The sequence below is a fragment of the Thermococcus celericrescens genome (genome assembly GCF_001484195.1).
In the GTDB taxonomy this organism is placed as follows: domain Archaea; phylum Methanobacteriota_B; class Thermococci; order Thermococcales; family Thermococcaceae; genus Thermococcus; species Thermococcus celericrescens.
On sequence record NZ_LLYW01000028.1, the window covers coordinates 1 to 40,830 of the forward strand.

The following is a 40,830-nucleotide window of genomic DNA, read 5'->3' on the forward strand; positions in this document are numbered from 1 at the left end:
CTCCCTGATGAACTTGATCGGGTGGGCGCCTATTCCGAGGATCATGTGCTCAGCGCGAAGGAGACCGACACCGTCGGCGCCGGTGGCTGCAGCGCGCTCAGCGACCTCCGGCATGGAGACGTTGACCTTGACCTCGGTGGCGGTGACGAGCGGGGCACCGGCAACGACGACCTGGCCTCCAGCCTTCTCTTCCTCCTCCTTCTTGACGAGGCTCTTGACTATGCCCTCGTAGACGACACCCCTGGTACCGTCGACGGTGACGAGCATGCCGTCCTTGAGGACCTTAGTGGCCTCCTTGGTACCGACGACGGCCGGGATGCCGAGCTCCCTGCTGACGATGGCTGCGTGGCAGGTCCTTCCGCCCTCGTCGGTAACGATAGCGGAAGCCCTCTTCATTGCCGGAACCATGTCCGGGTTGGTCATGGTGGTGACGAGGACGTCGCCCTCCTTGACCTTGTCAATCTCGCTCGCCTCGAATATGACGACAACCTTACCGGCACCAACGCCGGGTGAAGCTCCAAGACCCTTGAGAAGGACGTTCATCTCCTCGGTCATCTCAGCCTCCTCCGTCTTAACCTCATCCTTAAGGGTGGTGATCGGCCTGGACTGGACGATGTAGAGCTTGCCGTCGTCCTTGTCGTAGGCCCACTCGATGTCCTGCGGCCAGCCGTAGTGCTCCTCGATCTTGGCACCGATCTTGGCGACCTCGATGATCTGCTCCTCGGTGAGAACCTGCTTCTCAACCCACTCGGGGCCGAGGTGGTCGGCGACCTTGACGTAAACGGTGCCCTTGCCGGTCTCCGGGTTGCGGACGACCATGACCTCCTTCTTGGCGATGTACTTCTCCTTTATCTTCCAGGTGCCCTTCTCGACGATGTACTCGTCAGGGGAAACGCTGCCGCTGACGACGGCCTCACCGAGGCCCCAGGCGGCGTTGATCATTATCTCGCTCCTGTCGTTGGTGACCGGGTTGGCGGTGAACATGACACCGCTGGTCTCGCTGTTGACCATCTTCTGGACGACGGCGCTGAGGTAGACCTTGCTGTGGTCGAAGCCCTGCTTGGCCCTGTAGAAGGTAGCCCTGGCAGTCCAGAGTGAAGCCCAGCACTTCTTGACCTTGTCTATGACGTCGTCAACGCCGTAGACGTCGAGGTAGGTCTCCTGCTGGCCGGCGAAGGAAGCCTCCGGGAGGTCTTCAGCGGTAGCGGAGCTCCTAACGGCGACGTAAACGGCGTCCTTGTTGTACCTGGCGCTGAGCTTCTTGTAGGCATCTTCAATCTCCTGGGCGATCTCGGGGAGCATCGGGAGCTCGATTATCTTCTGCCTGATCTTGGCGGTGTTCTCCTGGAGCTGCTTGCTGTCATCGACGTTGGTCTCGGCGATGACGCCCATAATCCAGTCCTGGAGAACGGTACCGTCCTCAAGCTTAACGTTCTCGACGAAGTACTTGTAGGCCTCGGCGGTAACACAGAATCCGGGCGGGACGGGTATTCCCGCGTTGGTCATTTCTCCGAGGTTGGCACCCTTTCCACCGACGAGGGGAACGTCGGTCTTCCTGAGGTCCTCAAACCACTTTATAAACTTGTATTCGCTCATGCGAATCCCTCCACAATCGTTTACTGCGGGTGATATATCGAGAGCCCATATTTAAAATTAACTATCCATGGGTGTTCTTCAGCGTACAGAAATGAAAATGGGGGCTAACATGTCCATTCGGGCATTAAGGTGCCCTAATTCTCCTTTCGGAGGTATATTTTGAACTTTCCATCGTAGAACTCTTTGGCAAGGGCGTAGTTTCCGCTCTCCGTGATGTTTAGTGCCGGTGCCGGTTCCCTCAGCACGATGAGGTCGTAGTATCCGTTCTCAATCTTCTCGTGGACTGATGCCCCCTCGAGCACCATTTCCACACTGGCTCCGGGATAGTAGTAGCCCGCCATTGTGTACAGTCTGGGAGAGACCAGCAGGTGCTCAGCACGGTACCTGTCAGATACGTAGTCCAGAACCGTCGTTTCCTGCAACCCCATGGTGTTCCATTCATCATGCAGCTCATGGGCCCTCATCCCGATCGGGACTAAAAGGAGTAGCGAAACGGCCAGCCCCACTGCTACACGTCTCGTTCCAACGAGCGTACTCCCCGTCCATTTGACCACAGTTTCAATGGCCTCGACGATGATCTCAGCACCTTCCACCGCCATGATGGCAATCGCCGGTGAGAGGAATGTTATGAAGCGCGTCTCCTTGTGGGTGACCGTCAGTATTCCCATGAGTCCCACGAAGAGCCAGCTTATGAGCAGCCAGCCTTCATCATTCTTTTTGAGCCTGATGAAGCCCAGGGCGGCGAGTGCCGGGAGCAGAAGGCCAACGTCCTCACGAAGCAGGTGCAGGTAGTCCGAAACCGAAACGGGCCTGTCAAGCGTCACCACCCTCGATGCCACACTGAACGGTCTGAAGGGACCGCCGTAGTGCAGGTGCCCCATGTAAAGCCAGGGGGCGAGGGTGAGGCCGAGGAGGATGAAGCCAACCCAGTACTCCCTCTTTTTGACCCATTCCCAGTGGTCCGTGAGCCACAGATACGCTATGAATACTCCGAGTATGGAGAGCCCGGTGTAGCGGGTCAGGATGGCGAGGCCCGCGGATATGAAGGATATGTAAATCCTGTATGGAACGCCCCGTTTTCTGCCCGTGTAGAACAGATAGACCGCCAGGGTGTAGAAGAATGTAAACTCGCTGTGCACGAGCTCCCTGGTCGCCATGGTGAACGCCAGGGGGTTGAATATATAGAACAGACTCGCGGCGATGCCTTTGAAGGGGTCCCCGAACATCTCCACCGTGAGCAGGTAGGTCAGCGCTGCGGTTAATGCGAAGAACAGCATCGAGACTGTCCGGGCAACGGTGAGCTGTGCGTATGGCTCATGGATGGAGTGGTATGGAATCGAGAGGGTGTAGGGATAGAGCGGCGGCCGGTACATCATGTAGATCCCCTGGTAGGTGAAGTCCGTGATGTCCTCCGCGAGGTTCCTTGCTATGTCTATGTAGAGCGCGCCGTCGTATGTTACGGTGTTTGATGGGGGCATCGTCAGCAGGCTGACGCACAGGGTCAGGAGGAATGGAACCAGGAATATCAGTGACTTCTTTTCCATACATCCACCTCCACCGACAGATACGCCAGGAAAGCCATGGCTGAGAGGAAGAACGCGTCCACCCCTATAGGAACCATCAGGGTCATGAGGGTCACCGACAGGACCGCGGTTGGTCTTCTTCTCTCCGCGTCCGCGAGTGCCATCCCCAGGAAGGCCCCCTCAATCAGTCCAAGGAGCCCGAAATCGTAGGCGGGCTGGCCGAAAAGCGTGTACGTGTACCCGACGTCCCGCCCAAAGAGGGAGCCGACGTAGCCCTTGGGATCGGTTGAGAACAGTATTCCCCTCTCCCCCCAGGGCATCCCTAGGTGAAAGAGCCTTTCGTAAACTGTGTACGTCACACCGGGTCTGTAGAGAAGGGTCTCAAAGAATCCCAGGCTCCATCCGGGATACGTCCGAACGGTGGTGTAGTACCTTATCACAAACACCGCGAGGAGGGTTAGGAGCACGGCCCCGATTATGAAGTAGCGCCTCCTCCCCCGGATGCCCGTCTTTGCATTTCCCCGCTGCACCATCCGCAGGAAGTAGGCCAATGCCACAGCCAGTCCCACCGTCCGGAAGGTCGAGACCGCCGCTATCGTCTCCCCCAGGAGGAACATCCTGAAGTCCGGCTTCAGGGACAGCACCACAACCGTGAGGTAACCCGCTGCAAGGTAGAACAGCCTGAAAACGGAGTACCTTGCCTCCGGTCTGAGGAGGGGCACGGCCCCCGCGGCTACGGGTATTATGAAGAGCACGAGTACGACGAAGGTCAGGATGATCCGGAGCTCTCTGCGGGCGTTCTCGGGGTTACTCTCAACGCCGCGCGCTTCGTAGTATATAATCACCTCCGTGGCTCCGATTATGGCCAGTGCCAGGATGAGGCCCCACCACCCAAGGAGGGACAGAACAACAACCAGCACCGCCAGGTAAAGCTTGGTCTTGTAACCATCCCCAAGCCTTCCGCTCAGATGATACGAAACCGCGATAACCCCGATAAACGTCAGTGCGTATGCCAGGGGTGCCGCCCCAGGCCCGGGCAGGAGGTCTGAGTACACGGTTTTTGAAATCAGGGCCGTGATGAGGTAAAGAATGGCCGACGCCCAGAAGACGGTGCTGAGCCTCATGACCCGATCCCACCGGGTTCCCTCTTGGCGCTCCTCCACCCTGTGATGATTATGTACGCCCCGAGGCCGAAGAGAAGGTACACCGGGAGGTCGAGTATCCCGGTCTCGACGCCGACGATACCGTAGGCCAGGGTTGAATAGTAGAGGGTCATCGTAACCGGCTGAACTGCCCTTCCAATCATCCCGTAGTAAACGCCGAGCAGAAATCCCTCGATGACAGCAAACACTCCAAAGTCCAGATACATGCCTCCTAGGAGGGTGGGAGTTATGGTGACGCCCGTGTGCACGTAGAGGAACTTAGCCACAAGTCCTCTGGGCGAATATCCCCCTGCCAGGTACGATTTTATTCCAGACCACTGGAGGTAGCCGTGGTAGAGGCCGTTCCACCCTGCCCTCCACACTATTATATCCAGGACTGAAGTCGAACTCTGAACACGGATCCACAGGCTTCCCAGTGTTTCGCCCCTGAGGAATGTTACCCCAAGCCCAAGGATGATGAGGGCCACTACGGCCGCGGCAATGTGGTAGGGTTTGACCTTTCCCTCTTTCCTCATCCCCTCGTAGTACGCGGCGCCTAGGGCTATAACGCTGACGAGGACTGGGGTTCTGTAGGCGTAGAGCGCAACCGCAATGGGATACATCAGGGCGTATCTCCTTCCTCTCAGGAACAGGTATACGCTGGAGGGCACGCCGAGGAAATAAGTCAATGCAGTGAGTCTAGGGTTGAGGCTGGTCCTCACAGAGGGGTGGAGTAGTGGAACGCTCCGAAGCATCAGAATCTGCAGCCCTATTATCACTATTGCGATCCAGAACGCCCATACCATGTACCTCTCATCGATGTCCAGTCCCAGGTCGTCCCATTCTATCTCAGCTCCCTTGTAGATTCCCAGGATTATTGAAACTGCAAACGCCACGCCCATTGCCATCGTCTTCGGCTCTGCCAGGCCGAGGGATATGAATCCGATGAACAGCAGGGGGATGAGGAGGGGCAGTCCTTTCATCCAGTCCTCACCTCAAGGATCTTCAGGGGCAGGTTTCTCTCCTCCGAGTTCACGCAGAGTGTCCCGTAGAGGTACACCCTGTAGTCGCCAAGGAACTCCTTGAGAAACTCTATCGGCACCATGTTGGTACTTATAACCGCCCCGTTGCCGCTCACCTGGTTTATCGTGACGGAGCCGTATGAGAGGTAGTCGGCCCGGTACTTGAGCATCCCGAGCTGTATTGGGCTTATCTCTCCCTCTATGTAGATTATACCGCTGAACCTCTCGGAGTAAGCGTCAACGGTTATGTTATCGATTATTCCACTCATTTCTCCCAGCCGCGGGGGAAGCTCGTAGACGTAGACCTTTCCGCGGTAGTCCACCTTTATGAGTCTGGCCCTGAGGTCTTCCTTCGTGGCACTTGGACCGCCCACGCTCAGCACCTTTCCATCGGATATGATGTTTATCGTTGATCCCTGGACGCTCAGAAGTGTTCCGGTAACGGTCTCGCCTTCAACGGTCTCCACGATTATCGTTACGTTGAATCCCTTGGTCAGGAGTCCAAAGGCATGGTTGGCAGCTTCGTATATTTCGCCGCCCTGATAGTGCTGTGTGTAGTAGTTGAGGGCCAATCCGAGGATCGCCACGATCACAACAGCGGCCAAAACCTTCTCTCTGTCCATACGTTCTCACCACGCTATCCGCTAGATTCATGTGCTGCTCTGCTCGGTTTTATATGTTTTGGTGGATTTTATAGTCCTTCATCGATGCGGTATTCTTTAAATCACACTGTATGGTGTTTCATAATGGTGCCAACACAGCGCGACTAGGTCTTTAATGTTCATAGATAGCCACTACCGGTGTTACATGGGATGCTAGTCCTTTTTCATTACTCCCAAGAACGAAATCTTTATATCTATGCGACCTTTACAGTATGGATGACCATTACGACATGGAGGTGTCAGGATGAATCGGAAGGCTCTGAGTCTTTTGATTGTTGTAGTGATGGTGCTGGCGGTGGTTCCGGCAGCGTTGCCGGTAGCGTCTGCTGGGACGACCGTGTCTGCCACCGGCACGTCTGCACCCGCGGGTGGCAGTGACTCTCGGCCCTCTTATCAGGTGGTTTCCAAAGAAGTCTCAACGGCCGCTCTGAATGCAATCATGGCAGGCCAGCCAAACATGGTTCTCATAGTCAGGGTGAAGGACGGGAAACTTGAAGAGGCCAAAAGTGAGCTTGAGGCACTCGGTGCAAAGGTGCTGGATGAGAACAAGATTCTTAACATGCTCCTCATAAGGATCAAGCCTGAGAAGGTCAAGGAGCTGAACTACGTTTCAGTGCTTGAGAGGGCGTGGCTGAACAAGGAGCGGAAGCTCGTACCCCCCGACACTAGGGAGGTTCTCTCAACCAAGACCAATGCCGCCGCAGGAGAAGCTGAGCCCAAGATGTACAACAGCACATGGGTTATAAACGCCCTCCAGTTCATACAGGACATCGGTTATGACGGAAATGGAACCGTTGTTGCCGTTCTCGACACTGGAGTTGACCCAAATCACCCTTTCCTGAACATAACCCCGGAGGGGAAGAAAAAAATCATAGACTGGCGGGACTTTACGGACGAGGGATACGTGGATACCCAGTACCAGTTTGACAATGTTACCAATGGTGTCCTTATAATAAACAAGACGTTTGTCGTCTTTGCTGGCCTTAAAGTAAACAGCTCGACCGGTTACATGGAGTACGTTACCGAGACTCTGCACATAGACAACGTCACAATCAGCGGCATAACCTCCGCCAATGGGGTTTATCACTTCGGCCTTCTCCCGGAGAGGTACTTTGACATGAACTTTGATGGTGACACCGACGACTTCTACCCGGTGCTTCTCGTTAACTCAAGCGGGAATGGCTATGATGTGGCATACGTTGATACTGACCTTGACTTCGACTTCACAGATGAGGTGCCACTTGGGCAGTACAACATGACTTACGACGTGGCGGTCTTCAATTACTCGGACTATGGCCCACTTAACTATGTCCTGGCTGAGATTGATCCCGACGGTAACTATGCATATTTTGGATGGGATGGCCACAGCCACGGAACTCACGTCGCTGGAACTATAGCCGGTTACGACAGCAACAACGATGCATGGGATTGGCTCAGTCAGTATAGTGGGACTTACATTGACTGGTGGACTGAAACAAAGACACAGACCTTTAACTTGGATACCACTCAGGGAGTTGCGCCTGGAGCTCAGATAATGGCAATTAGAGTCCTTAGGAGTGCTGGTGGTGGCTATGACTGGGAGATAATCAGTGGAATGACTTATGCCGCCACCCATGGCGCAGATGTCATAAGCATGAGCCTCGGTGGAAACGCCCCGCTCCTCGATGGCACCGACCCAGAAAGTGTTGCCGTGGATGAACTTACCGAAGAATATGGCGTCGTGTTCGTCATTGCTGCTGGAAATGAGGGGCCAGGTATTAATATCATTGGTAGCCCTGGCGTTGCTACAAAGGCAATAACGGTCGGCGCTGCTGTAGTCCCCATTGAGTATGAAACAAGAATGACGTTCTTTTATGGAATCCTTTACTGGGACTGGTTCGACATTCTGCCGACATATGGTTACTATGGTAGGGACACGAACTACGACAACATCCGCATCGCATATTTCTCAAGCAGAGGCCCAAGAATAGATGGGATGTTTAAGCCAGATATTGTGGCACCAGGATATGCTATATATTCGTCTATTCCCATGTGGGCAGCTTCTTTTGAAGGGCTTGCTGAGTACTATGGGCTACAACCAGGACCACCGGGCGCGGACTTTATGTCTGGAACCTCAATGGCGACCCCACACGTCAGCGGCGTCGTCGCTCTCCTCATAAGCGGGGCAAAGAAGGAGGGTATTGACTACACCCCTAATAAGATCAAGAAGGCCCTTGAGAGCGGCGCCACCTGGCTTGAGGGCGACCCGTACCTCGGGCAGGAGTACACCGAGCTCGACCAGGGACACGGTCTTGTGAACGTCACCAAGTCGTGGGAGCTCTTAGAGTCAATGGATGGAATGAAGCTCCCAACGGTTGACCACTGGGCGGACAAGTCGTACAGCGACTTCGCCGACTATCTTGGCGTTGATGTCATAAAGGGCCTCTACGCTAGGAACTCGGTTCCAAAGACGGTTGACTGGCACATCAAATATGTTGGGGACACCAAGTACAGGACGTTCAACGTCTATGCGACCGAACCGTGGATAAAGGTTCCGGTAAGCACCATAACCCTCGTGAACAACACGGACTTCGTCCTCACAGTCGAGTACGATACCGACGGTTTAGCTCCGGGCCTTTACGTTGGCAGGATAATAATCGACGACCCAACTACGCCAGTCATCGACGACGAGATACTGAACACCATAGTCATCCCGGAGAACTTTACCCCCGAGAACAACTACACGCTCAAGTGGGAGGACTCCAACGGGGCCCATATGCAGACTCATCACTTTGTTAGAATACCGGAGAACGTTGATGGGCTTTGGACAGAGGTTAAATACAGTAATTACCTTGAGTACGGTATATACACTCCATACGGAATGTATGTGTTCCCGTTCCAGACCTCTGACGAGCCACATGTTGTTACAGACCCGGCACCCGGAGTATGGGAACTAGTGACATCAGGATTTAACTGGGAGTACCCAACAGGATACGTTGGAAACCTTACTGCTTCAATCTACGGTGTCAACATAACGCCAAACATCTGGCAGGTCAGCAGGGTTTACGGTGACAATAACACCGGCTTTACCTTTAACGTAAACCTCAAGAACATCTACACCCCGATTAACGCGAGCATCGTCGCCATCGGCCTTGGAACGTACAGCGCAAGTATCGAGAGCGTTGCGGACGGTGAGTACTTCATAAAGGGCATCGAGGTTCCGGAGGGAGTCCGGCAGCTTAAGATAAAGATAGGCAATCCGGGTGTAAAGGATGCAGACCTTGACCTGTACCTCTATAACAGCAAAGGTAAGGAAGTCGTTGATCCGTCCACTTACGTGGGTCCAACGGCTGAGGAAGAGATAGTCATTGATTACCCGGCTTCAGGAAATTACTCAATTGTCGTTGAAGGCTTCGACGTTAAGGACGAGAACGGCAATCCAACAACGACAACCTTCGACCTGGTTGTCCAGATGGTTGTGGACAACGGCAACATAAAGCTCAATAAGAACAGTGTTGTCCTTGGAATCGGTGAGAGTGCTGAGTTGACTGCCAACGTAACGATTTCGAAGAACCTGCCCGCGGGAGTTTACTCCGGAGTCATCGAGGTCGTAGAAAACAACATTTACAATGATCTGTACAACTACTATGATTCGAACAACTACAACAGACCCGATGAACTTGCAAGGGCCAGGGCCACTATCGCCACAATTCCGATAACCGTCATAGTGGACAGGGCCACCCTCGCGGTCGGTATAGACTCCAAGAGTGCCGTCATTGGAGAGGCTAAGGAATTCACACTTACAGTCAAGAATGCCGTAAATGGCGAACCAGTTCCCAATGCGACCGTTGAAATCGAGGGCATTAAGTACGCCACCAACGAAAACGGTACCGTCAAGTTCAACTATACTGCGACGGGCTTTGAGGATGAGATTGACGTAACGGTAACCGCCGACAACTTTGTTACTTACGAGGGCTCCTTCAAGCTTACAGTTAGTGAACCCGAAACCAAACCTGTGACCAAGCCATCTGCAGCTGTTGCATCGGAAGAGCCGGGAGCCAATGTCCAGTTCGACCCAGAGGAGGACATGACGGTTAAGGGCAATGAGGTTACATTAACCGTCAATGGAAGCACTGGAAAAACTGCTACAATCATGGTCAAACTGCCAAAAGGTGCACAGATTAAGGGAGTATCTGCTGAACCAGAGGGACACCTTGTCGACTGGTGGACTGAGGACGGCGAGAAGGCGACTTACCTCTTCGTGAAGGTTAGATTTGCATCCCCCGTCACTGTATCAGTAAAGTACAGTGTGCCGACTAGGTCATCCATCCCGACCCTCAACTTCCTCGGCTACCGCTACTACCACATGTACCTCCAGCAGTTCAATGAGCTCTACCAGAAGGCCCTCGAGCTCGGTGTCGATAACGAGACCCTTCAGCAGGCCCTCAGCCACAATGAAACCGCCGCAGAGTACTACAAGACTGCAGAGGAAATTGCAGGCGGCAACCTGTTGCTCAACCTCGGGGACATCAGGCTGCTCCTGCCGCTGAGACAGGCATATCTCCACGAGATGAAGGCAGTGAAGATACTCCAGAAGGCCGTTGAGGAGATTGAAAACTCCGAGGGCTGATGCCCTCAACCTTCTTCCTTTCTCGATTTTTATCCGTTGCACCAACTCTTTTAAACCTGTCCGCGTTTCTCACTCCGGTGGCGCTCATGATATACGTTAAAATATACCGAGTCCAGGGGGAGGTTCTCCTCGCGGCCTGCGATGAGGAGCTCCTCGGAAAGACCTTCAGGGAGGGCGACCTCAAGCTTGAAGTTAAGGAGCGGTTTTATAGGGGGGAACTGGTCGAGGAAGACGCCCTTGGGCCCCTGCTGCACGAAGCCACGATAGCCAATCTTACCGGCGAACGTTGTGTCTCCAAGGCAATAGAGCTTGGCTACGTTGATGAAGACAGGGTCCTCAGAATTCAGGGTGTTCCACACGCACAGATGGCCCGGCTCTTCCTCTGAGCTACATTTTTAAACCTCTCCCCGCACCAACCACCGGTGAGAGAGATGAGCGAGAGGTTCTGCTACAGGTGCGGGATAAGCGAGAGCGAGGGGGGCCCGCTGATAGACGGACTCTGCCAGGTCTGCTTCAGAAAGGAGAACCCGGTTTTGCTGATTGAGAGGGAAATCAACACGGAACTCTGCCAGAACTGCGGGAGCTACAGGAAGAGGGGCGTCTGGGTTGATCCTGCGAGCTATGACCTTGAGGAGCTTATATTCGAGGTGGCCGAAAACACCCTCCTGGAGGCCCTCGAGGATTCTTTCAGCGAGAAAATCGTGGAGTACGAGGTGGTCTCCCAGGAGGGGCTTGACGAAATTGACGAGCTTCCAGTTGGACGGGCTGCGGTGGCCTTTGAACCCGCTGACTTTCACCTTGAACACTTTCCGGCGATAGTGACCTACGGGGTCCGTGTAAAGGCCAGGATTCACGAGCTCCAGCGCGAGCTCCACGACGAGACCAGATACGTCACGGTCTATGTACGCCAGACCGTCTGTCCGCGCTGTTCCAAGTTCCTCGGCGGCTACTTCGAGGCCATACTCCAGGTCCGTGCCGAGGGCAGGCCGCTGACTGAGGAGGAACGGAAGGCCATAGGAAAGCTCGTCGAGGAGAAGGTGGACGAGATAATGCGCAGGGACAGGATGGGCTTCATCCAGGACACCATAGAGAAGGAGGAGGGCATGGACTTCTACATGGGCTCGACTTCAAGTGCCAGGAAACTCGCTCAGGCGATAAAGGAGCGCTTTGGCGGAACGATAAGTGAGGCCTACGAGCTGGTCGGCGTTGACAGACAGACCAGCAGAGAGGTTCACCGCGCGAGCGTGAGCATCAGGATTCCGAAGTTTCAGAGGGGTGACCTGGTGATGGACAGGCGCGGCAACGTTTACACCGTGGAGAACGTGGACGGGAAGGGTATGACACTCACCAACCTGGTCACCCGTGAGACGGAGCGCCGCGACTGGAAGACCGTGAAGCGAGAGGGCATAGAAGCGGTGGAGGGACGAAAGAAAGGAAGCCATGGTAACCAGTATAACTCCGACCGAGGTTCAGCTAATGGACATGGAGACGTATGAAACCTATGAACTGGAGAAGCCGCGCATGGAGCTCAGAGAAGGCGAGGTCTATCGCATGGTGGAGGTCGGGGGCAGGAGGTACTTCCTTGGCAGAAAGGAATGACCCGGTTCTGTCCCGCCAATCTTTTTAACCTTAGGTTTTGAACCTCTTCTGGTGATGCTCATGGGGAAGACGGTGGTTATCATAGGCGGTGGAGCGGCTGGAATGAGCGCCGCGTCTCGTGTTAAGAGGCTCCAACCCGAGTGGGACGTCAAGGTTTTCGAGGCAACGGAGTGGGTCAGCCACGCCCCCTGCGGCGTGCCCTACGTTGTCGAGGGCATCTCGCCGAAGGAGAAGCTTATGCACTACCCGCCGGAGGTCTTCATCAAGAAGAGGGGTATAGACCTCCACATGAGGGCGGAGGTCCTTGAGGTTGACCAGGGGGCGGTCAGGGTCAGGGAACCCGATGGGGAGCACACCTACGAGTGGGACTATCTCGTCTTCGCCAACGGTGCCTCCCCCCAAGTTCCGGCCATAGATGGCTGCGGCCTTGAGGGGGTTTTCACCGCGGACCTTCCACCCGACGCAGTCGCGATAAGGGAATACATGGAAAAGCACGATGTCAGGAACGTTGTTGTCATTGGAACGGGTTACATAGCCCTTGAGATGGCCGAGGCCTTCGTCGCCCAGGGTAAGAACGTCACCCTCATCGGCAGAAGCGAGCGCATCCTCAGGAAGACATTTGACAAGGAGATCACCGACATCGTTGAGGAGAAACTCAAGGGCGCCCTCAACCTCCGCCTTCAGGAACTAACGATGCGCTTTGAGGGCGATGGAAAAGTCGAGAGGGTTATCACGGACGCCGGTGAGTACCCTGCGGATATGGTGATCGTGGCGACGGGCATAAAGCCCAACACCGAGCTCGCTAGGGAGCTGGGGGTCAGGATTGGAGAGACCGGGGCCATCTGGACCAACGAGAGGATGGAAACTAGCGTCGAGAACGTCTACGCCGCCGGTGACGTCGCTGAGACGAGGCACCTGATAACCGGCAGGCGCGTCTGGATACCGCTTGCCCCGCCCGGAAACAAGATGGGATACGTTGCCGGAAGCAATATCGCCGGAAGGGACGTGATCTTCCCGGGCGTTCTTGGAACGAGCATAACCAAGTTCCTCGACCTGGAAATAGGAAAAACCGGTCTAACCGAAGCGGAGGCTATCAGGGAGGGCTACGACGTCAGGACCGCCTTCATAAAGGCCAGAACAAAGCCCCACTACTACCCAGGCGCCAGAGACATATGGCTCAAGGGCGTCGTCGACAACGAGACCAACAGACTTCTCGGTGTCCAGGCGGTTGGAGCCGAGATACTGTCGAGAATAGACACTGCCGCAACGATGCTCACCGCGGGCTTCACGACCAGGGATGTCTTCTTCACTGACCTGGCATACGCACCGCCCTTCGCCCCCGTCTGGGACCCGCTAATAGTTCTTGCCAGGGTTCTCAAGTTCTGACTCCTCTCACTTTTTCAGCAGGGCGAGGCTTCCCCCAATCAGGGCAAGCCCGAGGCCAAACGCCGCACCAAATCCCGCCGATGATATGAGTGTGCCGCTTATGGCGCTGCCCGTGATGTATCCCGCCGAGCTGACGACGTTGTAACTCCCCATTGCACTGCCCTTCTCCTTTTCTCCCGCCCTCTCGCTCACTATGGCAGTCGAGGAGATTCCGATGAAGGCCCAGGAGTAACCCGCAAGGATGTAAGAGGCGAAAGCCAGCGGGAGCAGCGCTGGGGAGACCAGCATTCCGAGCACCATCGTAGCGAAGGCCCCGGCGCGGAGGAGCAGTCCCTTTTTCAGGATTCCTTCCTTTCCGCCTCTCATCGCGGCCCCGACGCGGGTGTAGTTCATCGCCGAGACCGCGGAGTTGGCTATGAGTGTCAGGTACACAACCTCCCTCGTGTAGCCCTCACTCGTGAGGAGCACCGGCATCTGGGGGAAGTAGAGGCCCGCCGCTATCCAGAAGAGCAGGAAGGCTACGTAGAACCTCCCCAGGCCCTCTGGAAGGCTGAAGTTGGTGTGGAGTATGAAGCTGGGGAAGTAGCGGGCCTTTTCGACGACGTAGTTGCCGAACGCTTTGATAGCCCGTCTGTTGATGTATATCGGAGCCTCCCGTATCATCCGCTCCCCCATGAAGACAGAGGGCAGGCCCAGGATGGCGAAGGCGAGGAACAGCTGGGGCATGGTCAGGAACCTCGACAGGCCGAAACCGAGGACTAGACCGAGGACCCACCCCCAGCCGCTTATCTCGTTGAACTTGCCGATGGCGTGGTCCCAGCTGTGCTTCCTGACGCTCCTCAGCACGAGGGCTATGGGGACCGATAGGGTGGAGGCGAGGAAAAATGCGTATACAGTGTTTACCGCGATGAGCTGAGCTGGGGTCTTCACAAAGGCCATCGCCGTGAGGAAGAGCGGAACGCTGGCAAAGCCGAGGAGTATGAACGGTTTCCTCCGCAGGGTCCTGTCGCTCACCCTGCCCCAGAACAGCGCGCCGAGCATCGAGGCTAGGCTTGCAAGAGCGAAGGTCAATCCAACGGTTGAGGCGTTCCCCCCGAGTTCCAGGAGGTAGAGGCTCACCAGGGCGGAGCTTCCGCCGGTGGCCACCTTGAACGGCACGAAGGAGTAGAACCACCTGGGCATCTTGGGGATATAGCGGTAGCGGTTTGCGACCGATGCGTTCCTCACCGCAATGGCAACTCTCTGGCTCATTTTTCCCACCTTGAGGCCTCCGAGAGGCCGGTTTGGTTTAAAAAGATTGTGCCCAACCACTCAATAAGCCTTCAGGCGAGAAAGCAATACTCTTTTAAAGCCTAAAAATCATACCACACTTTGAAATGAAGCGTTCAGTAACGGTCAAACTCCAGCCGAGCAAGGAGCAGGAAAAAGCTCTCTTCGAGTTAGCTCACGCTTCGGCAGTAATCTGGAACAGGCTCAATTACCAGCGTTTAAAACAATTCAAAGAATTCGGCAGGATTGATTTTAATGGGACTGAAAAGGAAGCTTACCAAGAGTTCAAAAACTGGATTGGGGGATCCACAGTCCAGCAGTTGGCGAGGAAGAACGCCGAAAGCTGGCGGAGCTTCTTCCGGCTCAACAAAAAGAAAAAGACTGGAGAACTGCCGGAATGGTTCAGGCCAAGACCGCCCGGTTTCGTCCGGGAGGAGAACGGGCGCAAACTCTTCGTAATTCCCCTCCGGAACGATCAGTACAAAATCGACGGGAACGTCATCGAGTTGAGGCGCCTTGGAAAGTTTGGAAGACTGAGGATTCAATTCAATGGGAGGATCTACCTGAAGGGTAAGCAGGGAAGACTGGAAATACAATACGACCCCGTAAGGCGGAAGTGGTACGCTCACTTGAGCTTTACCGTGGAAGAAAAACTAATCAATGACGAGTGGGTTGAAGTTCCGAAACAACCCTTAGGCAACCTTTCGGCAGGAATCGACCTTGGAGTGAACAATCTGATGGCAGTTTACGTTGAAAACGGTGAAAGCTTCCTCGTGAACGGCAGACCGTTGAAGAGCATAGCTTTTTACTGGCAGGGGAGAATAGCCGAGTTCCAGTCGAAACTCAATAAGTCCGGCTGTAAAAAGAGCAGGAAACTCCGGAAAATGTACGAGAAGGCTAAACTACAAGCCAAACACTACATTAACACGGCAGTCAGGCAAACGGTGGAAAAGCTTTACCGTCTCGGGGTTTCGAGGATTGTTGTTGGCTACCCGAAGGGGATAGCAAGAAACTCTGATAAGGGCCGGAAGCAGAATTTCCTTCTCTCCCACGTCTGGCGGTTCAATTACGTCATCAAACGCTTGACTGAAGTTGCGGAAGAGTTCGGTATCTCCGTCGAGGTTGTTGGTGAGGCTTTCACTTCTCAGGTTTGCCCTCTCTGTGGCCGACGCCATTCAGATGGAAGAATCTTTAGGGGTTTGTTTAAGTGCCATGGAGAGGGCGTTGTTATGAATGCCGACTTGTTGGTGCCTTCAACATCCTGAAGAGGGTTGTTAGAACGATAACCCCGAGCCTTCCCGCTTTGGCGGGAGGTAGAGGTAATTGGGGCAAGGCCGTCCCGAGGGGTCGCATGATCCGAAACTGGTGGCAGGAGTAGGAAAGACCCCTCAAACCTCCCCACCAATGGCAAGGGATTAACTCTTCAGTACGGGGAGGAGGTCAGGTAGCCGCAGTTCCTGCAGATGATTATCTTTACCTTGTGAGCCGTGAAACCCCATTTGCTGTCTATCTTCCCCTCCTCAACCTTGAAATCCGTTCCGCCGCAGAGCGGGCAGACCAGCTGTCTCCTTTCCATCACACCCCCGTGGTCCAGTATGGTGAGAGGAATCTCCTTTCCCGGGCCCTATCGAGAAGGTGCTCTATCCCGGGCTTGTGGCCGAGGCCAACCACGGCTATAACCCGTGGCCTCTTAACCCCCCGGAGCTTCAGGTTCTCGACTATGGACACGAGGTTCCTCGCCATAACCTCGTTCCTCTCCTCGACCAGAACGCGGTAGAGGTAGGGATAGCGGCGCTTGAACTGCACCATCATGACCCTGTACTCGGCCATTGGGTCGGAGGGCTCGCCGAGCCTAACGGGCAGGAATATTCCCAGGGCTTCCAGGGCCATGAGAAGCTTCTCCCTCCCCGGGGCGGCGGCTATCTTGGAGAGTATGACGTTTATGTCCTCGTCTATGAGGTAGAGGGGGATACCAAGGGTTTGAGCGGCGCTTATAGCTGCTTTCATCTCCTCGCCGGGCTTCATCCCGAACTCCTCTCCCAGTCTCTCCTCGACCTTCGCGAGTGCGTAGTTTATCAATCCCTTCCTGCCGAAGCGCAGTGATTCCTCCAAAGTTAGCCGCCGGTTCTCGTTCATGGCTAAGAAGCGCGCCCTGTCGAGCTCTATCGCGACGGCATGGGGCCTCTCACCGAGTATCGTCCTGATCACCTCTTCCCTGCTCTTCGGCGAAACGTGCATCGTGCCTATGAGCTTGACGTAGCGAAGATAGCTCATCCTCTCTCCTCCAGAAGGTTTCTCACGCTGAATTTGCCCGATTTAAACATCAAAAGGTCGAAGTCCCGCGGAACCACGAAGTCAACCCCGAACTCGCGGCATATTCGCGAGGCCTCGCTCAGGTACTCGTCGTAGGTGTAGCGGAAGGCCCTGTGGAAGAGGGCAAGGAGCTTAACCTTGGCCCTCCTGGCCGTCTCGCAGGTCTCCTCAACCGTCGAGTGATAGCTATCGCCCCTGTGGGCGGGATTCAGATAGGTTGCCTCGTGGATAAGCAGGTCTGCCCTCTCAGCGAAGAGCCTGACCCTTTCAGCGGGCTCGGTGTCGCCGGTGTAGACGACCTTGAGGCCCTTTCTCCTTGGCCCGGTGACGTCCTCGAGGCGGATTATCCGGCCGTTCCACTCGATTTGACCCTCCCGCTCGAGCTTCCCGAGTATCGGCCCCTCGCTCAGCCCGTACTCGGCGAGCTTCTCCGGGAGAAACTTTCCGCGCCTGTCCTTCTCCCTGAAGACGTAACCTAGGGCGGGAACGCCGTGCTCGACCTTGAAGCTCCAGATTTCGTAGTCCCCGAACTTCAGCCTCGTCTCGCCAAGCTCGTGGACGTGTATATCGAAACCCGGCCTGAAGAAGCCGCTCTGGAGAAAGTGCTGGACGAACTCGAATGTGTACTTGGGGCCGTAAATGTGGAGGGGTTTTTCCCTGTCCCAGAGGTTCATCGTCTGTATCAAGGCGGCCAGGCCAAGGTAGTGGTCGCCGTGGAAGTGGGTGATGAAGATCTTCTCCACCTTCATCGGACTGAGTTTAGCGGTGTTCATCTGCCTCATCGTGCCCTCTCCGACGTCGAAGAGTATAACCTCGCCCTTGTAGCGGAGCGCTATGGCCGGAACGTTTCTCTCTCTGGTGGGCATTATGCCGCCCGTGCCAAGGAAAATCACTTCAAGCATGTTCATAGTTTCCACGCGGAGATTAAAAACCTAAGCATGCCAAACGTTAAATACTTCCGGACGGCTAATTATTCTGAGGTGTTCTGAGATGGAGGAGATTCTGAAGGCAATCGAGGAAAAGGACTGCAAAAAGGTCGCAGACCTTCTGTACCACAGGGTTGACGAGCTGGGCGACGAGGAGCTTAAAGAGGTTCTCGAGAAGGCCGAAAAGCTCGCCCTGGAGTGTAGAGACTTTGAACTTTACAAGCTCACCGTTTACTACTTCAGCGAGCTTCTGGGGATTGACAAGCTGAGCGAGTTTGAGAAGCTGGTCGAAGAGGAAGACACCTTTGAGATTAAGTTCGAGCTGGCGGATCTGTACTACCTCATTGGGGAGCTTGAGAAGAGCTTCGACCTCCACCGCTCCCTCCTGGAAGAGGAAACCGCAAGGGGCAACAAAGAGAACGTGGCAAAGGTGTATTACAGTATGGCCCTCATCCACGAGGAGCTTCAGGAGTACGAGAAGGCAATCGAGCTAATGGAAAAAGCAAAGGACATCTACAAAGAACTCGGAAAAGAGGAGGAGATTCTCAGAATAGACATACACAGGGCCTACGTGGTATTCGAGGCGGGTGAGACCTACGAGGCAAAGGCCATGCTTGCAGGACTGCTCCCGCTGGCGGAGGACAAAAAAGACCTTCTCGTGGAGATACACCTGAGCTTCGAGGAAATATTCGAGGAGGACGAGAACTACGAGGCCGCTTTGCAGGAGTGTCTCTACGCCCTCGTCAACGCCAGAGGCTCGGACTATGAGGACGTGGCCTTCGGCTCACTGATGGATATCCTCTGGCAGCTGATGCTCGAAGACGATTTCGAGACGGTTTACCTTCACATGGACATGTTCGCCAGGGCGCTCCCGGAGCTGAGCGACTTCTTTGAGGCGGTGAAGGCCATAGCACTTTACAAGGACGGCAAAATAGAGGGAGAAGAGGCGAGCAAAGCCCTGGAAAAGGTCAAGGACCCGCGCCTGCTCGACCTTCTGGAGTTCCTCGGCGAGGCGGAGCTCTGATTTCCCTTTTATCTTCTCCCAGAACCAGTGTGCATATGCACAAGCTTTATATGTGAAGGTTTTTTCATAATAGTGGTGATCCCATGAGAATCGCGGTTCCCCTGAAGGATGGGAGAGGGCTGGAGAGCGAGGTCTGCGAACACTTCGGCCGGGCGAAATATTTCGCGTTCGTTGAGGTTGATGATGGCACCATCAAGGGCGCTGAAGTCGTCGAGGTTCCCTTCGAAGAGCACGGCCCTGGAGACATTCCAAACTTCGTGAAGGAGCACGGCGGCGAGGTCGTTTTGGCCTACGGCATGGGCAGGAAGGCCATGGCATACTTCGAGAGCCTTGGGATAACCGTCGTTACCGGGGCCTACGGAAGGGTTAAAGACGTCGTTGAGGCCTTCATACACCAGGTTCTTGAAGTTGACCCACACTGGAAAGAGCGGATAGAGGCCACCAAGCACGGCCACTGAACCCCTAATCCGTGGCAAAGCTTTTAAATGAAATTTTTTTCATTCAATCTGGTGGTCTCATGGGAATCAAAGACTTCGCGCCGAGCTGGTTCGCGAGCGTCATGGGCACAGGAGCTTTGGCGCTTGTGAGCAAAGCTTACTCCTCGAAGCTCCCAATCATCAAAAGTTTCGCCGGGTTCCTCGTTTATCTTAACACCGTCCTCTTCTTCGTTCTGCTGATTCCGTGGGTTCTCAGATGGATCAAATACAGGGAGAACGCTCTGGCGGATCTGCACCATCCAGTCCTCGGCAATTTCTACGGGACGATAGCCATTGCAATGCTCGTGCTCTCCGCGGACTACCTCACAATCCTCGGGAATACAAGTGTGGCATGGACCTTCTGGCTCGCCGGGACACCGCTGACGATATTCTTCGCCCTGCTGATTCCATACCTTGTCTTCACGAGTGAAGGCGTGGATACCAAGGCCATAACGCCCGCCTGGTTCATCCCGCCTGTTGGGTTGATAGTAATTCCCATCAGCGGGGCCAAGCTCATGGCTCTCTCCTCGGGAACCGTGAAGGAACTTATGACCTTCATCAACTACTTCGCCTGGGGCGCGGGCTTTTTCCTCTACTTAGCCCTCCTCGCGATAGTGTTCTACCGCTTCATAAAGCACGAGCCGATGCCCTGCGGAATCGCTCCGTCAATTTGGATTAACCTTGGACCAATAGGAGCGGGCACGAGCACCCTCTACGCCCTCATCAAGGCCAGCGACTTCATAAATCTCGAGGAACCTTTCTTAGTCTTTGGTCTAATATTTTGGGGCTTTGGCGTCTGGTGGTTTGCCATGGCAGTAATCTTAACGCTCCACTATGTCAGAAAGCTCAACCTGCCCTACAGCCTTGCTTGGTGGGCCTTCATCTTCCCCTTTGGAGCCTACGTGAGTGCCACATACAACGTTGGAACGACGTTCGGAATAGGTGCAATCATTAACTTTGGCTTCGCCATGTACTGGCTGCTCCTGGCGATGTGGCTGGTAACAGGGGCTTTGACGCTGAAGAACTTCGTCTTCAGAAGGAGAGCGCGACGAGCAGCGTCTTAATCGCTATGACGTACATTATCGCCCCTATCACTTTTTTAACATGTTCTGAGCTCATTTTGGAATGCATCAGATGCGTTCCAAACCAGCCCCCGGCTATGGCAGGAACCGAGACCCAGAGGAGAAGGCTCCAGTCGAGGGTTCCCATACCCCAGTAGGTTAGGAAGCCGCTGAAAGATGAGAAGAAGACGACGAGGGCTGTAGTTGCGGCAACTTTCTTGGGCTCATGACCGAGGAGGATAAGGGCAGGGCTTATTATCCCGCCGCCCCCGACGCCCAGCAGTCCCCCGAGGAATCCTGCGATTCCGCCGATGAGAATGCCTTCAACCGTACCTTTACCGCTTCCCCTCGCCTTTGGCCTGAAGAAGAGCATCATGGTTCCCGAGTAGAGGAGGAAGCCCACAAAGACAACGAGAACGGCCCTGTGGGGGACGAACTTTCCGGAGTAGGCCCCGACGGGAGCCATGAGCGTCGCGAGGAGGAGTATTGGAAGGCCGAAGCGGACGTCGAGTTTTCCAGCCTTGAGGTTCCTGACCGTTGCAGAGAGCATCGAGAGGGTGTTTATGAAGAGACCGGTTGGCTTGGCGCTCATCAACGGGATTCCAAGCCAGCCCATAACCGGAACTATCGCTATCGCCGAGCCTACTCCCCCTATCGAGAAGACAACGCTGAGGACAAAGGCTATGAGGGCTAACTCCGGGTAGTTCGTTTTAGGTCACCCAAATAAAATGAGAAGAGCCTCTAATTAAAACTTTTTCATGCATCTGGGCAGAGCAGTCCCTGCTCACAGCGGTTCACCTCGAGTTGCACTGTGACGTGGGTTACTCCATACTTCTTCAGAATCTTCTCGACCTCATCAATGATACACTGAGCCTCGCTTAGGGACATGTCATTCACAGCAACGTGGCACTCGAAGTGTATCTCCTTCTCTCCAATGCGCCATGCATGGAAGTGGTGAGCATTTTTAACGCCAGGGATCGATTCGATTTCTGCCTTTATTGCATCGAAGTCGAGTTCGGGCGATGCTTCCATGAGAACCTCAACGCTTTCTTTCAGGATATCGTAGCCCTCGCGGAGGATGTAGAGGGAAATGAACACGTGACAAGGAGGTCTATCCAGACGAGGTCGTAGTATCGTATAGCCAGACCACCTGCCACTACAGCCACAGAAGACAGCGTGTCGCTCATGAGGTGAAGGTAAGCGGAGCGGACGTTGATGCTCTCGTGAGCATGCTCGTGGAGGAGGAGAACGAGGAGGAGGTTAGCCAGAAGTCCAATAACCGCCACCACAAGCATGAGCGCTGTGTCTATTGGATTGGGGTCCCTGAAGCGCTTGTAGGCCTCCACGAGCAGGAATAGTGCAACGCCGACGAGGGAGTCACTCAGAAGGGCCAAGCTGCCGGAGAGAATTCCACCTATGACCTCAGCTATTGTAATGACAAAGTTCAGGATTATGGAGAAGACCATACGGGATTTCATGGCCCCGTGGGAGTGTTTGTGTTACATTTCTCTCCCTGAGAGGGATCTTATTGGAGACTTAAAAGCCTTTTGAGGTCAGAATTGGGAAGTTTAATCCCTGGTAATGGAAGACATAAACATAGGGTTAAAAACTCAACCCTTTTTAAGGATAGCACTGAAAAAGTTGGTGGTGATACCATGCACGAGTGGGCACTCGCCGATGGGATAGTTAGAACAGCCCTGGATTACGCACAAAACGAAGGCGCGTCTAAGCTCCTCGCCGTTCAGGTCGTTCTCGGCGAACTTCAGGACGTCAACGCCGAGATAGTCGAGTTCGCGATGAAGGAGCTCCTCAAGGGGACCATTGGAGAAGGGGCAGAGATAGAGTTCGTGGAGGAGGAGGCCGTTTTTAAATGCAGGGACTGCGGCCATGAGTGGAAGCTTAAAGAGGTCAAAGGAAACTTCGACGAGCGCATAAAGGAGGACATACACTTTATTCCTGAGGTTGTGCACGCCTTCCTCGCCTGTCCGAAGTGCGGCAGCAGGGACTTTGAGGTGGTCAAGGGTAGGGGAGTTTACATAAGCGGCATAAAGATCGAGAAGGAGGGGGAGGCATGATAAGCATAGACCCGCGCGTCAAGGGCATAGAGGGCAGGCTTGAGAATGTGAAGCGCATAATTCCAGTCGTCAGTGGGAAGGGCGGAGTTGGCAAGTCGCTCGTCTCCACCACGCTGGCCCTTGTCTTGGCAGAGAAGGGTTACAAAGTCGGCCTTCTCGACCTCGACTTCCACGGCGCGAGCGACCACGTTATCCTCGGCTTCGAGCCAAAGGAGTTCCCGGAGGAGGAGTACGGGGTAATCCCTCCGACGGTTCACGGGATAAAGTTCATGAGCATCGTCTACTACTCCGAGGACAAGCCGACGCCCATGAGGGGTATGGAGGTCAGCGACGCCCTCATAGAACTCCTCACAATAACCCGCTGGGACGAGCTGGACTACCTCATCATAGACATGCCGCCCGGCCTTGGAGACCAGTTCCTCGACGTCATGCGCTTCCTCAAGAAGGGTGAATTCATCGTGGTGGCAACACCGTCAAAGCTGGCCATTAACGTCGTCAGAAAGCTCATCGAGGTTCTGAGGGAGAGGGAATACAAAATCCTCGGAATCGTCGAGAATCTTAAGCTGGACGAGGAGAAAGACATAGAGGAGCTGGCAAAGAGGTTTGACGTGCCCTACCTAACCGGCATACCGCTGTACAGGGACCTGGAAGACAAGATAGGGAAGCCCGATGAGTTCCTGAGGACGGCCTTCGCGGAGAGGATACGGGAGGTCGCGGAGAGGATTTAGCGAAGGGTTTTTCTTTTCTTCATCCTAAAGCCCGTTAAAGGTGAAACTATGGAATTCTCCAAACTCCTCAGAAGGGCTAAACGGGTCGTCGTCTGCGGAATAGGGAACGAGGTTAGGGGGGACGATGCCTTCGGCGTCATCGTTGCCGAGAAGCTGAAGGGACTGGTGAACAACCCAAACGTTCTCATCCTCAACTGCGGTGAGGTTCCGGAGAGCTACACGGGAAAGATAACAAAATTCGAGCCGGATCTGGTGGTCTTCGTGGATGCGGTTGACTTCGGCGGGGAGCACGGAGAGGTCATAATCGCCGACCCGGAGGGGACTCTCGGAGAGGCGGTCTCGACCCACAGCCTGCCGCTCAAGATTCTGGTGGGCTACCTGAAGACACGCCTCAACGCGGAGTTCGTCCTCATCGGCTGCCAGCCGGCCGTTCTGGGCCTCTTCCAGGAGCCGAGCGAGATTATAATCGAACGGGCGAAAACACTCGCAGAATCGCTGGCCGGGGCCCTCGGGAGCGGTTGAAAACCAGAGGTTTAAAAAACCCCTAAAAAGGCGGCCACGAACTAATCACAGGTGAGAGAAAATGTGCTTGGCGATCCCAGGAAGGATTATCAAAGTTGACGGTAAGACCGCAGTTGTTGATTTCGGCGGCGTCAAGAGGGAAGTCCGCCTCGACCTGCTTCCGGAGGCCGGGGTTGGGGACTACGTCATAGTTCACACAGGCTTCGCAATAGAGAGGCTCGACGAGGAGAGGGCGCTGGAGATACTCGAGGCATGGGCAGAGGTAGAGAGGGCGCTGGAGGGATGAACGTGACCGACGTCCTGAACGCCTTCAAGGACAGGGAGCTGGCTCAGAAGGTCGTGAGGGAGATCCGCGAGGAGGCGAAGGGTCTCGATGAGCTCCGCTTCATGCACGTCTGCGGAACCCACGAAGATACTGTAACCCGCTCCGGGATACGCTCCCTCCTGCCGGAGAACGTCAAGATAGTCAGCGGGCCGGGCTGTCCCGTCTGTATAACCCCCGTTGAGGACATCGTCAAGATGCGCGAGATTATGAAGGAGGCCTACGCGGAGGGAGACAGGATAATCCTGACCACCTTTGGCGACATGTACAAAATCCCCACTCCCCTCGGGAGCTTCGCGGATTTGAGGGGCGAGGGCTACGACGTGAGGGTGGTCTATTCCATATTTGACACCTACAAGATAGCCAAGGAAAATCCGGAAAGAACCGTTGTCCACTTCAGTCCCGGCTTTGAGACGACAACGGCTCCCGCCGCTGGAATGCTGAACGCCGTCGTTGAAGAAGGCCTCGAGAACTTCAAGATATACTCCGTCCACCGCTTGACTCCCCCTGCCGTTGAGGCCCTCGTGAAGGCCGGAACGCGCTTCCACGGGCTCATAGACCCTGGTCACGTCTCAACGATAATAGGCGTCAAAGGCTGGGAGTACATAACGACCGACTACGGCATACCGCAGGTCATAGCGGGCTTCGAGCCCGTGGACATGCTGATGGCTATTCTGCTCCTCATACGGATGGTTAAGAACGGCGAGGTCAAGATACTCAACGAGTACACGAGGGTTGTCAAGTACGAGGGCAACGTAACGGCTCAGAGGCTCATCGAGAAGTTCTTCGACGTCACCGACGCCAAGTGGCGCGCCCTCGGAACCATACCCGAAAGCGGACTTGAGCTTAGGAAGGAGTGGAAGGAGCTGGAGATAAGGACGTACTACGACCCGGAGGTTCCCGAGCTCCCGGACCTCGAAAAGGGCTGCATCTGCGGCGCCATCCTTCGCGGTCTGGCGCTGCCCCCGCAGTGCCCACACTTCGGCAAGACGTGCACGCCGAGGAGTCCAATAGGACCATGCATGGTCTCCTACGAAGGAACCTGCAGCATCTTCTACAAATACGGAGCTTTGTTCTAACACTAAAGGTTGAAAACTCCTCTCCGGTTTTTAACTTTTGGTTTTAGAAACCTATAAAGGCCCGGATTACCAAGAAGAAACCGGTGAGAGGAATGAAGGCCTACCGACTTCACGTTCAAGGCATCGTTCAGGCCGTCGGATTTCGGCCCTTCGTCTACAGAATCGCCCACGAAAACAACCTGCGGGGCTACGTCAAGAACCTCGGCGATGCTGGGGTTGAGATAGTCGTCGAGGGCAGGGAGGAGGATATAGCGGCTTTTCTGCGAGACCTCAGGGAGAAGCTTCCCCCACTCGCGCGGATAGAGATGATAAAGAAGAAAGAGCTCTCTCCCCAGGGCTTTGACCGCTTTTACATCGAGAAGAGCTCCCAGGGCGGGGAAGGCGGGGATTCGATAATCCCGCCCGACATAGCTATATGCGACGACTGTCTGAGGGAGCTTTTTGACCCGACGGACAAGCGCTACATGTACCCATTCATCGTCTGCACCAACTGCGGGCCCAGGTTTACAATCATCGAAGACCTCCCCTACGATAGAATCAACACCACGATGAGAGAGTTCCCAATGTGCGACTACTGCGAGAGCGAGTACAAAGACCCGCTCAACAGGCGCTACCATGCGGAACCGGTCTGCTGTCCGGTCTGCGGGCCGAGCTACCGGCTCTACACGAACGATGGAGAGGAAATCATCGGCGACCCGCTGAAGAGGGCAGCCGAGCTCATAGACAAGGGATACATCGTCGCCATCAAGGGAATAGGTGGAATACACCTCGCCTGCGACGCAACCAACGAGGAGGCAGTCGCGGAGCTGAGGCGGAGAACCCACAGGCCGCAGAAGCCATTCGCGATAATGGCGAAGGACGTCGAGACCGTCGAGGAGTTCGCCTTCCTCTCGCCGGAGGAACTCGAGGAGCTGACTTCCTACAGGAGGCCGATAATAACCCTCCGCAAGAAGGAACCCTTCCCCCTCCCAGAGAACCTCGCGCCGGGACTCCACACCATAGGCGTCATGCTGCCCTACGCGGGAACGCATTACATACTCTTCCACTGGAGCAGGAGTAAGGTTTACGTCATGACCTCTGCGAACTACCCGGGAATGCCGATGGTCAAGGACAACGATCGGGCCTTCGAGGAGCTGAGGGATGTCGCTGACTACTTCCTCCTCCACAACAGGAAGATACTCAACAGGACCGACGACAGCGTCATCAGGTTCGTCAACGGGAGGAGGGCAGTGATAAGGCGCTCCCGCGGCTTCGTGCCGCTGCCCATAGAGATACCCTTCAACTACCGCGGCTTGGCCGTCGGGGCGGAGCTTCTCAACGCCTTTGGCGTCGCCAAAAACGGGAAAGTTTACCCCAGCCAGTACATCGGGAACACCTCGAAGGTCGAAGTCCTCGAGTTCATGGGGGAGGCTATAGAGCACTTCAAGAGAATCCTCCGCGTGAACGAGTTCGACCTCATCGTTGCAGACCTACACCCAAGCTACAACACCACGAAGCTCGCCATGGAGATGGCCAACGAGCTAAACGTGGAGTTCCTCCAGGTGCAGCACCACTACGCACACATAGCGAGCGTCATGGCCGAGCGGAAGCTGGACGAGATAATAGGCATAGCCGTTGACGGCGTCGGCTACGGAACCGACGGCCACACCTGGGGCGGCGAGGTGGTATACCTGAGCTACGAGGACGTCGAGAGGCTGGCCCACATAGACTACTACCCACTCCCCGGCGGAGATCTGGCCAGCTACTACCCGCTGAGGGCCCTGATGGGCATCCTGAGCAAGGTCTACGGCGTCGAGGAGCTCGAGGGGATAATCGAGAGGTGCTGCCCAAAGGCTATCGAGAGCCTCCGCTACGGGAAGGTGGAGTTCAACGTCGTGCTGACCCAGCTGGCGAAGGAGGTCAACACGAGCTACGCGTCCTCAACCGGCAGGGTTCTCGATGCCCTCTCAGTTCTTCTCAACGTGGCGTACAGAAGACATTACGAGGGCGAGCCGGCCATGAAGCTGGAGAGCTTTGCGATGCGCGGGAAGAACGACCTGAAGTTCGAAGTTCCAGTTGACGGCGAGCTGATAAGGGTGGAGGAGCTCTTCGCCCGGGCACTTGACGTCATGGACACCGCCAGTCCGGCGGACATAGCCTATTCAGCCCACCTTGCTCTCGGCAGGGTTTTCGCAGAAACGGCCATAGAGAGGGCAAGGGAGTTCGGAGTCAAGAACGTTGGAATAAGCGGTGGCGTCGCCTTCAACGAGCTCATAGTCAAGACCGCCAGGAAGATCGTCGAAGCCGCTGGCCTGAAGTTCCACACGACCCACGAGGTTCCGCGCGGCGACAACGGAATAAACGTCGGCCAGGCCTTCCTCGGCGGCCTGTACCTCGAGGGATACATCACGAAGGAGGACCTGATGCTGTGAGGAAAAGTTAAATTCAGGTTTGCTGCACGGTTATCCGGAGGGAGAAACATGAAGATAAAGCTCGAACACGGTGCAGGCGGAGAGATAATGGAGGAGCTCCTAAGGGACGTCGTACTAAAGAGCCTGAGCCTGAAATCGGCCGGGGGGATAGGCTTAGACGCCCTCGACGATGGGGCAGCGATACCTTTCGGCGATAAACACCTGGTGTTTACAATAGACGGCCACACGGTCAAGCCACTCTTCTTCCCCGGCGGAGACATAGGTCGCTTGGCCATCAGCGGAACGGTGAACGACCTGGCCGTTATGGGGGCCAAGCCCCTTGCCCTGGCCAACTCCATGATAATCGGTGAGGGCTTCGACGGTGAAGATCTGAAGAGAATACTCCGCTCAATGGACGAAACGGCCAGAGAGGTGCCGGTTCCCATCGTCACCGGCGACACCAAAGTTGTTGAGGACGGGATAGGCATCTTCGTTATAACCGCCGGAATCGGAATCGCGGAGAGGCCGGTAAGCGACGCCGGAGCGGAAGTTGGCGACGTCGTCCTCGTCAGCGGAACGGTTGGAGATCACGGAATAGCGCTGATGAGCCACAGGGAGGGCATAGCCTTCGAGACAGAGCTTGAGAGCGACGTTGCCCCGATATGGGAGGTTGTGGAGGCCGTGGCAGGAGCAATCGGCTGGGAGAACATACACGCCATGAAGGACCCCACGAGGGGCGGTCTGAGCAACGCCCTCAACGAGATGGCGAGGAAGGCCAACGTCGGGATACTCATAAGGGAAACCGACGTACCCGTGAGGCCGGAAGTCAGGGCCGCCAGCGATATGCTGGGCATAAACCCCTTCGATGTTGCCAACGAGGGCAAAGTGGTCATGATCGTCCCAAGGGAGCACGCGGAAGAGGCGCTGGAGGCGATGAGGAGCACGGAGCGGGGGAAGAACGCGGCGATAATCGGCGATGTCATAGAGGACTACAGGGGCAAGGTTCTCGTGGAGACAGGCATAGGCGGAAAGCGCTTCCTTGAACCCCCCGCAGGAGACCCGGTTCCGAGGGTCTGCTGAGTCCCTTTTCACGATTCCCACTTTTGTCCTTAACCTTCGGTTTGGGAAAGCCGTATAAGGCTCTTTTTCCAATTTCAACCGGTGGGGGAGATGATAATCGCAAAGCCCTGCGTAACGATGAAGGGAGTTGTCATAAGCGGCTACTCGTGGGACAGGAAGGTGAAGGTGGACCTGACGAGAACCGCCCAGTGCCTAAAGGAGAAGGGGTACACCGTGAAGAAGCTCCTGCCGGGGATGATGCTCATTCTCGAAATGGAGGGCTACGAGACGAGCGTCTACCCGAGCGGCAAGATAATAATCAAGCTCCTTGAGGACTCAAAGAAGGGTGAGGAGCTCGCTCGAATAATCTACGACTGCGCTGGAGTTTTGGAGGTGGTCTCATGAGGATTCCGGAGGACATTAGGAAGGACATTCCCCTGACTGATGAGGTCATATACTTCGACAACACCGCCACTTCGCTCACCCCCAAGCCCGTGATAGAGGCGATGAACGAGTACTACCTCAAGTACCGCGCCAACGTCCACAGGGGAGTACACAGGCTTTCCCAGATGGCGACCCACAAGTACGAGGAGAGCAGGAAGGTGACGGCAGATTTTCTCAACGCCAAGTTTGAAGAGATAGTCTTCACCAAGAACACGAGCGAGAGCCTCAACCTGGTCTCCCTCGGTCTGGAGGGGTTATTCAAGCCCGGCGACAAGATAGTGACGACGCCCTACGAGCACCACTCCGATTTACTCCCCTGGCAGAGGCTGGCCAAAAAGCTCGGCCTCAAGCTCGAGTTCATAGAGGGTGACGACGAGGGCAACCTCGACCTGAGCGATGCGGAGAAGAAGATCAAGGACGCGAAGCTGGTAGCCGTTCAGCACGTCTCCAACGCCCTCGGCGTTATCCATGAGGTTGAAGAGCTGGGCAAGATGGCGAAGGAAACGGGGGCGATATTTGTCATTGATGCTGCCCAGAGCGCCGGCCACATGGAGGTGGACGTGAAGAAGCTCCACGCGGACTTCTTGGGACTTTCGGGCCACAAGGGGCCGATGGGACCGACGGGGATAGGCGTTCTCTACATCAATGAGGAGTTCTTCGATATCTTCGAACCGCCGCTGATAGGTGGAGGAACGATAGAAGACGTTGGACTGGAGGGATACAAGCTGGCCGAGCCGCCGGAAAGGTTCGAGGCTGGAACGCCCAACATAGGCGGTGCGATAGGTCTCGCCGCTGGAATAAGGTACATCGAGAGGATAGGCCTCGACAAAATCGAGAGACAGGAGCACAAGCTCGTCAAGAGGATAACAGAGGGGCTTGACGAGCTGGAAGTGCCGTGGTACGGGCCGAGGAACCTGAAGAAGCACGCCGGTGTCGTGAGCTTCAACGTTCCCGGCATTCACCCCCACGACGTTGCCGCGATCCTCGACAACCACAACATAATGGTCCGCTCCGGCCACCACTGTGCTTTACCTGTCATGAAGAGGCTCGGAATAAACGGCACCGTAAGGGCCTCGTTCCATGTCTACAACAGCCTCGAAGAGGTCGAGACTTTCCTCGGAGTAATGGAGGAGCTGGTAAAAAGTTTGAGGGATTAGTGGAGAAACTCCCCCCACTCCACGTTTATCGTCTCCGGGGTGCGGTAGATGAAGGCCGCCTCCCCCTTGTGGACGTGCTTCCTCATCGGGCCCAGTGGAACGCCGTTCGTCTCATAGATCACGCTCTGAATGTCCGGGTCGTGGTAGAGAACCAAGCTCGGGCCGGCCAGGTTCATTATCGAGTCTATCGCGTACTGGGTTGCGAGAACCGTTACCCTCGCCCTCATTGGGCGGGTTATCAGCGGTATAGCGGCACCACCAGCTGTGGTGTATGCCAGGACGGCGGCGTCGTTGATACCTATCATGGTGTTCCTCCTGTGTCTGACCACCGCGCTCACGACAAGAAAAGCTATGCCAGCCAGGGTTATGCTGTATGTCTCCCCTAGCTCCACCAGGATGTTCTTCCCGAACTCCGGCGGTTTTCCGGAATAGAATGCCTCATCCAAATGTGTGTAGCTCTCCCGGATAACCTCGGCGTATTTTCCATCCGACTTCATGGCCTCGGGAACGCTCTTCACCTTTCCGGCCAAGAAATCGGCGTAAAGTCTCTCTGTCAGGGTTCTGTCGAGCCCGTAAACGGTCTGGACTATCGTTGCTGCAGTGTAACCATCGAGAATGCCTTTGTCCGCGAGGGCTATTGGGTCGAGGCCCGTTCCCTGGCCGTCCTTCACCCTGATGATAGTGTCAAACCCCTCCTCCGGAAAGTCTCCCTCCGTGTCGAAGATAACTGCCCCGTAGTCAATCTCCCGGTACCTGTCCGCGAAGTACTTCAGGGCCTTCCCCGGCCACTCGTCCATTCCAAAGACCTTGAGAGTCCTACCGTGGTAAACGGGGTCGTAGAAGGTGTCCTCCCCCTCACGCTCAAAGAGCCTAACCGCTATACGGCTGTACTTCATGCGGTTCACCGATTGAGAATAGGGAGAGGTTCTATAAACGGCTTCTGGTTTAATACCTCAACTGTTCGTTTTGAGCGGAAGTTTTAAGAGTTTTCATGATTAATAGTAGGTACATTGGGTGGAGAACGAGATTCTACACTCTCAAACAAGCAAATGAAATATGCCCCTGTACCAACCCAAAAATGTAAAACGCACGGAAAGCATGAAAAAACTTATCGAGGAGGTCGAGAGTGAGTGAAAATCGTTCTCACTTACAAGATGACTCACGACTGGAACGTTGAGGAGTTATTAACCGCGTACAGGCGAATCCTCCAGCGGGCGATTGATGAAATCTGGGAAAACACGACTTGGAAGGAAAAGAAAGTCAAACACCGCTACTCCATTGGAAACGGAAAATACAAGTATTACGAGACAACTCGACTAATCCCCTACTTCCCAAAATCCAGCGAGTTCAAGAGGGAATTGAGGAATAAACTCCTCAAGAACTGGCCTTTTGCCAAACACTACGTTGATTCGGCGATAAAAACCGCCTACTCAATCCTTGAGAGCTGGAGGCAGAACTACCTGAAGGGAAGGAGAAAGAGAAGAAAACCAGTAGTAAAGAGGAAGTTCGTGCGAGTTAAGACCACGTTAATGAAGGTTGAAGGCTCGAAAATCAGGATAACCGTCAAACCGAGGGAGGAATACCTCGAACTCGACTATTCTGGAGAATGGTTTTACGAGAGGATTGCAGGCTGGAAGGTTGGGGAACTGATAATTAGAGAGAGGGACGTTTATCTGACCTTCTCGAAAGAACTTGAGTTTAATGGAAGGATTAAACTCGGGATTGACAGCAACTTAATGAGCTTCGACGTTTATCATCCGGAGAAAGGCTGGATTAAGGTGGATTTGAGTGAACTTCACAGGATTGCGGAAACCTACGATGGGATTATTGATAAGCTAAAGAGTATCCAGCGGAAAGCCCCAAAGAGGATTGGAATGCTCCTTAGGAAGTATTACGCGCGTAGGAGGAATAGAATTGAGGATTTCTTAAATAAACTCGCCGTTCAGCTCTCAAGAGAGTTTCCCGATACGGTTTTCGTTTTCGAAGATTTAAACAAGTTCAAAATGCTGGAGAACGGTTCGAGAAAGTTCAACCGCAAACTTTCCCATTCGACTTGGGGTAAGATTGTTCGGAAGCTCTCTTACCGTGTTCCAATCGAGTTTGTTAATCCTGCTGGCACTTCTTCCACCTGCCCGGTGTGTGGGAGTAGGTTAGAGTCCCGAAACGGGCTGGTGGAGTGTTTTAACTGCAGGTTTAAGGCCGATAGGCAGTTCCTTGGTGCGTTTAATGTTTTCGTTCGGGGAGTTGGGGTCGCCCTGAGCGGGGGTGAGGCCCGTGATTTACTCTCCAATGAACCCGGAGGGGAGTTGAGGCTGATGAGCCCCAAGTCCGTCGTGAGGGTGGACTTGAACGGGAGGACGTTTATTCATGTTCCTCCCTAAAAACTCACGATGGACAGACCCCTAAACGACCTTCACCATCCGCTCCATCCAGGGGCTGACGCGGACGCGGATGTAGCCGCGCAGCTCCTCATCAACCTCCCTGTCGCCGGTGTAAACCCTGAGCGAGCCGTTCCTGAGCTTGGAAGGCGTTGCCACAACTATTATGTTCTCCTTGGGAATCCTCCTCAGAACCTCGGCCGAGAACTGCTGGTTTCCCCTACCGAATATGAACCCAAGACCGCCTATTACGGTGACGATGACCCTCGGACTATCTCCAACAAACTGTAGAAGATCCTTCTCGGCTGCATCCCTTACGAGGAGTCTGGTCTTCCCGTTTCTGACCTCCACAACATCGACCCCAAGGAGCGTTCCATCGATGCCGAGCCTGTCTTTTATTCTTTTTATTGTTGAACCGGAACCGAGGAAGTATATTCCATCGTTCTCGAGGATTTCCTCCACCACTGCCTCCGCTATCGCATCAAGTTCGTCCTCCTCATCGACAGGAATCCTCTCCTTACTGCCCTGGATCAGGGTCTCAACCACCGGAACGAGGGCCCTTCCGTAGGTTCTCGCCTTAACCTCATCGTGCCTGTAGGCATCTTCGTCTATGTCCCTCACGTCCCTCTCCCCCAGGTTGGCGTTCCCTCTGAGGAACTCCACTAGGAGCCTCGCGGCATCCTCCGGTGAATACGCAAAAACTCCAGAGTACATCTTGACGCCGGTTGGAATGCCGAGGAGGGGCGTCTTCTCGTCTATTGCCTCCACGATGTCCCTCGCGGTTCCGTCGCCGCCGGCGAAGACTATCAGCTCAACCCGTCCTAACATTCTCTTCACGAGTTCCTTCGTGTCGTCGCTATCCGTATCCGGAATCCTAACGCCGAGGACTTCGCGGTAACGTACATTCCTGTGTCCGATGACCTCGTAGGGAAAATCGAACTCCGCCAGAACCTCTTCCCCCAAACCATCGGGGCCGGTTAAAAACTCGACCTCCTTTCCCTCCGCGTAGTTGCTCAGCTCGTGGAGGAAAAGCCTCACAACGTCGGCCGCGATGGGCCTTGCACCCCTCGTTATCGCCTCCTCAACGACGCCGTCCGTGCCCTTCAATGCCACCTTCCCGCCCATTCCAGCTATGGGATTGATTATCAGTCCAACGCGCATGGTATCACCTCATGTACTTCCTCGCGAACACCGTCAGGAAGACCGCCCACATAAACATGCCAAACAGGGCCTCGACCGAGGCTATAACCCTCCCCACACCTATCGGGTGGTAGTCGCCGTACCCAAGGGTCGTCGCGGTAACAACGCTGAAGTATTCGTAGTCGAGGAAGCCCATGCTTCCGGAGATGCCCTCGACGCTCCGCGTCAGGGAGAACAGAACCGGGAAGAAGACGTTGACCGCGCCGAGCCATATGAGTATGGGCCTCTTCCAGTCGGTGCCGTACTTGCAGGTCAAATCCGCGAAGAGCCACTCGAAGGCGGATTCCATCCTCATGAAGAGCCTTTTAATCCCCTTCCTCCTGCCGCTCAGCCGGGAGTTCCTCTTGGCCACCATCTCCAGGTAGTAGTAGCGGTCGGCCCTCTCAAAGTCCCCGTTCCGCTCCCAGCTTATCCTGGCGAGGCGGTAGAGAACCCCGGCCGCGCGGTGGCTGTTGAACTTACAGTCCTCGACTTCAACGAAGCCCTCGACGTTGAGTTCCACCGGGATGTTGGGCAGAACCGTGGAGTTCCAGGCGAAGTCGCCGTGGAAAGATACTTTCCGGAATATCAGGTTGCCCATGACCCTCGTGTGCACGAACTCGGGATTCCTGAGCCAGCTTCCCAGGATTTCGGCGTGGCCAAAGACGTTGAGGTTCTCGAGCACGAGGTTGCCGTGGAACCGCCGCACGCTCAGCCTGACCTGCCTCTTGAAGCGCGCCGACTGGTCGAAGCCTATGTCCCGGAGAACGAGGGCGGTGGCCTTAACGGCCCTCTCGCGCGATTCGGATGGCTTTATGCCGTGTTCCTCGAGGATTTTCCGCAGAAGAGGATAGCGAACGTTTATTCCAATCCTGCGGACTTCACTCAGGTCGCTCAGCTCTATCCTCCCGGTCGCAGTTCTGCGCTCCCCGTACTCCCTCTCGCCCTCCTCCCCCTTGCCGGTGTACTCGGTTGAGTTTATCATGACGTAGCGAACGCTCGAATTCCTGATGTAAACCGAGTTGGAGAACCCAACCCGCAGCAGGTTCAGGCCGAAAACGTGGGAACCGTGAACGGTGAACGTTCCAAGCTCGCTCTCAAAGACGACCAGCCTGCCCACCGTGGAGTTGTAGAAGGTTACACCCGGCACGTTAACGCCGTCGAAGAGTATCGTCCTGATGTGGGAGTTTTTAAACACTATCGGCTTCTCGGCTTTGAAATCGCTTATTTTGACGTCGTAGAGGTAAACGCCCTCAAAATAGGTCTGGCCCACCCTGAGCCTTTTGAGAAAGGTCTCCTCCTTCACCCTCTTTATTTCATCCCCCAAAAGCTTCTCGCCCTCGTCGTAGGGTATGTGAAGGGGGCAGTAGGTGGAGCCCTCGATGGGCTTCAACCTGCACCTCCGCCCGTTCTCGTAGGTGTACTCGCACATGGCCATCCAGGACAAACTAGTTTCCCGAATAATTAAGGTTTTCTCCTGCTCGGAAGGGCGCGCATGTAGAAGCGCCTTCCTCCATATTCGAGTTCGATCAGCTTTCCGTCCCTGATAAGCCCCTCCACCACGTCCCAGCCCGCCCCGGCTTTTCTCAGGAGCTCCCTCACGGCTTCTTCCCTCATCGGGTGCACGGCGGTTATGCTCAGCAGGTCTTCCTCAACGTTCCCGGTTGAGGCGAAGGTGTTCCCCTCGTAGCTTATGAGGTACTCGACACGCTCTTCCCCAAGGCGCTCGCTGAACAGCTGGTATGCGATGTGTATCGTCTCCTCGTCCGCCGGTTCGACCCAGTGCTCGGCCGGAGGCCTCGTGGGGATTCCTATGTATGCCCTGTCCGGCTTGAGCTCCGCCAGAAAGTCCGCTATCCTCTCAAGCCCGCCGTTGTAATCAACGTTTATCAGCATGGTCTCGGTAACGAGCTTTCCTCCGAAGCCGTCCGCGAAGGTCAGCATGCCGTCGAGGATTTTCTCAAGCCTCAGGCTCTTGTGGGGTCTGTCCACCCTCCGCCAGAGGGGTTCGCTCACCGCGTCGAGCTTCATGGAGACGAAGTCGAACTCAAAAAGCTCCTCCCTGACGTCCTCCCGCCATATCAGCGAGGAGTTCGTGAGTATCGCCAGGGGTATTCCGAGGGTTTTCAGCATCTCTACCTCTCTGGACAGGTTTACGTCGAGCGTCGGCTCCCCGTCGGGAACGAAGGTGATGTAGTCTAGCTCTTCCCCGGCCGCTTCGGCCTTCTCGACCTTCCTCGAAACCTCCTCAAAGATCAGCTCCGGCTCGTAGAACGCCCTCCTTTCAACCTCCATCCTCAGGGTTCTGCCTATCTGGCAGTAGACGCAGGCATAGGAGCAGACCTTGTCGGGTATGTTGTTTACCCCAAGACTCTTACCGAGTCTCCTCGATGGAACTGGACCGAAGGCTATCATGTCACCACCGGAATTAGGTTAACCTAAAAGCGTATAAGGTTTTGCCTAACCCCTGAGCCTCCGGAAGTACGCCCTCATGGCACTCCAGTTGAGGGCGATATGGACGAAGGATAGGCCAAAGAAAGCGAAGCCAAGGTATATGTGGAGCGTGTCCGCTAGCGATACGGGAAGGGTGACTCCCAGCTCGGCCGCCAGGGGCGCCACAAGAAGTATAACACCCGTTATCCCCGTTACCAGCCAGAGGACGAAGAGAACCGGTGAGACCCACATTCTCAGGCCGTAACCCATGTTCATCCCCTCGTGAACCTCTTCCCATCGATGATTATCACGTCAGCCTTGAGCGAGCCCTCCTCGCTGGCTAGTATCTCAACACTCTCGCCCTGCTTCAAAAGGGCCAGCATCTCGCGCCAGTTGTAGGTGAGCCCATCCGGCCCCGTCCATTTTCCTCGGATTTCAATGGTGTAGTTGTCAACGACCACCACCCTGGAAACCTCATCCACGGCAGTCACGGTGCCGGTAACGTTGACCTCAGTCACGTTGAGGACTTCCTCAGGGGTTGGGGCGCTCTGGTTGGAGGTAACGTTGCCCTCTGGAACCCCAACGTAGAATCGTATCGTAACCCTCTCCTCAGTTCCATAGGGACAGCCGGAACCATACTTGAAAACCACGTCGAGACTGCCGTTGCCAAGGACTTCAACGGTGTACTGTTTAAACGCCGTGTACGGATCCGTGAGTTCTGTCTCCGTTTCGTCCACGACCCTGACGTTGTCGGGATTTTCAACCAGGATTTCCCAGTCGGAGTAGGGACACGGCTGTGCGTGCTTGAACTTCACGGTCACATTGAGGGTGACATCCGTTCCCGGCCTGGGGACGTACGCCTCGGCCGGACGACGCAGAGGACATCATCCCCCTCGTGGGACGTTGCAAAACCGACGTAGTAAGTCCCGTTTACTGGAGCCGAAGGCAAGCCAGGGGATACCGGCGATGAGGACACCCTGTCCTCGGCTAACCTAACCAGAAACGGAAGGGATGTGAACACGATGAACAGGACGAAGGCGACGGCAAGTTTCCGCTCCATACCGGTAGCAATTACATATGAAACAAAATTTAAACTTCTGGGTCGCTTTTGTAAACGGATTTGTTTTCTTTAACGAAATTATTTACTCAAAAGGTTCAAATCCATAACGGTGTGTATCCCCCTGGTGAAGACTATGAGGGGATACGTGGGGCTGCTTTTGATCTGGTTCTCTTGCTTGGAATCGCATCAAGCGGATGCATAAACGGCAACCTGTCTTCTCAGACGAGCTCAACATCCCCCGTTACTCCAACGGAAAAATGGACGGTAGTTCTAACGCTGGTTGGACCCTCTGGAGAGAAGAACCTAACCCTCGATGAACTAAGAAAGCTCCCCCAAGCTGAGGGTACCGGCGGTTACAAAACGAAGCTCGGCTCTATAAAGGACATTAGGTACCTACAAGGGGGTCCTCCTGAAAGCGTCCTTGAAAAGAACCCTCTGGTGGTCTACGAAGGCGGAAGGTTCAAAATACCGGAGATGGGAATAGATAACCTGAAGAGGATTAAAGTTGAAAAATGAGGTGTTCGTATGCTACTGGCCGAATTTAAGAAAAAGGCCCTGAGGCTCATCGACGAGGAGCTCAAGGTTCTGGACTTCTCCTTTGGCCTGCCCTACACCTACGTGCTGATTGAAGGAAAGAGGGGAAAAGCCCTCGGCGTTGCCATGACCCTCCCCGAGGAGATACAGAGATTCGACAACTCCATCGAGGAGCTTGCTCTGGAGGCGTTCATTGAAAAGGCCGACAGCCTCAACGTCATCGAGAGGTCCCTCGGTCTGGCGGCGATAAACGCGGTTTCGCAGTACTACATCGACCTCGGCAGTGCAAAGTGGATTGACGCCGTGGAACTGCTCGACGGTGACATCGAAAAGGTAGCGGTCATCGGAAACATGCCGCCGATAGTCAGGGCCCTGCGGGAGAGGGGCTTCAAGCTCTACGTCTTCGAGAGAAACCCAAAGCTCTGGGACAGGGAAACGCTGAGCGATTCCCTGGAGTACTGGCTCCTGCCAGAGGTGGACGCCGTGATGGCGAGCGCCTCCTGCATGATCAACGGAACCCTCGACATGCTCCTCGACAGGGCAAAGAATGCCAGAATTTTCCTCCTGACCGGCCCCACGGGACAGGTTCTCCCGGAGTTCCTCCAGGGCACCGGGGTGACCCACGTGGCCTCGATGAAGGTCGTGAACATTGAAAAGGCGATACTCCAGCTGAAGTTCGGCTGCTTCAAGGGCTTCTCCGACGAGAGCAGGAAATACGTCCTCGAAATATGAGGGTTTCTTCTTCCTTCTTTATTCCGGGCCCACTGAATGAACCATTCTGAACATTACAGTATCCTCCGCATGACCTCCTCTCCGTCCTGAAGGGCGAGGGTTCGGCTCAACCCCTCGCCAAGGGTGGAGAGGTTTGAGGGGTTCTCATCACCACCCTCTTTGAAGAGGGTTCGGAGAACCCCTCCGGGACGGTCTTGCCCCAATTACCTCTACCTCCCGCCAAAGCGGGAAGGCTCGGGGTTATGGCTTTTATCGCCTTCTCCAAAATGTTGAAGGCACCAACAAGTCGGCATTCATAACAACGCCCTCTCCATGGCACTTAAACAAACCCCTAAAGATTCTCCCGTTAGGATGGCGTTGGCCGCAAAGAGGGCAAAGCTGGGAAGTGAAAGCCTCACCAACAACCTCGACGAAGATACCGAACTCTTCCGCAACTTCAGTCAAGCGTTTGATGACGTAATTGAACCGCCAGACGTGGGAGAGGAGAAAGTTCTGCTTCTTCCCCTTATCAGAGTTTCTTGCTATGCCCTTCGGATAACCCACCACAATTTTAGAAACACCGAGCTCGTAAAGTCTTCTAACCGTTTGCCTGACTGCCGTGTTAATGTAGTGTTTGGCTTGGAGCTTTGCCCTCTCGTGCATTCTTTTAAGTTTTCTACTCATTTTAGCTCCAGATTTGTTAAGTTTAGACTGGTAGTTGGCAATCTTTTCCCGCCAGTAAAAGTCAATGCTCTTTAATGGTCTTCCGTTCACGAGGAAGCTTTCTCCATTCTCGACATAGACGGCCATTAAGTTATTCACTCCCAAGTCAATTCCAGCGAAAAGACTTCCTTTTGGAGTTCTTGGAACGCTCACCCATTCCCCACCCTCAAGTTTTTCCCCAACCGTAAGACTGAGATGAGCATACCATTTCCGCTTTACGGGGTCATAAGTGATTTCTAACCTCCCCTGTTTCCCCGTCAGGTGTATTCTTCCCTTAAACTGGATTTTGAGTTTTCCAAACTTGCCGAGTCTTCTCAGTTCGATAACGTTACCCCCAATCCTGTACTGGTCGTTCCGGAGGGGAATTACGAAGAGTTTGCGCCCGTTCTCCTCCCGGACGAAACCGGGCGGTCTTGGCCTGAACCATTCCGGCAGTTCTCCAGTCTTTTTCTTTTTGTTGAGCCGGAAGAAGCTCCGCCAGCTTTCGGCGTTCTTCCTCGCCAACTGCTGGACTGTGGATCCCCCAATCCAGTTTTTGAACTCTTGGTAAGCTTCCTTTTCAGTCCCATTAAAATCAATCCTGCCGAATTCTTTGAATTGTTTTAAACGCTGGTAATTGAGCCTGTTCCAGATTACTGCTGAAGCATAAGCTAACTCGAAGAGAGCTTTTTCCTGCTCTTGCTCGGCTGGAGTTTGACCGTTACTGAACGCTTCATTTCAAAGTGTGGTATGATTTTTAGGCTTTAAAAAAGTGTTGCCTTCCCGCTTAATGACTTTTGGGCAGTCATGATGTTCCACAGGGGAAGAACCATCTGGGACTTCGACTGATTCGTTACTTTTATATTTAGAACCGCCACAGCATTCTTGGGGATTCGCCATGAAGGACAGACTCGAGAAGATGCTCAACGTCAAGATTCTTGAAATCGAGGAGCTTGAGGACAAGATAGTCGTTTACGTTCCGGAGGATCAGGTGAGGATAGCGGTGGGGAGCGGCGGTGCCGCCGTTAAAGCCGCCGAGCTTGTAATCGGCAAGAAGATTGAAGTAAAGGGCAAGTGAGCCTCCCCGCGGGGCGTTTCGATGGGCTATGAACCGTGGAAGGACGTTCACAGGGGCAGCATGGGAAGGAGGGAGATCGAGGATTTACTGATTTCTTTTCTAGTCCTCGCTCTGCTGTTTTCCAACTTTGGCCCCTACGCGATTCCTTACTCCATCATCGCCGTTCTAACAGCCTTCATCTTCCACGAGCTCGCCCACAGGCAGGTGGCGCGGCACTACGGCTACAGGGCGTATTACAAACGCTGGGACACTGGCATACTCATGGCGCTCCTCGTGGGCATAGCGACGCGCCTTCTCACCGGAACGACCTGGATATTCGCCGCCCTCGGTGCCGTTCAGGTCCACGCTCCCTACGCGGTGGATTCCAGGGA

General features: G+C 54.9%; 35 protein-coding genes and 5 pseudogenes. 22 read left to right on the plus strand and 18 right to left on the minus strand.

Going from position 1 to position 40,830, the window contains the following annotated elements; translation table 11 throughout:
- The 5 genes from ppsA to APY94_RS07985 all read right to left on the minus strand — a co-directional run.
- The coding region (gene ppsA, locus APY94_RS07965; RefSeq protein WP_058939128.1) for a phosphoenolpyruvate synthase at positions 1–1,596 on the minus strand (1,596 nt) is incomplete at its 3' end.
- Between the two features lie 134 nt (positions 1,597–1,730).
- Positions 1,731–3,140, minus strand: a complete 1,410-nt coding sequence (locus APY94_RS07970; protein WP_058939129.1) for an ArnT family glycosyltransferase — start codon at positions 3,138–3,140, stop codon at positions 1,731–1,733.
- Positions 3,122–4,243, minus strand: a complete 1,122-nt coding sequence (locus APY94_RS07975; RefSeq protein WP_058939130.1) for a hypothetical protein — start codon at positions 4,241–4,243, stop codon at positions 3,122–3,124. Before APY94_RS07975 ends, APY94_RS07970 begins: the two co-directional genes overlap by 19 nt.
- Entirely contained in the window at positions 4,240–5,244 is a 1,005-nt protein-coding gene (locus APY94_RS07980) for a hypothetical protein (protein WP_058939131.1), read from the minus strand. The genes APY94_RS07975 and APY94_RS07980 overlap by 4 nt, the downstream gene beginning before the upstream one ends.
- On the minus strand, positions 5,241–5,906 hold the full coding sequence (locus APY94_RS07985) for a hypothetical protein (RefSeq protein WP_058939132.1): 666 nt from the start codon (positions 5,904–5,906) through the stop codon (positions 5,241–5,243). Before APY94_RS07985 ends, APY94_RS07980 begins: the two co-directional genes overlap by 4 nt.
- Before the next feature lie 349 nt (positions 5,907–6,255).
- Between APY94_RS07985 and APY94_RS07990 the strand changes: the two genes are divergently transcribed.
- The 4 genes and pseudogenes from APY94_RS07990 (at position 6,256) to cdr (ending at position 13,539) form a co-directional block, all read left to right on the plus strand.
- Complete coding sequence (locus APY94_RS07990; RefSeq protein ID WP_281176026.1) at positions 6,256–10,554, plus strand: S8 family serine peptidase; 4,299 nt, start codon at positions 6,256–6,258, stop codon at positions 10,552–10,554.
- 86 nt (positions 10,555–10,640) lie between these two features.
- Positions 10,641–10,940 carry a DUF424 domain-containing protein gene (locus tag APY94_RS07995; RefSeq protein WP_058939134.1) on the plus strand — a complete coding sequence of 100 codons (300 nt, stop codon included), beginning with the start codon at positions 10,641–10,643 and terminating at the stop codon, positions 10,938–10,940.
- Between the two features lie 45 nt (positions 10,941–10,985).
- Positions 10,986–12,153: pseudogene (locus tag APY94_RS08000) on the plus strand (60S ribosomal export protein NMD3).
- Between the two features lie 60 nt (positions 12,154–12,213).
- Positions 12,214–13,539, plus strand: coding sequence for a CoA-disulfide reductase (gene cdr, locus APY94_RS08005; protein ID WP_058939135.1), 1,326 nt, complete (start codon positions 12,214–12,216; stop codon positions 13,537–13,539).
- A gap of 6 nt (positions 13,540–13,545) precedes the next feature.
- Here cdr and APY94_RS08010 read toward each other — a convergent pair whose 3' ends face one another.
- Complete coding sequence (locus tag APY94_RS08010) at positions 13,546–14,790, minus strand: MFS transporter (RefSeq protein ID WP_058939136.1); 1,245 nt, start codon at positions 14,788–14,790, stop codon at positions 13,546–13,548.
- Between the two features lie 125 nt (positions 14,791–14,915).
- On the opposite strand from APY94_RS08010, the pseudogene APY94_RS08015 reads away from it, so the two are divergent.
- Positions 14,916–16,227 (plus strand): annotated as a pseudogene (locus APY94_RS08015) (RNA-guided endonuclease InsQ/TnpB family protein).
- Positions 16,228–16,231: 4 nt separating this feature from the next.
- Here APY94_RS08015 and APY94_RS13385 read toward each other — a convergent pair.
- The 3 genes from APY94_RS13385 to APY94_RS08025 are packed head-to-tail and all read right to left on the minus strand — an operon-like array spanning position 16,232 to position 18,023.
- On the minus strand, positions 16,232–16,384 hold the full coding sequence (locus APY94_RS13385) for a hypothetical protein (RefSeq protein WP_169791810.1): 153 nt from the start codon (positions 16,382–16,384) through the stop codon (positions 16,232–16,234).
- A complete protein-coding gene (locus tag APY94_RS08020; protein WP_058939137.1) occupies positions 16,384–17,082 on the minus strand; it encodes a TraB domain-containing protein in 699 nt (232 codons plus the stop codon). Before APY94_RS08020 ends, APY94_RS13385 begins: the two co-directional genes overlap by 1 nt.
- Complete coding sequence (locus APY94_RS08025) at positions 17,079–18,023, minus strand: ribonuclease Z (protein ID WP_058939158.1); 945 nt, start codon at positions 18,021–18,023, stop codon at positions 17,079–17,081. The genes APY94_RS08020 and APY94_RS08025 overlap by 4 nt, the downstream gene beginning before the upstream one ends.
- Before the next feature lie 88 nt (positions 18,024–18,111).
- Between APY94_RS08025 and APY94_RS08030 the strand changes: the two genes are divergently transcribed.
- From APY94_RS08030 to tdt, 3 genes are all read left to right on the plus strand, one after another.
- The gene (locus tag APY94_RS08030; protein WP_058939138.1) at positions 18,112–19,071 is read left to right on the plus strand and encodes a tetratricopeptide repeat protein; all 960 of its coding nucleotides are present in this window, start codon (positions 18,112–18,114) and stop codon (positions 19,069–19,071) included.
- An 83-nt stretch (positions 19,072–19,154) separates the two neighbouring features.
- Positions 19,155–19,529: a NifB/NifX family molybdenum-iron cluster-binding protein gene (locus APY94_RS08035; protein ID WP_058939139.1), complete on the plus strand. Its 375-nt coding sequence runs from the start codon at positions 19,155–19,157 to the stop codon at positions 19,527–19,529.
- A gap of 59 nt (positions 19,530–19,588) precedes the next feature.
- Positions 19,589–20,611 carry a TDT family transporter gene (gene tdt / locus APY94_RS08040; RefSeq protein WP_058939140.1) on the plus strand — a complete coding sequence of 341 codons (1,023 nt, stop codon included), beginning with the start codon at positions 19,589–19,591 and terminating at the stop codon, positions 20,609–20,611.
- On the opposite strand, the gene APY94_RS08045 is transcribed toward tdt, so the two are convergent.
- The gene (locus APY94_RS08045) at positions 20,580–21,293 is read right to left on the minus strand and encodes a sulfite exporter TauE/SafE family protein (RefSeq protein ID WP_058939141.1); all 714 of its coding nucleotides are present in this window, start codon (positions 21,291–21,293) and stop codon (positions 20,580–20,582) included. The two genes, tdt and APY94_RS08045, sit on opposite strands and share 32 nt — an antisense overlap.
- 71 nt (positions 21,294–21,364) lie before the next feature.
- Positions 21,365–22,086 (minus strand): annotated as a pseudogene (locus tag APY94_RS08050) (cation diffusion facilitator family transporter).
- Between the two features lie 177 nt (positions 22,087–22,263).
- Here APY94_RS08050 and hypA point away from each other — a divergent pair.
- The 9 genes from hypA (at position 22,264) to APY94_RS08095 (ending at position 30,384) form a co-directional block, all read left to right on the plus strand.
- Positions 22,264–22,683, plus strand: a complete 420-nt coding sequence (gene hypA, locus APY94_RS08055; RefSeq protein ID WP_058939142.1) for a hydrogenase nickel incorporation protein HypA — start codon at positions 22,264–22,266, stop codon at positions 22,681–22,683.
- On the plus strand, positions 22,680–23,411 hold the full coding sequence (locus APY94_RS08060) for an Mrp/NBP35 family ATP-binding protein (protein WP_058939143.1): 732 nt from the start codon (positions 22,680–22,682) through the stop codon (positions 23,409–23,411). Before hypA ends, APY94_RS08060 begins: the two co-directional genes overlap by 4 nt.
- A 48-nt stretch (positions 23,412–23,459) precedes the next feature.
- Positions 23,460–23,933: a hydrogenase 3 maturation endopeptidase HyCI gene (locus APY94_RS08065; protein ID WP_058939144.1), complete on the plus strand. Its 474-nt coding sequence runs from the start codon at positions 23,460–23,462 to the stop codon at positions 23,931–23,933.
- A 61-nt stretch (positions 23,934–23,994) separates the two neighbouring features.
- The gene (locus tag APY94_RS08070; protein WP_058939145.1) at positions 23,995–24,219 is read left to right on the plus strand and encodes a HypC/HybG/HupF family hydrogenase formation chaperone; all 225 of its coding nucleotides are present in this window, start codon (positions 23,995–23,997) and stop codon (positions 24,217–24,219) included.
- Positions 24,216–25,334 (plus strand): hydrogenase formation protein HypD, encoded by a 1,119-nt coding sequence (gene hypD / locus APY94_RS08075; protein ID WP_058939146.1) that lies wholly within the window; start codon positions 24,216–24,218, stop codon positions 25,332–25,334. Before APY94_RS08070 ends, hypD begins: the two co-directional genes overlap by 4 nt.
- 92 nt (positions 25,335–25,426) lie before the next feature.
- On the plus strand, positions 25,427–27,745 hold the full coding sequence (gene hypF / locus APY94_RS08080; protein WP_058939147.1) for a carbamoyltransferase HypF: 2,319 nt from the start codon (positions 25,427–25,429) through the stop codon (positions 27,743–27,745).
- Between the two features lie 48 nt (positions 27,746–27,793).
- Positions 27,794–28,804: a hydrogenase expression/formation protein HypE gene (gene hypE / locus APY94_RS08085; protein ID WP_058939148.1), complete on the plus strand. Its 1,011-nt coding sequence runs from the start codon at positions 27,794–27,796 to the stop codon at positions 28,802–28,804.
- Positions 28,805–28,894: 90 nt separating this feature from the next.
- The gene (locus APY94_RS08090; protein WP_058939149.1) at positions 28,895–29,188 is read left to right on the plus strand and encodes a hypothetical protein; all 294 of its coding nucleotides are present in this window, start codon (positions 28,895–28,897) and stop codon (positions 29,186–29,188) included.
- The gene (locus APY94_RS08095) at positions 29,185–30,384 is read left to right on the plus strand and encodes an aminotransferase class V-fold PLP-dependent enzyme (protein ID WP_058939150.1); all 1,200 of its coding nucleotides are present in this window, start codon (positions 29,185–29,187) and stop codon (positions 30,382–30,384) included. Before APY94_RS08090 ends, APY94_RS08095 begins: the two co-directional genes overlap by 4 nt.
- On the opposite strand, the gene APY94_RS08100 is transcribed toward APY94_RS08095, so the two are convergent.
- Positions 30,381–31,280 carry a hypothetical protein gene (locus tag APY94_RS08100; RefSeq protein WP_058939151.1) on the minus strand — a complete coding sequence of 300 codons (900 nt, stop codon included), beginning with the start codon at positions 31,278–31,280 and terminating at the stop codon, positions 30,381–30,383. The genes APY94_RS08095 and APY94_RS08100 overlap by 4 nt on opposite strands.
- A gap of 234 nt (positions 31,281–31,514) precedes the next feature.
- On the opposite strand from APY94_RS08100, the gene APY94_RS08105 reads away from it, so the two are divergent.
- A complete protein-coding gene (locus APY94_RS08105) occupies positions 31,515–32,765 on the plus strand; it encodes a transposase (RefSeq protein ID WP_245610442.1) in 1,251 nt (416 codons plus the stop codon).
- A 21-nt stretch (positions 32,766–32,786) separates the two neighbouring features.
- Here APY94_RS08105 and APY94_RS08110 read toward each other — a convergent pair whose 3' ends face one another.
- Genes APY94_RS08110 through APY94_RS08130 form a run of 5 tightly spaced genes read right to left on the minus strand, consistent with a single transcriptional unit; the run spans position 32,787 to position 37,189 of the window.
- Complete coding sequence (locus APY94_RS08110; RefSeq protein ID WP_058939152.1) at positions 32,787–33,923, minus strand: ATP-NAD kinase family protein; 1,137 nt, start codon at positions 33,921–33,923, stop codon at positions 32,787–32,789.
- Between the two features lie 4 nt (positions 33,924–33,927).
- A complete protein-coding gene (locus APY94_RS08115) occupies positions 33,928–35,373 on the minus strand; it encodes a potassium channel family protein (protein WP_058939160.1) in 1,446 nt (481 codons plus the stop codon).
- 32 nt (positions 35,374–35,405) lie between these two features.
- Positions 35,406–36,356 (minus strand): radical SAM protein, encoded by a 951-nt coding sequence (locus APY94_RS08120; RefSeq protein ID WP_058939153.1) that lies wholly within the window; start codon positions 36,354–36,356, stop codon positions 35,406–35,408.
- 45 nt (positions 36,357–36,401) lie between these two features.
- Positions 36,402–36,650, minus strand: coding sequence for a DUF4405 domain-containing protein (locus APY94_RS08125; RefSeq protein WP_245610443.1), 249 nt, complete (start codon positions 36,648–36,650; stop codon positions 36,402–36,404).
- Positions 36,647–37,189, minus strand: a complete 543-nt coding sequence (locus tag APY94_RS08130; RefSeq protein ID WP_245610444.1) for a hypothetical protein — start codon at positions 37,187–37,189, stop codon at positions 36,647–36,649. The genes APY94_RS08125 and APY94_RS08130 overlap by 4 nt, the downstream gene beginning before the upstream one ends.
- Positions 37,190–37,545: 356 nt before the next feature.
- On the opposite strand from APY94_RS08130, the gene APY94_RS08135 reads away from it, so the two are divergent.
- Positions 37,546–37,950, plus strand: coding sequence for a hypothetical protein (locus tag APY94_RS08135; RefSeq protein ID WP_157065509.1), 405 nt, complete (start codon positions 37,546–37,548; stop codon positions 37,948–37,950).
- 9 nt (positions 37,951–37,959) lie between these two features.
- A complete protein-coding gene (locus APY94_RS08140; protein ID WP_058939156.1) occupies positions 37,960–38,700 on the plus strand; it encodes a Rossmann-like domain-containing protein in 741 nt (246 codons plus the stop codon).
- Between the two features lie 106 nt (positions 38,701–38,806).
- Here the strand turns inward: APY94_RS08140 and APY94_RS08145 are convergent.
- Positions 38,807–40,118: pseudogene (locus tag APY94_RS08145) on the minus strand (RNA-guided endonuclease InsQ/TnpB family protein).
- A 161-nt stretch (positions 40,119–40,279) separates the two neighbouring features.
- Here APY94_RS08145 and APY94_RS08150 point away from each other — a divergent pair.
- On the plus strand, positions 40,280–40,459 hold the full coding sequence (locus APY94_RS08150; protein ID WP_058939157.1) for a KH domain-containing protein: 180 nt from the start codon (positions 40,280–40,282) through the stop codon (positions 40,457–40,459).
- 21 nt (positions 40,460–40,480) lie between these two features.
- A pseudogene (locus APY94_RS08155) lies at positions 40,481–40,830 on the plus strand (site-2 protease family protein); the annotation flags it as partial.

Bases quoted from the DNA above. Each gene is read 5' to 3' on its own strand.
- APY94_RS07970 (WP_058939129.1), bottom strand. From the start codon at position 3,140: ATGGAAAAGAAGTCACTGATATTCCTGGTTCCATTCCTCCTGACCCTG.
- APY94_RS07975 (WP_058939130.1), bottom strand. From the start codon at position 4,243: ATGAGGCTCAGCACCGTCTTCTGGGCGTCGGCCATTCTTTACCTCATC.
- APY94_RS07980 (WP_058939131.1), bottom strand. From the start codon at position 5,244: ATGAAAGGACTGCCCCTCCTCATCCCCCTGCTGTTCATCGGATTCATA.
- APY94_RS07985 (WP_058939132.1), bottom strand. From the start codon at position 5,906: ATGGACAGAGAGAAGGTTTTGGCCGCTGTTGTGATCGTGGCGATCCTC.
- APY94_RS07995 (WP_058939134.1), top strand. From the start codon at position 10,641: ATGATATACGTTAAAATATACCGAGTCCAGGGGGAGGTTCTCCTCGCG.
- cdr (WP_058939135.1), top strand. From the start codon at position 12,214: ATGGGGAAGACGGTGGTTATCATAGGCGGTGGAGCGGCTGGAATGAGC.
- APY94_RS08010 (WP_058939136.1), bottom strand. From the start codon at position 14,790: ATGAGCCAGAGAGTTGCCATTGCGGTGAGGAACGCATCGGTCGCAAAC.
- APY94_RS13385 (WP_169791810.1), bottom strand. From the start codon at position 16,384: ATGGAAAGGAGACAGCTGGTCTGCCCGCTCTGCGGCGGAACGGATTTC.
- APY94_RS08020 (WP_058939137.1), bottom strand. From the start codon at position 17,082: ATGAGCTATCTTCGCTACGTCAAGCTCATAGGCACGATGCACGTTTCG.
- APY94_RS08025 (WP_058939158.1), bottom strand. From the start codon at position 18,023: ATGCTTGAAGTGATTTTCCTTGGCACGGGCGGCATAATGCCCACCAGA.
- APY94_RS08030 (WP_058939138.1), top strand. From the start codon at position 18,112: ATGGAGGAGATTCTGAAGGCAATCGAGGAAAAGGACTGCAAAAAGGTC.
- APY94_RS08035 (WP_058939139.1), top strand. From the start codon at position 19,155: ATGAGAATCGCGGTTCCCCTGAAGGATGGGAGAGGGCTGGAGAGCGAG.
- tdt (WP_058939140.1), top strand. From the start codon at position 19,589: ATGGGAATCAAAGACTTCGCGCCGAGCTGGTTCGCGAGCGTCATGGGC.
- hypA (WP_058939142.1), top strand. From the start codon at position 22,264: ATGCACGAGTGGGCACTCGCCGATGGGATAGTTAGAACAGCCCTGGAT.
- APY94_RS08060 (WP_058939143.1), top strand. From the start codon at position 22,680: ATGATAAGCATAGACCCGCGCGTCAAGGGCATAGAGGGCAGGCTTGAG.
- APY94_RS08065 (WP_058939144.1), top strand. From the start codon at position 23,460: ATGGAATTCTCCAAACTCCTCAGAAGGGCTAAACGGGTCGTCGTCTGC.
- APY94_RS08070 (WP_058939145.1), top strand. From the start codon at position 23,995: ATGTGCTTGGCGATCCCAGGAAGGATTATCAAAGTTGACGGTAAGACC.
- hypD (WP_058939146.1), top strand. From the start codon at position 24,216: ATGAACGTGACCGACGTCCTGAACGCCTTCAAGGACAGGGAGCTGGCT.
- hypF (WP_058939147.1), top strand. From the start codon at position 25,427: ATGAAGGCCTACCGACTTCACGTTCAAGGCATCGTTCAGGCCGTCGGA.
- hypE (WP_058939148.1), top strand. From the start codon at position 27,794: ATGAAGATAAAGCTCGAACACGGTGCAGGCGGAGAGATAATGGAGGAG.
- APY94_RS08090 (WP_058939149.1), top strand. From the start codon at position 28,895: ATGATAATCGCAAAGCCCTGCGTAACGATGAAGGGAGTTGTCATAAGC.
- APY94_RS08095 (WP_058939150.1), top strand. From the start codon at position 29,185: ATGAGGATTCCGGAGGACATTAGGAAGGACATTCCCCTGACTGATGAG.
- APY94_RS08100 (WP_058939151.1), bottom strand. From the start codon at position 31,280: ATGAAGTACAGCCGTATAGCGGTTAGGCTCTTTGAGCGTGAGGGGGAG.
- APY94_RS08110 (WP_058939152.1), bottom strand. From the start codon at position 33,923: ATGCGCGTTGGACTGATAATCAATCCCATAGCTGGAATGGGCGGGAAG.
- APY94_RS08115 (WP_058939160.1), bottom strand. From the start codon at position 35,373: ATGTGCGAGTACACCTACGAGAACGGGCGGAGGTGCAGGTTGAAGCCC.
- APY94_RS08120 (WP_058939153.1), bottom strand. From the start codon at position 36,356: ATGATAGCCTTCGGTCCAGTTCCATCGAGGAGACTCGGTAAGAGTCTT.
- APY94_RS08125 (WP_245610443.1), bottom strand. From the start codon at position 36,650: ATGAACATGGGTTACGGCCTGAGAATGTGGGTCTCACCGGTTCTCTTC.
- APY94_RS08140 (WP_058939156.1), top strand. From the start codon at position 37,960: ATGCTACTGGCCGAATTTAAGAAAAAGGCCCTGAGGCTCATCGACGAG.
- APY94_RS08150 (WP_058939157.1), top strand. From the start codon at position 40,280: ATGAAGGACAGACTCGAGAAGATGCTCAACGTCAAGATTCTTGAAATC.